Origin of the sequence: Serratia silvae, assembly GCF_023282985.1 — a bacterium.
GTDB classification, from domain to species: domain Bacteria; phylum Pseudomonadota; class Gammaproteobacteria; order Enterobacterales; family Enterobacteriaceae; genus Chania; species Chania silvae.
This window is the reverse complement of record NZ_JAGQDC010000003.1, coordinates 343,348-398,626: the sequence shown is the minus strand read 5'-3', so window position 1 is coordinate 398,626 and position 55,279 is coordinate 343,348. Positions and strand designations below refer to the sequence as shown.

Annotated in this window: 62 protein-coding genes, 8 tRNA genes and 1 riboswitch (2 of these 71 running past the window's edge); of the genes, 41 read left to right on the top strand and 29 right to left on the bottom strand. The window is 54.7% G+C overall.

The window, feature by feature from the left end; translation table 11 throughout:
* The 11 genes from nagC to KAJ71_RS06230 form a co-directional block, all read left to right on the top strand.
* Positions 1-573 carry the 3' portion of a DNA-binding transcriptional regulator NagC gene (nagC, locus tag KAJ71_RS06280; RefSeq protein WP_248944921.1) on the top strand. 648 nt of this gene lie to the left of the window's left edge, so only the last 573 of its 1,221 coding nucleotides appear in the window; the start codon falls outside the window, past its left edge; its stop codon occupies positions 571-573.
* A 67-nt stretch (positions 574-640) separates the two neighbouring features.
* Complete coding sequence (locus KAJ71_RS06275; protein WP_248944920.1) at positions 641-1,393, top strand: HAD-IIA family hydrolase; 753 nt, start codon at positions 641-643, stop codon at positions 1,391-1,393.
* A 350-nt stretch (positions 1,394-1,743) separates the two neighbouring features.
* Positions 1,744-3,408 (top strand): asparagine synthase B, encoded by a 1,665-nt coding sequence (gene asnB, locus KAJ71_RS06270; protein WP_021179986.1) that lies wholly within the window; start codon positions 1,744-1,746, stop codon positions 3,406-3,408.
* Positions 3,409-3,624: 216 nt separating this feature from the next.
* Positions 3,625-3,701 (top strand) — tRNA-Met (locus KAJ71_RS06265).
* A 9-nt stretch (positions 3,702-3,710) separates the two neighbouring features.
* Positions 3,711-3,795, top strand: a tRNA-Leu gene (locus KAJ71_RS06260).
* Between the two features lie 29 nt (positions 3,796-3,824).
* Positions 3,825-3,899 (top strand) — tRNA-Gln (locus tag KAJ71_RS06255).
* Between the two features lie 41 nt (positions 3,900-3,940).
* Positions 3,941-4,015, top strand: a tRNA-Gln gene (locus KAJ71_RS06250).
* A 41-nt stretch (positions 4,016-4,056) separates the two neighbouring features.
* A tRNA-Gln gene (locus KAJ71_RS06245) sits at positions 4,057-4,131 on the top strand.
* 42 nt (positions 4,132-4,173) lie between these two features.
* Positions 4,174-4,248: transfer RNA gene (locus KAJ71_RS06240), tRNA-Gln, on the top strand.
* Between the two features lie 29 nt (positions 4,249-4,277).
* Positions 4,278-4,354, top strand: a tRNA-Met gene (locus KAJ71_RS06235).
* Between the two features lie 18 nt (positions 4,355-4,372).
* A tRNA-Gln gene (locus KAJ71_RS06230) sits at positions 4,373-4,447 on the top strand.
* An 89-nt stretch (positions 4,448-4,536) separates the two neighbouring features.
* Here KAJ71_RS06230 and ubiF read toward each other — a convergent pair.
* On the bottom strand, positions 4,537-5,718 hold the full coding sequence (gene ubiF / locus KAJ71_RS06225; protein WP_248944919.1) for a 3-demethoxyubiquinol 3-hydroxylase: 1,182 nt from the start codon (positions 5,716-5,718) through the stop codon (positions 4,537-4,539).
* Positions 5,719-5,894: 176 nt separating this feature from the next.
* On the opposite strand from ubiF, the gene miaB reads away from it, so the two are divergent.
* The 12 genes from miaB (at position 5,895) to KAJ71_RS06165 (ending at position 17,649) form a co-directional block, all read left to right on the top strand.
* Positions 5,895-7,319 (top strand): tRNA (N6-isopentenyl adenosine(37)-C2)-methylthiotransferase MiaB, encoded by a 1,425-nt coding sequence (gene miaB / locus KAJ71_RS06220; RefSeq protein ID WP_024483191.1) that lies wholly within the window; start codon positions 5,895-5,897, stop codon positions 7,317-7,319.
* Between the two features lie 93 nt (positions 7,320-7,412).
* Positions 7,413-7,748 carry a zinc ribbon domain-containing protein YjdM gene (locus KAJ71_RS06215; RefSeq protein ID WP_248944918.1) on the top strand — a complete coding sequence of 112 codons (336 nt, stop codon included), beginning with the start codon at positions 7,413-7,415 and terminating at the stop codon, positions 7,746-7,748.
* Positions 7,749-7,971: 223 nt separating this feature from the next.
* Positions 7,972-9,027, top strand: a complete 1,056-nt coding sequence (locus tag KAJ71_RS06210) for a PhoH family protein (RefSeq protein ID WP_024483192.1) — start codon at positions 7,972-7,974, stop codon at positions 9,025-9,027.
* Positions 9,024-9,497 (top strand): rRNA maturation RNase YbeY, encoded by a 474-nt coding sequence (gene ybeY / locus KAJ71_RS06205; RefSeq protein WP_248944916.1) that lies wholly within the window; start codon positions 9,024-9,026, stop codon positions 9,495-9,497. Before KAJ71_RS06210 ends, ybeY begins: the two co-directional genes overlap by 4 nt.
* Positions 9,498-9,578: 81 nt before the next feature.
* On the top strand, positions 9,579-10,457 hold the full coding sequence (corC, locus tag KAJ71_RS06200) for a CNNM family magnesium/cobalt transport protein CorC (RefSeq protein WP_024483194.1): 879 nt from the start codon (positions 9,579-9,581) through the stop codon (positions 10,455-10,457).
* Between the two features lie 7 nt (positions 10,458-10,464).
* Complete coding sequence (lnt, locus tag KAJ71_RS06195) at positions 10,465-11,994, top strand: apolipoprotein N-acyltransferase (protein WP_248944915.1); 1,530 nt, start codon at positions 10,465-10,467, stop codon at positions 11,992-11,994.
* Between the two features lie 364 nt (positions 11,995-12,358).
* Positions 12,359-13,255, top strand: a complete 897-nt coding sequence (locus KAJ71_RS06190; RefSeq protein ID WP_248944914.1) for an amino acid ABC transporter substrate-binding protein — start codon at positions 12,359-12,361, stop codon at positions 13,253-13,255.
* Between the two features lie 207 nt (positions 13,256-13,462).
* Positions 13,463-14,203, top strand: coding sequence for an amino acid ABC transporter permease (locus KAJ71_RS06185; RefSeq protein WP_024483197.1), 741 nt, complete (start codon positions 13,463-13,465; stop codon positions 14,201-14,203).
* Entirely contained in the window at positions 14,203-14,877 is a 675-nt protein-coding gene (gltK, locus tag KAJ71_RS06180) for a glutamate/aspartate ABC transporter permease GltK (RefSeq protein WP_021805327.1), read from the top strand. Before KAJ71_RS06185 ends, gltK begins: the two co-directional genes overlap by 1 nt.
* A complete protein-coding gene (locus KAJ71_RS06175) occupies positions 14,877-15,602 on the top strand; it encodes an amino acid ABC transporter ATP-binding protein (RefSeq protein WP_248944913.1) in 726 nt (241 codons plus the stop codon). Before gltK ends, KAJ71_RS06175 begins: the two co-directional genes overlap by 1 nt.
* 143 nt (positions 15,603-15,745) lie before the next feature.
* Positions 15,746-16,678 carry a pyrimidine-specific ribonucleoside hydrolase RihA gene (gene rihA, locus KAJ71_RS06170; protein WP_248944911.1) on the top strand — a complete coding sequence of 311 codons (933 nt, stop codon included), beginning with the start codon at positions 15,746-15,748 and terminating at the stop codon, positions 16,676-16,678.
* Positions 16,679-17,253: 575 nt separating this feature from the next.
* Positions 17,254-17,649 (top strand): hypothetical protein, encoded by a 396-nt coding sequence (locus KAJ71_RS06165; protein ID WP_248944910.1) that lies wholly within the window; start codon positions 17,254-17,256, stop codon positions 17,647-17,649.
* A 53-nt stretch (positions 17,650-17,702) separates the two neighbouring features.
* On the opposite strand, the gene KAJ71_RS06160 is transcribed toward KAJ71_RS06165, so the two are convergent.
* Positions 17,703-18,185, bottom strand: a complete 483-nt coding sequence (locus KAJ71_RS06160; RefSeq protein WP_024531309.1) for a zinc ribbon-containing protein — start codon at positions 18,183-18,185, stop codon at positions 17,703-17,705.
* Positions 18,186-18,702: 517 nt separating this feature from the next.
* Between KAJ71_RS06160 and leuS the strand changes: the two genes are divergently transcribed.
* The 13 genes from leuS to lipA all read left to right on the top strand — a co-directional run bounded on the left by leuS (position 18,703) and on the right by lipA (position 32,178).
* Positions 18,703-21,285: a leucine--tRNA ligase gene (gene leuS / locus KAJ71_RS06155; RefSeq protein ID WP_248944909.1), complete on the top strand. Its 2,583-nt coding sequence runs from the start codon at positions 18,703-18,705 to the stop codon at positions 21,283-21,285.
* Positions 21,286-21,299: 14 nt separating this feature from the next.
* A complete protein-coding gene (lptE, locus tag KAJ71_RS06150) occupies positions 21,300-21,863 on the top strand; it encodes an LPS assembly lipoprotein LptE (protein ID WP_248944908.1) in 564 nt (187 codons plus the stop codon).
* Complete coding sequence (holA, locus tag KAJ71_RS06145) at positions 21,860-22,894, top strand: DNA polymerase III subunit delta (protein ID WP_248944907.1); 1,035 nt, start codon at positions 21,860-21,862, stop codon at positions 22,892-22,894. The genes lptE and holA overlap by 4 nt, the downstream gene beginning before the upstream one ends.
* On the top strand, positions 22,884-23,546 hold the full coding sequence (gene nadD / locus KAJ71_RS06140) for a nicotinate-nucleotide adenylyltransferase (RefSeq protein WP_248944905.1): 663 nt from the start codon (positions 22,884-22,886) through the stop codon (positions 23,544-23,546). Before holA ends, nadD begins: the two co-directional genes overlap by 11 nt.
* Before the next feature lie 183 nt (positions 23,547-23,729).
* The gene (gene rsfS, locus KAJ71_RS06135) at positions 23,730-24,047 is read left to right on the top strand and encodes a ribosome silencing factor (RefSeq protein ID WP_248944904.1); all 318 of its coding nucleotides are present in this window, start codon (positions 23,730-23,732) and stop codon (positions 24,045-24,047) included.
* Positions 24,048-24,050: 3 nt separating this feature from the next.
* Entirely contained in the window at positions 24,051-24,521 is a 471-nt protein-coding gene (rlmH, locus tag KAJ71_RS06130; RefSeq protein ID WP_004949595.1) for a 23S rRNA (pseudouridine(1915)-N(3))-methyltransferase RlmH, read from the top strand.
* A gap of 38 nt (positions 24,522-24,559) precedes the next feature.
* The gene (gene mrdA / locus KAJ71_RS06125; protein ID WP_248944903.1) at positions 24,560-26,455 is read left to right on the top strand and encodes a peptidoglycan DD-transpeptidase MrdA; all 1,896 of its coding nucleotides are present in this window, start codon (positions 24,560-24,562) and stop codon (positions 26,453-26,455) included.
* An 8-nt stretch (positions 26,456-26,463) separates the two neighbouring features.
* A complete protein-coding gene (mrdB, locus tag KAJ71_RS06120) occupies positions 26,464-27,576 on the top strand; it encodes a peptidoglycan glycosyltransferase MrdB (protein ID WP_248944901.1) in 1,113 nt (370 codons plus the stop codon).
* A 10-nt stretch (positions 27,577-27,586) separates the two neighbouring features.
* Entirely contained in the window at positions 27,587-28,651 is a 1,065-nt protein-coding gene (gene rlpA / locus KAJ71_RS06115) for an endolytic peptidoglycan transglycosylase RlpA (protein WP_248944900.1), read from the top strand.
* Positions 28,652-28,835: 184 nt separating this feature from the next.
* Complete coding sequence (gene dacA, locus KAJ71_RS06110) at positions 28,836-30,047, top strand: D-alanyl-D-alanine carboxypeptidase DacA (RefSeq protein ID WP_248944899.1); 1,212 nt, start codon at positions 28,836-28,838, stop codon at positions 30,045-30,047.
* 101 nt (positions 30,048-30,148) lie between these two features.
* Positions 30,149-30,415: a DUF493 family protein YbeD gene (gene ybeD / locus KAJ71_RS06105; RefSeq protein WP_021180010.1), complete on the top strand. Its 267-nt coding sequence runs from the start codon at positions 30,149-30,151 to the stop codon at positions 30,413-30,415.
* A 136-nt stretch (positions 30,416-30,551) separates the two neighbouring features.
* On the top strand, positions 30,552-31,220 hold the full coding sequence (lipB, locus tag KAJ71_RS06100; protein WP_024483206.1) for a lipoyl(octanoyl) transferase LipB: 669 nt from the start codon (positions 30,552-30,554) through the stop codon (positions 31,218-31,220).
* On the top strand, positions 31,213-32,178 hold the full coding sequence (gene lipA / locus KAJ71_RS06095) for a lipoyl synthase (protein ID WP_248944897.1): 966 nt from the start codon (positions 31,213-31,215) through the stop codon (positions 32,176-32,178). The genes lipB and lipA overlap by 8 nt, the downstream gene beginning before the upstream one ends.
* Before the next feature lie 94 nt (positions 32,179-32,272).
* Here lipA and tatA read toward each other — a convergent pair whose 3' ends face one another.
* Positions 32,273-32,479, bottom strand: a complete 207-nt coding sequence (gene tatA / locus KAJ71_RS06090; RefSeq protein WP_248944896.1) for a Sec-independent protein translocase subunit TatA — start codon at positions 32,477-32,479, stop codon at positions 32,273-32,275.
* Positions 32,480-32,698: 219 nt separating this feature from the next.
* Between tatA and adrA the strand changes: the two genes are divergently transcribed.
* Positions 32,699-33,763 (top strand): diguanylate cyclase AdrA, encoded by a 1,065-nt coding sequence (gene adrA, locus KAJ71_RS06085; protein WP_248944895.1) that lies wholly within the window; start codon positions 32,699-32,701, stop codon positions 33,761-33,763.
* 137 nt (positions 33,764-33,900) lie between these two features.
* A riboswitch (Fluoride riboswitch) is annotated at positions 33,901-33,963 on the top strand.
* A gap of 73 nt (positions 33,964-34,036) precedes the next feature.
* Complete coding sequence (crcB, locus tag KAJ71_RS06080) at positions 34,037-34,420, top strand: fluoride efflux transporter CrcB (RefSeq protein ID WP_248944893.1); 384 nt, start codon at positions 34,037-34,039, stop codon at positions 34,418-34,420.
* 249 nt (positions 34,421-34,669) lie between these two features.
* Here the strand turns inward: crcB and cspE are convergent, their stop codons facing one another.
* Positions 34,670-34,879: a transcription antiterminator/RNA stability regulator CspE gene (cspE, locus tag KAJ71_RS06075; RefSeq protein ID WP_002210315.1), complete on the bottom strand. Its 210-nt coding sequence runs from the start codon at positions 34,877-34,879 to the stop codon at positions 34,670-34,672.
* A gap of 282 nt (positions 34,880-35,161) precedes the next feature.
* Here cspE and KAJ71_RS06070 point away from each other — a divergent pair, with 282 nt between their 5' ends.
* A complete protein-coding gene (locus tag KAJ71_RS06070; RefSeq protein WP_248944892.1) occupies positions 35,162-35,632 on the top strand; it encodes a cold-shock protein in 471 nt (156 codons plus the stop codon).
* A 213-nt stretch (positions 35,633-35,845) separates the two neighbouring features.
* Here the strand turns inward: KAJ71_RS06070 and KAJ71_RS06065 are convergent, their stop codons facing one another.
* The 8 genes from KAJ71_RS06065 to KAJ71_RS06030 form a co-directional block, all read right to left on the bottom strand.
* Entirely contained in the window at positions 35,846-36,064 is a 219-nt protein-coding gene (locus KAJ71_RS06065; protein ID WP_071784412.1) for a DNA-binding transcriptional regulator, read from the bottom strand.
* Between the two features lie 90 nt (positions 36,065-36,154).
* Complete coding sequence (locus KAJ71_RS06060) at positions 36,155-37,309, bottom strand: phage late control D family tail protein (protein ID WP_248944891.1); 1,155 nt, start codon at positions 37,307-37,309, stop codon at positions 36,155-36,157.
* The gene (locus KAJ71_RS06055; protein ID WP_248944890.1) at positions 37,306-37,779 is read right to left on the bottom strand and encodes a phage tail protein; all 474 of its coding nucleotides are present in this window, start codon (positions 37,777-37,779) and stop codon (positions 37,306-37,308) included. Before KAJ71_RS06055 ends, KAJ71_RS06060 begins: the two co-directional genes overlap by 4 nt.
* 12 nt (positions 37,780-37,791) lie before the next feature.
* Positions 37,792-40,476 (bottom strand): phage tail tape measure protein, encoded by a 2,685-nt coding sequence (locus tag KAJ71_RS06050; RefSeq protein WP_248944889.1) that lies wholly within the window; start codon positions 40,474-40,476, stop codon positions 37,792-37,794.
* Positions 40,469-40,618 carry a GpE family phage tail protein gene (locus KAJ71_RS06045; protein WP_115159967.1) on the bottom strand — a complete coding sequence of 50 codons (150 nt, stop codon included), beginning with the start codon at positions 40,616-40,618 and terminating at the stop codon, positions 40,469-40,471. The genes KAJ71_RS06050 and KAJ71_RS06045 overlap by 8 nt, the downstream gene beginning before the upstream one ends.
* Before the next feature lie 2 nt (positions 40,619-40,620).
* Entirely contained in the window at positions 40,621-40,905 is a 285-nt protein-coding gene (locus tag KAJ71_RS06040) for a phage tail assembly protein (protein WP_248944887.1), read from the bottom strand.
* 54 nt (positions 40,906-40,959) lie between these two features.
* A complete protein-coding gene (locus tag KAJ71_RS06035) occupies positions 40,960-41,469 on the bottom strand; it encodes a phage major tail tube protein (protein ID WP_166733426.1) in 510 nt (169 codons plus the stop codon).
* Between the two features lie 14 nt (positions 41,470-41,483).
* The gene (locus KAJ71_RS06030; protein ID WP_248944886.1) at positions 41,484-42,653 is read right to left on the bottom strand and encodes a phage tail sheath protein; all 1,170 of its coding nucleotides are present in this window, start codon (positions 42,651-42,653) and stop codon (positions 41,484-41,486) included.
* A gap of 375 nt (positions 42,654-43,028) precedes the next feature.
* On the opposite strand from KAJ71_RS06030, the gene KAJ71_RS06025 reads away from it, so the two are divergent.
* Entirely contained in the window at positions 43,029-43,508 is a 480-nt protein-coding gene (locus KAJ71_RS06025) for an Hcp family type VI secretion system effector (protein ID WP_024485546.1), read from the top strand.
* A gap of 606 nt (positions 43,509-44,114) precedes the next feature.
* On the opposite strand, the gene KAJ71_RS06020 is transcribed toward KAJ71_RS06025, so the two are convergent.
* From KAJ71_RS06020 to KAJ71_RS05990, 7 genes are all read right to left on the bottom strand, one after another.
* On the bottom strand, positions 44,115-44,981 hold the full coding sequence (locus KAJ71_RS06020) for a DUF4225 domain-containing protein (RefSeq protein ID WP_248944885.1): 867 nt from the start codon (positions 44,979-44,981) through the stop codon (positions 44,115-44,117).
* 170 nt (positions 44,982-45,151) lie between these two features.
* Entirely contained in the window at positions 45,152-45,577 is a 426-nt protein-coding gene (locus tag KAJ71_RS06015) for a tail fiber assembly protein (RefSeq protein ID WP_248944883.1), read from the bottom strand.
* A gap of 1 nt (position 45,578) precedes the next feature.
* A complete protein-coding gene (locus KAJ71_RS06010; protein WP_248944882.1) occupies positions 45,579-48,308 on the bottom strand; it encodes a phage tail-collar fiber domain-containing protein in 2,730 nt (909 codons plus the stop codon).
* Between the two features lie 13 nt (positions 48,309-48,321).
* A complete protein-coding gene (locus KAJ71_RS06005; protein ID WP_202810129.1) occupies positions 48,322-48,849 on the bottom strand; it encodes a phage tail protein I in 528 nt (175 codons plus the stop codon).
* A complete protein-coding gene (locus tag KAJ71_RS06000; RefSeq protein ID WP_248944880.1) occupies positions 48,842-49,750 on the bottom strand; it encodes a baseplate assembly protein in 909 nt (302 codons plus the stop codon). Before KAJ71_RS06000 ends, KAJ71_RS06005 begins: the two co-directional genes overlap by 8 nt.
* A gap of 4 nt (positions 49,751-49,754) precedes the next feature.
* Positions 49,755-50,105 carry a GPW/gp25 family protein gene (locus KAJ71_RS05995; protein WP_248944879.1) on the bottom strand — a complete coding sequence of 117 codons (351 nt, stop codon included), beginning with the start codon at positions 50,103-50,105 and terminating at the stop codon, positions 49,755-49,757.
* Positions 50,102-50,734 (bottom strand): phage baseplate assembly protein V, encoded by a 633-nt coding sequence (locus KAJ71_RS05990; RefSeq protein WP_248944877.1) that lies wholly within the window; start codon positions 50,732-50,734, stop codon positions 50,102-50,104. The genes KAJ71_RS05995 and KAJ71_RS05990 overlap by 4 nt, the downstream gene beginning before the upstream one ends.
* A gap of 160 nt (positions 50,735-50,894) precedes the next feature.
* On the opposite strand from KAJ71_RS05990, the gene KAJ71_RS05985 reads away from it, so the two are divergent.
* Complete coding sequence (locus KAJ71_RS05985; RefSeq protein ID WP_248944875.1) at positions 50,895-51,266, top strand: DUF6232 family protein; 372 nt, start codon at positions 50,895-50,897, stop codon at positions 51,264-51,266.
* A gap of 31 nt (positions 51,267-51,297) precedes the next feature.
* On the opposite strand, the gene KAJ71_RS05980 is transcribed toward KAJ71_RS05985, so the two are convergent.
* The 10 genes from KAJ71_RS05980 to KAJ71_RS05935 all read right to left on the bottom strand — a co-directional run.
* Positions 51,298-51,750 (bottom strand): phage virion morphogenesis protein, encoded by a 453-nt coding sequence (locus KAJ71_RS05980; RefSeq protein ID WP_248944874.1) that lies wholly within the window; start codon positions 51,748-51,750, stop codon positions 51,298-51,300.
* Entirely contained in the window at positions 51,737-52,210 is a 474-nt protein-coding gene (locus KAJ71_RS05975; RefSeq protein ID WP_248944872.1) for a phage tail protein, read from the bottom strand. The genes KAJ71_RS05980 and KAJ71_RS05975 overlap by 14 nt, the downstream gene beginning before the upstream one ends.
* The gene (gene lysC / locus KAJ71_RS05970) at positions 52,173-52,418 is read right to left on the bottom strand and encodes an Rz1-like lysis system protein LysC (protein ID WP_248944974.1); all 246 of its coding nucleotides are present in this window, start codon (positions 52,416-52,418) and stop codon (positions 52,173-52,175) included. Before lysC ends, KAJ71_RS05975 begins: the two co-directional genes overlap by 38 nt.
* Positions 52,306-52,737, bottom strand: a complete 432-nt coding sequence (lysB, locus tag KAJ71_RS05965; protein ID WP_248944871.1) for an Rz-like lysis system protein LysB — start codon at positions 52,735-52,737, stop codon at positions 52,306-52,308. The genes lysC and lysB overlap by 113 nt, the downstream gene beginning before the upstream one ends.
* Positions 52,734-53,243 (bottom strand): lysozyme, encoded by a 510-nt coding sequence (locus KAJ71_RS05960; protein ID WP_248944869.1) that lies wholly within the window; start codon positions 53,241-53,243, stop codon positions 52,734-52,736. The genes lysB and KAJ71_RS05960 overlap by 4 nt, the downstream gene beginning before the upstream one ends.
* Positions 53,227-53,436: an HP1 family phage holin gene (locus KAJ71_RS05955; protein WP_024528243.1), complete on the bottom strand. Its 210-nt coding sequence runs from the start codon at positions 53,434-53,436 to the stop codon at positions 53,227-53,229. The genes KAJ71_RS05960 and KAJ71_RS05955 overlap by 17 nt, the downstream gene beginning before the upstream one ends.
* A gap of 4 nt (positions 53,437-53,440) precedes the next feature.
* Positions 53,441-53,644 carry a tail protein X gene (locus KAJ71_RS05950; RefSeq protein ID WP_248944866.1) on the bottom strand — a complete coding sequence of 68 codons (204 nt, stop codon included), beginning with the start codon at positions 53,642-53,644 and terminating at the stop codon, positions 53,441-53,443.
* A complete protein-coding gene (locus KAJ71_RS05945) occupies positions 53,644-54,138 on the bottom strand; it encodes a head completion/stabilization protein (protein WP_248944864.1) in 495 nt (164 codons plus the stop codon). The genes KAJ71_RS05950 and KAJ71_RS05945 overlap by 1 nt, the downstream gene beginning before the upstream one ends.
* Before the next feature lie 91 nt (positions 54,139-54,229).
* Positions 54,230-54,889, bottom strand: coding sequence for a phage terminase small subunit (locus KAJ71_RS05940; protein ID WP_248944863.1), 660 nt, complete (start codon positions 54,887-54,889; stop codon positions 54,230-54,232).
* A 2-nt stretch (positions 54,890-54,891) separates the two neighbouring features.
* On the bottom strand, positions 54,892-55,279 hold the end of the coding sequence (locus KAJ71_RS05935) for a phage major capsid protein, P2 family (protein ID WP_248944862.1). The gene runs 770 nt beyond the window's last position; 388 of the gene's 1,158 nt are visible here — the last part of the coding sequence; its start codon lies beyond the right edge, outside the window; it ends in the stop codon at positions 54,892-54,894.

Below are 55,279 nucleotides of genomic sequence, written 5' to 3'. Positions count from 1 at the left end.
CTGGTGCGCCTGCACCGGGGTACCGGCGCCGGGATCATCGTCAACGGCCAAATTTTCCTTGGCAATAACGGCAACGTGGGGGAGATTGGCCATATTCAAATCGATCCCCTCGGCGAGCGCTGCCACTGCGGTAACTTCGGTTGCCTGGAAACCGTGGCGGCCAACGCCGCTATCGAACAGCGCGTACGTCACCTGCTGACTCAGGGCTACCCAAGCAAAATGACGCTGGAGGACTGTAGCATTGCCGCCATCTGCAAAGCCGCCAATCGCGGAGATTTGCTGGCCAGCGAAGTGATCGAACACGTTGGCCGCTATCTGGGCAAAGCGGTAGCCATCGCCATCAACCTGTTCAACCCGCAAAAAGTGGTGATCGCCGGTGAAATCACCGAAGCGGATAAAGTGCTGTTACCCGCCATCCAAAGCTGCATCAACACCCAGGTGCTGACGGATTTTCGCAGAAACCTGCCGGTCGTTACTTCCGAACTCAACCATCGTTCAGCGATTGGTGCTTTTGCCTTGGCTAAACGGGCAATGCTCAACGGTGTACTTCTCCAACGGCTGCTAGAAAGTTAAACTGCCTGTTTGGCAGGGATGCACTTCTGGCTTTTTTGCCCTGCCGTTCATCATGAGACCAGCAACAATGACTATCAAAAACGTGATATGTGACATCGACGGCGTGCTGCTGCATGACAATACTCCGATCCCGGGTGCCGATCTGTTCCTGGCCCGTATTCAGGAACAAGGGATGCCGTTGGTGGTGCTAACCAACTACCCTTCGCAAACCGCCCAGGATCTGGCCAACCGCTTTGCCGCCGCAGGTCTGGACGTGCCAGAAAGCGCGTTTTATACCTCAGCCATGGCAACAGCCGATTTCCTGCGCCGTCAGGAAGGTAAAAAAGCCTATGTAGTAGGCGAAGGCGCACTGATCCACGAACTCTACAAAGCCGGCTTTACCATCACCGATATCAACCCGGATTTCGTGATCGTGGGTGAGACCCGTTCGTACAACTGGGACATGATGCATAAAGCGGCCTTCTTCGTGAACAACGGGGCTCGGTTTATCGCCACCAACCCGGATACCCACGGCCACGGCTTTACCCCGGCCTGTGGAGCACTGTGTGCACCAATCGAGAAGATCACCGGTCGTAAGCCGTTTTATGTTGGCAAGCCTAGCCCGTGGATCATCCGCGCGGCGCTGAACAAGATGCAGGCACATTCGGAAGAGACGGTCATTGTCGGGGATAACCTGCGCACCGATATCCTGGCTGGTTTCCAGGCCGGGCTTGAAACCGTGCTGGTGCTGTCTGGCGTCTCGACGCTGAACGATGTTGAAGCCATGCCGTTCCGCCCGAGCTATATCTTCCCTTCCGTGGCGGATATCACCATTTTTTAAGCCGTAAGCAATAGCCCCTCACCCTAACCCTCTCCCACAGGGCTGAGGGTCGGAGTGAGGGAAACACCGAACACCGAATCACCAAAGAACACCTTAAAATTTTGCCCACACCTTCCTTACTCGGCTATAAATTATATATTCGATAATTTTTACCGCATAAAAATGAATATCCATTAATTTTAACACCACACCTCAAGACTATTTTTCAGCGTAACGTTAAATCGCTTGCATACACCTCAGCTTTTGACGCATTTTCATTATCAGAAGGCAGCAAAGCCGCACCGTTGACTTTACATGCAGGCGCGCTGTACATCACATCACCGCCATAAAATGTCGTTAGGAGAGTTTGTATGTGTTCTATTTTCGGTGTGCTCGATCTGAAGTCCGATCCGGTTGAATTGCGTAAAAGAGCGTTGGAATTGTCGCGCCTGATGCGCCATCGCGGCCCTGACTGGTCCGGCGTCTACGCCAGCGATAAAGCCATTCTGGTTCACGAGCGCCTGTCGATTGTTGACGTAAATAACGGTGCCCAACCGCTGTACAACGCTGCGCATACCCACGTATTGGCGGTTAACGGTGAAATTTATAACCATCAGGCCCTGCGTCAGCAGTTGGGTGAGCACTATCAATTTCAGACCGGCTCCGACTGCGAAGTGATCCTGGCGCTGTATCAGGAAAAAGGCCCGAACTTCCTGGACGATCTGCAAGGCATGTTCGCCTTTGCCCTATACGACACTGAAAAAGACGCTTACCTGATTGGCCGCGACCACCTCGGCATCATCCCGCTGTATATGGGGCACGATGAGCACGGCAACCTGTATGTCGCTTCTGAGATGAAGGCGCTGGTGCCGGTCTGCCGTAGCATTAAGGAATTCCCGGCGGGCAGCTACCTGTGGAGCCAGGACGGTGAAATCCGCGAATACTACCAGCGTGACTGGTTCGACTATGACAACGTCAAAGACAACGTCACCGATGCCAACGCCCTGCGCAACGCGCTGGAAGAGTCGGTAAAAAGCCACCTGATGTCCGACGTGCCGTACGGCGTGTTGCTCTCCGGCGGGCTGGATTCCTCGGTGATCTCTGCCATCACCAAAAAATATGCTGCACGCCGGGTAGAAGATGATGAGCGCAGTGAAGCCTGGTGGCCGCAGCTGCACTCCTTCGCCGTCGGGCTGGAAGGTTCCCCGGATCTGCGTGCTGCTCAAGAGGTCGCTAACCACCTTGGCACCGTCCATCATGAAATCCACTTCACGGTGCAGGAAGGCCTGGATGCCATCCGCGATGTGATCTACCACATCGAAACTTACGACGTCACCACCATCCGCGCCTCCACGCCAATGTATCTGATGTCACGCAAGATTAAAGCGATGGGCATCAAGATGGTGCTGTCTGGCGAAGGGGCGGATGAGGTGTTCGGCGGCTACCTGTACTTCCATAAGGCGCCAAATGCCAAAGAATTCCACGAGGAAACCGTGCGTAAACTGCTGGCGCTGCATATGTACGACTGCGCTCGTGCCAACAAAGCGATGTCTGCCTGGGGGGTAGAAGCTCGCGTGCCGTTCCTGGATAAAAACTTCCTGGACGTGGCGATGCGCATCAACCCGCAGGATAAAATGTGTGGCAACGGCAAGATGGAGAAGCACATTATTCGCCAATGCTTCGAGTCTTATCTGCCAGCTAGCGTGGCCTGGCGCCAGAAAGAACAGTTCTCCGACGGTGTCGGCTACAGCTGGATCGATACGCTAAAAGAAGTCGCTGCCAAGCAGATTAGCGATCAACAGCTTGAAACCGCACGTTTCCGCTTCCCGTACAACACGCCAAACAGCAAAGAAGGCTACCTGTACCGCGAGATTTTCGAAGAGCTGTTCCCACTGCCGAGCGCGGCGGAATGTGTCCCTGGCGGCCCTTCCGTAGCCTGCTCATCGGCAAAAGCCATTGAATGGGACGAATCCTTCAAAAAGATGGACGACCCATCAGGCCGCGCCGTAGGCGTGCACCAGTCAGCCTATAAGTAAACCGTCACCACTTACCTTCGGCGGGCCTGATGGCCCGCTTTTTTGTGGATGTTTTCAACCGTTAACCCTCCGAACTGCCGCTTTTATCACCATACTGTTCACAACCCAGACAAACAAGCCGCCCAGTCGCTTTTTCGGGAAAAAACTAGTTGACGCAAATCGGCCATATACGCATAATGCGCCCCGCAACGCCGATGAAGGTTGAGCGAAAAAGATGGCTACGTAGCTCAGTTGGTTAGAGCACATCACTCATAATGATGGGGTCACAGGTTCGAATCCCGTCGTAGCCACCAATCTTTTTTGCGGGAGTGGCGAAATTGGTAGACGCACTAGATTTAGGTTCTAGCGCCGCAAGGTGTGCGAGTTCAAGTCTCGCCTCCCGCACCATTTTCTTTCATCGTCGCGCATACAGCAGGTGGGGTATCGCCAAGCGGTAAGGCACTGGTTTTTGATACCAGCATTCCCTGGTTCGAATCCAGGTACCCCAGCCATCTTCTCAGATGGAACGCTGTAAAAAAGTTGATTATGCTATTGGGGTATCGCCAAGCGGTAAGGCACTGGTTTTTGATACCAGCATTCCCTGGTTCGAATCCAGGTACCCCAGCCATCTTCTCAGATGGAACGCTGTAAAAAAGTTGATTATGCTATTGGGGTATCGCCAAGCGGTAAGGCACTGGTTTTTGATACCAGCATTCCCTGGTTCGAATCCAGGTACCCCAGCCATCTTTTCAGGATGGGGCGCAGTAAAAAAGTTAATTGTGTTATTGGGGTATCGCCAAGCGGTAAGGCACTGGTTTTTGATACCAGCATTCCCTGGTTCGAATCCAGGTACCCCAGCCATACAACACCGTTAACCAGCAACATAAAATGGCTACGTAGCTCAGCTGGTTAGAGCACATCACTCATAATGATGGGGTCACAGGTTCAAATCCCGTCGTAGCCACCATGCTTTCTGCTTTACAATTGGGGTGTCGCCAAGCGGTAAGGCTCTGGTTTCTGATACCAGCATACCCAGGTTCGAATCCTGGCACCCCAGCCAAATTTAGAAAAGCTCGCTTCGGCGGGCTTTTTGCTTTTCTGAGTTTCTGCGTTTGGATTAATGGGCGCAACATGCGGCGCCCCATGTCATCACAGACCTAAAGCATACTTCAGCGCCCGCTCTTTCAGCTTGCCCGCCCTTTCCGCCACCATCAGTGCCAGATTGCGCGCTACGCCCAGCGGAGCCAGGTTATTGCTGAAAGCGGTATAGAACAGATCCATGCCGCTTTGCATCAGCAGGTTATCGGTGCGACGACGGCGCTGATAGCGCATCAGCACCTCTTCACTCGCCCAATCCTCTCCCTGCTCACGGGCGTCGCCCACGATCTCCAGTAACGCATCCACATCGCGATAGCCAAGGTTCACGCCCTGCCCGGCCAGCGGGTTGATGGTATGCGCAGCATCGCCGAGCAGCACCAGCCCGGATTGCACATAGCGTTGCGCGTGGCGGCGCACCAGTGGGAAAGATCCGGCGGCATGAGCCTTCACCGTGCCCAAGCGGGATGGGAAAGCTGCCGCAATCTCTTGTTCGAGTTGCGCCATAGGTAACGCCTGCAACTGACGAATACGCTGCGGGCTGTCATACCACACCAGCGTTGCCCACTGGTCGTACAGCGGCAGGAACGCGCGTGGGCCAGACGGGAGGAATTGCTGCCAGGTCACATCCTGCTGCGGTTGGTCGGTTTCCACGGTGATCAACATACACGCCTGGCGGTATTGCCAACCGCTGGTGCCAATCGCCGCCAGTTTGCGTACCTGTGAGTGAGCACCATCGGCACCCACCACCAAACGCGCCTGTAGGGTCTCTGACGAGCTTAACGTCACCTGCCATTGGTCATCGACTCGATGCATCGCCTGCAGCCTGGCGGGGCAGTACAGCGTTAAATTTTCGCAATGCGCCAACTGCTGCCATAGGGCGAGCTGCAAAATACGGTTCTCGACCATGAAACCCAACTCTGGCAGCCCCAGCGTGGCCGCATCAAACGCCACCCGAGAGGACTCCCATTCCCAGGTTTCCAGCCTGCGATACGGTGCCGATCTCATCTGCAACACCGCAGGCCAGGCATCAAGCTGCTTCAACAAACCAACAGAGGTGCAGCCAATAGCGGAGATCCGCAGGTCAGGCGGGCTTTGGGGATCGAACGTATCGGGAGCCTCGTGCTCTAACAAAGCGACCGATAATCCGGCGCGAGCCAGCCCCAGCGCGGCGGCGGCTCCTACCATCCCACCGCCAACCACCACGGCATCAAAGCGTTTTTGAGAAGTGTTCATTTTGGCTATACTTTTGGTTAATTAGGCATCTTGGCTCAGTGTACCGGATTTTTAATCTGGCTTCAGGTCGCATGCTACTGCCACGTCGCTGGTCACCAGCGCGCCAAATGATTACAATGACCCTCCTGCATGGCGCGTAACGCAATTTTCTCTCCGCACTGAGTAATGGCAAGTCAATGACGAAAAAACTACATATCAAAACCTGGGGCTGCCAGATGAATGAGTACGACTCATCGAAAATGGCAGATTTACTGGGAAGCACACACGGCTTCGAGTGGACTGAAAACGCTGAAGAAGCGGATGTGTTGCTGCTCAATACCTGCTCGATCCGCGAGAAGGCGCAGGAAAAGGTTTTCGCGTTGCTGGGCCGTTGGAAGCAGCTGAAAAAAAACAACCCTGACCTGATTATTGGCGTCGGCGGCTGCGTTGCTTCACAGGAAGGAGAGCATCTGCGCCAGCGCGCGCCCTGCGTTGACATCGTTTTTGGCCCGCAGACATTGCACCGCCTGCCGGAGATGATCAACCATGTGCGCGGTTCGCATAGCCCAATCGTGGACATCAGCTTCCCGGAAATCGAAAAGTTCGACCGCCTGCCGGAACCTCGTGCCGATGGGCCAACCGCCTTTGTCTCGATTATGGAAGGCTGCAACAAATACTGTACTTTCTGCGTAGTACCTTACACCCGCGGTGAAGAAGTCAGCCGCCCAAGCGATGATGTCCTGTTTGAAGTCGCTCAGTTGGCCGCCCAAGGTGTACGTGAAGTGAACCTGCTTGGCCAGAACGTCAACGCCTATCGTGGCGCAACCTTTGACGGTGGCATCTGCTCATTTGCCGAACTGCTGCGCCTGGTGGCCTCTATCGACGGGATCGATCGTATCCGCTTCACCACCAGCCACCCGATTGAGTTCAGCGACGACATTATTGCGGTGTATGAAGATACGCCCGAGCTGGTCAGCTTCCTGCATCTGCCGGTACAAAGCGGTTCAGATCGCATTCTGACCATGATGAAACGTGCCCACACGGCGCTGGAATACAAAGCGATTATCCGTAAGCTGCGTCAGGCACGGCCCAATATCCAGTTCAGCTCCGATTTCATTATCGGTTTCCCAGGGGAAACCCAGGCCGACTTTGAACAGACCATGAACCTGATTGCCCAGGTGAATTTCGACACCAGCTTCAGCTTTATCTACTCTTCGCGCCCCGGCACTCCGGCGGCAGACATGGTTGACGACGTCAGCGAAGAAGAGAAAAAACAGCGTCTGTATCTGCTGCAAGAACGGATCAACCAGCAGGTGATGCAGTTCAGCCGCCGTATGCTGGGCACCGTGCAGCGTATTCTGGTCGAGGGCACCTCACGCAAGAGCTTGATGGAACTCTCTGGCCGCACCGAATGCAATCGGACGGTCAACTTTGAAGGCACACCAGATTTGATCGGCCAGTTCGTCGACGTCGAAATTACTGAAGTGTTAACCAATTCTCTGCGCGGTACCCTGATCCGCACCGAACAGCAGATGGAACTGCGCGTGCATCAATCCCCTCAAGCGGTGATTGCACGTACCCGTAAGGAAGATGAGCTGGGCGTCGGTAGCTACCAACCCTGATCGCCCCGCCACCTTGGCATTTTCCTTTTCTCTGCCGGGCAGTCTCTGTCCGGTAATTTTGTTTTTTTATTTTGATGATAAGGCGACACAATAATGCAACTCCCACACTGCCCGAAGTGCAATTCCGAATACACCTACCAGGATAACGCCCTGTTCATCTGCCCTGAGTGCGCCCATGAGTGGAGCGACAGCGTGGCCGTTGAAGATGCCGATACCCTGATTGTCAAAGATGCCAACGGTAACCTGCTGGCCGATGGCGATGCGGTGACCGTGGTCAAGGATCTGAAGGTCAAAGGCAGCTCTTCCATGTTGAAGATCGGCACCAAGGTGAAAAACATCCGCCTGGTGGAAGGCGATCACAACATCGATTGTAAGATCGACGGCTTTGGCCCGATGAAGCTGAAATCCGAATTTGTGAAGAAGAACTGATTTCCGCTGTTAACCTGCTGTTGGGCCAAACTATTTGGCCCAATTCTGCCCCTTTCCCCTTGAATTCCCGCCGCTGCGCACAGATAGATCAGAGGTAAACTTGCGCCAGTGCGGTACACCATGAATAATTCAGGATAGAGCAGTTCAGGGGTTGCCCTGAATGCCCGCGCTGAAATCGCGTTACGTGACATCAACCAGGCCCTGTTGAGCCTTGAGGAATCGTTTGAACGTCGCAACACAAGAAATCCTGTTGGAGCCCGCAGACAACCAACGCCTGTTGAGCCTGTGCGGCCCGTTTGATGACAACATCAAACAACTCGAACGTCGACTGGGGATTGAAATCAACCGCCGTGACAACCGTTTCAAGCTGGTCGGTAAAAACCTGTGCGTGGTTGCCGCCGCCGATATTCTGCGCCATCTGTATGTGGATACCGCGCCGATCCGTGGCGTGACCCCTGATATCGATCCGGAACAGATCCACCTGGCCATCAAAGAGAGCCGGGTGCTGGAGCAGGTGGCAGACAGCGTGCCGGATTACGGCAAATCGGTCACCATCAAGACCAAACGCGGCATGGTGAAGCCCCGCACGCCTAACCAGGCGCAATACATCGCCAATATTTTCGCCCATGACATCACCTTTGGTGTTGGCCCGGCGGGTACCGGTAAAACCTATCTGGCGGTTGCGGCTGCGGTAGATGCACTGGAGCGCCAGGAAATCCGGCGTATCCTGCTGACCCGCCCGGCGGTTGAAGCTGGCGAGAAGCTGGGCTTCCTGCCTGGAGATCTGAGCCAGAAAGTCGACCCGTATCTGCGCCCGCTGTATGACGCCCTGTTTGAAATGCTGGGCTTCGAGCGCGTGGAAAAGCTGATCGAGCGTAACGTGATCGAAGTAGCGCCGCTGGCCTACATGCGTGGCCGTACGCTGAATGACGCTTTTATCATTCTCGATGAAAGCCAGAACACCACCATCGAACAGATGAAGATGTTCCTGACGCGTATCGGTTTCAACTCGAAAGCGGTGATCACCGGCGACGTGACCCAGATCGACCTGCCACGTAATCAAAAATCCGGCCTGCGCCACGCGGTGGAAGTGCTGTCTGAGGTGGAAGAGATCAGCTTTAACTTCTTCCACAGCGAAGACGTGGTGCGTCACCCGGTTGTGGCCCGTGTGGTGGTCGCCTATGAAGCCTGGGAAGCCGCCGAACAAAAACGCAAAGATGCCATCGCCGAACAACGTAGACGTGAGGCACCGGTTGCCTCCGAACAGGAAACACCATGAGCCAGGTTATTCTGGATTTACAAATTGCCTGCGCCAGCAGTGAAGGATTACCGGATGAAACCACCTTCCAGCGCTGGCTGGAAGGGGTATTGCCACAGTTTCAGGAAGAGGCCGAAGTCACCATCCGCTTGGTGGATGAGGCGGAAAGCAATGAGCTGAATCTAACCTATCGTGGTAAAGACAAGCCCACCAACGTGTTATCATTCCCGTTCGAGGCGCCGCCGGGAATCGAACTGCCGCTGTTGGGTGATTTGATTATTTGCCGTCAAGTGGTTGAACAGGAAGCGGTTGAGCAACAGAAAGCGCTGGAAGCACACTGGGCGCATATGGTTGTTCACGGTAGCCTTCATCTGCTAGGGTATGACCACATCGAAGACGATGAAGCCGAAGAAATGGAATCTTTGGAAACCGAGATAATGCAGGAGATGGGTTACCCAGACCCTTACCTCGCGGAAAAAGATCCCACCTGATGTTAGCTGAGCACCCCGCAGCCCCGACTGGGGCTGTCGCTAATTTTGATAACTCAATAGAGTGATATTAACTAAAACGCCATGAGCGACGACCATTCACAAAGCAATGACAGCCCCAGTCCCAAAAAGGGGTTCTTTACTCTTATCCTTAACCAGCTGTTCCACGGTGAACCTAAAAATCGTGGCGATCTGGTAGAGCTGATCCGTGATTCCGAGCAAAACGACCTGATCGATCCCGATACCCGTGACATGCTGGAAGGCGTGATGGATATCGCCGAGCAGCGCGTGCGCGACATCATGATCCCGCGCTCCCAGATGGTGACGCTCAAGCGCAACCAAACGCTGGAAGAGTGCCTGGACGTGATTATCGAATCCGCCCACTCGCGCTTCCCGGTGATCAGCGAAGATAAAGATCACATCGAAGGCATTCTGATGGCCAAGGACCTGCTGCCGTTTATGCGCGCAGACTCCGAGCCGTTCAGCATCGACAAGGTGCTGCGTACCGCCGTGGTGGTACCGGAAAGCAAGCGGGTTGACCGGATGCTCAAGGAGTTCCGCTCCCAGCGCTATCACATGGCGATTGTCATTGATGAATTCGGCGGTGTCTCTGGCCTGGTGACCATTGAAGACATTCTGGAGCTGATTGTCGGGGAAATTGAAGACGAATATGACGATGAGGAAGATCGTGACGTTCGCCAACTGAGCCGCCACATGTTCACCGTGCGGGCGCTGGCGCCGATCGAAGACTTCAACGACATCTTCGGCACCCATTTCAGCGACGATGAGGTGGACACCATCGGCGGCCTGGTGATGCAAGCCTTCGGCCACCTGCCAGCGCGTGGGGAAACCATTGAAATCGAAGGTTACCTCTTTAAAGTTGCAATGGCCGACAGTCGACGTATCATCCAGGTTCATGTCAAAATTCCGGACGATGCCCCGCAACCGAAACTGGAAGAATAACTTACACATGGCTAAAGCCTCATTACTTGATCGCCAGTGGGTTCGCGCCCTACTGGCGCTTTTGACCGGTGCCTGTGGCACGCTGGCCTTCTCCCCTTACGATATCTGGCCTGCGGCCATTGCTTCGCTGTTCGGCCTGCTGGCCGTGACCCTCAACCGCACCACCAAACAATCCGCCCTGCTCGGTTTCTGCTGGGGTATGGGGCTGTTCGGTAGCGGCGTGAACTGGGTTTACGTCAGCATTGCCGATTTCGGCGGTATGCCGTTTGCCATCAATATCTTCCTGGTCGTGCTGCTGGCCGCCTATCTTTCGCTGTATACCGGGCTGTTCGCCGGTTTGCTGACGCGAGTCTGGCCACGTACCACCTGGTGGCGACTGGCCATTGCCGCTCCGGCTCTATGGCAACTGACCGAGTTCCTGCGCGGTTGGGTGCTGACCGGTTTCCCGTGGTTGCAATTCGGTTATACCCAGATCGACGGTCCGCTGAAAGGCATTGCGCCATTGCTGGGCGTGGATGCGATCACTCTGCTCCTGATGTCGCTCAGCGGCCTGCTGGTATTTGCCCTCAATCAGCGGCGCATCACTCCGGCGGTGATTGCTGTCGCCATGCTGTTGCTGCCGTGGCCACTGCGCCAGATCCACTGGTTTACGCCGCAGCCGGATAAAGCGGTGAATGTCGCCATGGTGCAGGGCAATATCGAACAGTCGATGAAGTGGGATCCGAAGGCGTTGCTCAGTACGCTGCAAACCTATCTGGATGAGAGCCGTCCGTTGATGGGCAAAGCGCCAATCATCATCTGGCCAGAGTCCGCTATTCCCGATGTGGAGAGCAATCAGAACGGTTTCCTGACCATGATGGACGATCTGATGCGCGCCAAGAACAGCAGCCTGATCACCGGCATTGTAGACGCTCGTGCTACGCAGCAAGGTACGCAGTTCTTCAACAGCGTGATCGTGCTTGGCGAGGAACAGCCTTACAGCTACCCGGCAGCCAATCGCTATGACAAACATCACCTGGTGCCATTTGGTGAGTTTGTGCCGTTGGAAGCGCTGCTGCGCCCATTGGCTCCGTTATTCGACCTGCCGATGTCCTCGTTCAGCCGTGGTAATTATGTGCAGCCACAGCTCAGCGTGCGCGGTTACAACCTGACGGCAGCCATCTGCTATGAAATCGTGCTGGGCCAGCAGGTGCGCGACAACTTCCGTCCGGATACCAACTTCCTGCTGACCGTGTCCAACGATGCCTGGTTCGGCCATTCCATCGGCCCATGGCAGCACTTCCAGATGGCGCGTATGCGTTCATTGGAGCTGGGCAGGCCGTTGCTGCGTAGCACCAATAACGGTATCACCGCCGTCGTTGGCCCAACCGGCGAAGTGTTGGCATCCATCCCACAGTTCACCCGCAAGGTGCTGGAAGTGAAGGTGACACCAACTACCGGCATCACGCCGTATGCCCGCCTTGGCTCTGCGCCAGTGTGGATCATCACCGTGCTGCTGGGTGGCATCGCGCTGCTCATTAGCTGGCGCCGCAGGTAAGTTCTCTTCGGGCACGGTACCTTATCGTGCCCTCTTCATTTCTTGTTGCCCCCTCCCCTTATGATGTTTCTGGCATGCTCCTTGCTTTAATTACCCTGTAGAACGTTGCTGATTTACTTTTACTGATATCTTGTCGCATCCGTGCACAACTCCAGCGCAAGGCTCGCACCTCAGTGGTGCATCAGGAGTTTATTGCATTCATTTGGTGCGCGTGATGTCGCAAAAAATGAAACAATTTGGTTTCATCTTGTTCACAATCGGTTATTTTCTATCGTAAATCGGCATTAGGACTATCTTTATAGCTCAGCCGTATTAACCCGCCCTCACTGAGAGCGGGCAATCACAACAGCATAGGAGTTGGACCATGCAAATGCGCAAATTGGCGTTATCGTTACTGCTGATCGGGATGGCGAGTAGCGTAGCCCATGCGGAAGAACTGACCGGTACGCTGAAGAAAATCAAAGATAACGGCGTGATTGTTGTTGGCCACCGTGAATCCTCAGTTCCGTTCTCCTACTACGATAATCAGCAGAAAGTTGTGGGTTACTCCCAGGACTATTCCAACCAAATCGTTGATGCCATCAAGACGAAATTGAACGAACCTAATCTGCAGGTGAAAATGCTGCCGATCACCTCGCAAAACCGCATTCCGCTGTTGCAAAACGGCACCTTCGATTTTGAGTGTGGCTCCACCACCAACAACCTCGAGCGCCAGAAACAGGCGGCATTCTCTGATACCATCTTCGTCGTCGGTACCCGTCTGCTGGTCAAGAAAGGCTCCGATATCAAAGACTTTAAAGATCTGGCCGGTAAAGCCGTGGTCGTCACTTCAGGCACCACTTCCGAAGTGTTGCTCAACAAGCTGAACGACAAAGATCAGATGAAAATGCGCATCATCAGTGCCAAAGACCACGGCGATTCCTTCCGCACCCTGGAAAGTGGCCGTGCAGTGGCGTTTATGATGGATGATGCCCTGCTGGCAGGCGAACGCGCCAAGGCCAAACAGCCGGATCAGTGGGAAATCATTGCCACTCCACAGTCCAAAGAAGCCTATGGCTGCATGATGCGTAAAGACGATCCCGAGTTCAAAAAACTGGTGGATGAAACCATCGCTCAGGCTCAAACCTCTGGCCAGGCTGCCAAATGGTTCGAGGTCTGGTTCAAACAGCCAATCCCACCGAAAAACCTCAACATGAACTTCGACCTGTCTGACGACATGAAGCAGTTGTTTAAAGAACCAAACGACAAAGCACTGAACTAATTAATATAAAAAGGTAAAACTCAAAAGCCTGACCAGTTTATACCCTATGGATTTCAAGTTACAGCTAGGCACCAAGCTCACTCATCCCCAGGAGCTTACTTTTGGGTAAGTGACTGGGGTGAGTGAGTGCAGGTAACAACGCTGTAGCTTGAAAGACGACGGGTATCTAGTTGTAAGGTGTTCTGCACCTGTATACCGGAGTTCGTTATGTCAATAGATTGGAACTGGGGTATCTTTCTGCAGCAGGCCCCGTTTGGGAATACCACCTACCTGGGCTGGATCTGGTCCGGCTTTCAGGTTACGGTCGCCCTCTCCGTCTGTGCATGGATTATTGCCTTCTTTGTCGGTTCACTGTTCGGTATCTTGCGTACCGTACCCAACCGTTTTCTCTCCTCACTAGGTACCTGTTACGTCGAACTGTTCCGTAACGTGCCGCTAATCGTGCAATTCTTTACCTGGTATCTGGTAATGCCGGAGCTGCTGCCAGCCGATCTCGGCATGTGGTTCAAGAGTGAGCTCGATCCCAACGTGCAATTCTTTGTTTCTTCCATGCTGTGCCTTGGGCTGTTTACCGCTGCGCGCGTTTGCGAACAGGTGCGTGCCGCAATCCAATCCCTGCCCCGCGGCCAGCAGGCGGCCGGGCTGGCAATGGGCCTGACGCTGCCACAAACCTATCGCTACGTGCTGCTGCCCAATGCCTATCGGGTGATCGTGCCGCCGATGACCTCGGAAATGCTCAACTTGGTAAAAAACTCCGCCATTGCCTCAACCATCGGGCTGGTGGATATGGCCGCTCAGGCCGGGAAGCTGCTGGATTACTCCGCACACGCCTATGAATCCTTTACTGCCATCACCCTCGCCTATGTCGCTATCAACGCCGTGATCATGCTGTTTATGCGTATTGTCGAGAAGAAAGTGCAGTTACCTGGCCATATGGGGAGTAAATAATGTACCAATTTGATTGGGGATCGATTGTCCCAAGCTTCCCGTATCTGCTGCAAGGGTTGGTCGTCACGCTGAAAATCACCGTGACGGCTATTGTGTTCGGTATTCTCTGGGGCACCGTTCTGGCGGTGATGCGCCTATCGCCGATCAAACCGATCAGCTGGTTTGCGGCGCTGTACGTCAACCTGTTCCGCTCCGTGCCGCTGGTGATGGTGCTGCTGTGGTTCTATCTGGTGGTTCCAAGCTTATTACAACAAGTTCTTGGGCTATCACCGAAAACCGATATTCGCCTTATCTCGGCTATGGTAGCCTTTTCGCTGTTTGAAGCCGCCTACTACTCGGAAATTATCCGGGCAGGCATTGAAAGCGTCTCGCGCGGTCAATCCTCTGCCTCGCTGGCGTTGGGCATGACCCAGTGGCAATCGATGCGGCTGGTGATACTGCCGCAGGCATTCCGTGCGATGGTGCCGCTGCTGCTGACCCAGGGGATCGTGTTGTTCCAGGATACCTCGCTGGTGTACGTACTAAGCCTGGCCGACTTCTTCCGCACCGCGTCAACCATTGGTGAGCGTGACGGTACGCAGGTGGAAATGATCCTGTTCGCCGGTTTGGTCTATTTTGTTATCAGTCTCGCCGCCTCGGCGCTGGTAAGCTATTTGAAGAAAAGGACTGTTTGATGATATCCCTGAAAAATGTTTCTAAGTGGTACGGTCACTTTCAGGTTCTGACCGACTGCTCCACCGAAGTCAAAAAAGGCGAAGTGGTGGTGGTCTGCGGTCCTTCCGGTTCAGGCAAATCGACCCTGATTAAAACCGTCAACGGGCTTGAGCCGATCCAGAAAGGCGATATCGAGGTTAACGGCATTCAGGTCAACAGTAAGAGCACCAACTTGGCGCAACTGCGCTCCAAAGTGGGGATGGTGTTCCAGCATTTCGAACTGTTCCCTCACCTGTCGATCATTGAAAACCTGACACTGGCGCAGGTTAAAGTGCTCAAGCGCGACAAGGCTGCCTCACGCGATAAAGCCCTAAAACTGTTAGAGCGCGTGGGCCTGTCGGCACATGCCGAAAAGTTCCCTGGGCAGCTCTCTGGTGGCCAGCAGCAGCGCGTGGCGATTGCCCGTGCGTTGTGTATGGATCCGATCGCCATGCTGTTTGATGAGCCCACCTCGGCGCTCGATCCGGAAATGATCAACGAAGTGCTGGACGTGATGGTCAAGCTGGCGCAGGAAGGGATGACCATGATGGTGGTGACCCACGAAATGGGCTTTGCCCGTAAAGTGGCCCACCGGGTGATCTTTATGGATGAGGGGAAAATTGTGGAAGACACCAATAAAGATGACTTCTTCAACAACCCGCAGTCCGAGCGTGCCAAAGACTTCCTGGCCAAAATTCTGCATTGATGATCCGATGCGCCCTGGCCACGGGGCGCATCAATAGTACTTGTTTCTTCCGTCATTTCCTCCGATCCTGAGAGTCCCGCGATGAACTGTAAGTTACGGCTTGCAAGACAGCGGGTAAAACAATAACACTGAAGGAGAAAGTGATGCCCCGCCCTATTATTTTCGATTGTGATCCAGGTCTTGATGACGCCATTGCTCTTGCCATGGCGCTCCGCGCGCCAACGTTGGATGTCAAAGCCGTCACCACTTCCGCTGGTAACCAAACACCGCAAAAGACCCTGCATAACGCACTCGGCCTGCTGACACTAATGCAACGGCAAGATGTCCTGGTCGCTGGCGGTGCCGCCAAACCTTTGATGCGCGATCTGGTGATTGCCGATTACGTGCACGGTGATACCGGTATGGGCAACACCCATCTGCCAGCACCGGATTTCCAACCAGTAAAACAAACTGCGGTCGAGTTGATAGCCGATCTGCTGCGTATCAGCCCAGAGCCGATGACGCTAGTGGTCACCGGCCCGATGACCAATATTGCTTTGCTGCTGTCACAGCACGCAGAGTTGAAAAGCAAGATTGAACGCATCGTGTTTATGGGCGGTGGGCTGAACGCGGGCAACACCACGCCGGTGGCCGAATTCAATATCTACGTCGATCCGGAAGCGGCCGAAATCGTGCTGCAATCCGGCGTGCCGCTGACCATGGCCGGGTTGAACGTCACCCATCAGGCATTGGTGTTACCGCAGGATATCGAACGCATCCGCAGCATTAATAACCCGGTGGCGGCAGCGGTAGCCAGCATGCTCGATTTCTACCTGCCGTTGTACCTCAGCCACCCGCGTGGCCTGCCGGGTGCCGCCATGCACGATCCTTGTACCATCGCCTGGCTGCTGGCCCCTGAGCTGTTTGAAAGCCGTGAGCTGTGGGTGGGTGTGGAGACCCAGGGACAATACACCGTGGGCATGACGGTAGTGGATGAGTTTGGCCAAAACGGTAAACCGGCCAACGTCGAGGTGTTGACCCATATCAACCGCCAGGGCTTTATCGATCTGATGGTCGAGTGCGTTTCACGTTATTAAATTACCCCTCACCCTAGCCCTCTCCCCCAGGAGAGGGAACCGATCGCGCGGGCCTGAAAATACGGTGACACACCTTGGATGAAAGGACTCGCTGATTATTCTGCGTAATACATTTACTCCCTACTTCCCGAAACAGCACGAACCAACCAAGCACTCCGGACAGCTCCCTCGCCCTTCGGGAGAGGGTTGGGGTGAGGACAGAACGTGCCACATCCTCAACGACGTTATCTACATCGCTCCTGTAACAAACTAACACCTGCAACGGAGCACAACTCCGAGCCCACTTTTTACCGCTACGCCGAAGCTTGTGGCAGGAGGGGATCATACCGTTGAGCGCAGGGATGCGCGATTGCGAGCCCCCATGGACGGGTTTACGGCGTGTCGGCGTTCTGCATAATCCCCAGCTGTAGTACCGTCACAATCAGCTACTCACCGCATGCATCACGCCGACGTCAAGGTGCTAGCCCATATCAACCGCCAAGGCTTTATCTCGACATAGAGCAATAACCCCGGACTGGTTTACTTTTGTCCGATAAAACAAGACAATGCCGCCACAATGATACAAGGAGAGACGAATGAAAGGATATTTTCGCAAGTTACTGATCGGCTTGCTAGCCGTCGTTATTGTGGCCGCTGCACTGTTTTTTTGGGTCCGGTATGAACTTAAGCAGGATGCCACACTAGCTTTTAACCAAAACAGTATTGTCAAAGAACATCTAGGCGAAGTAACCGTGGAAACACTCGGTCTGAGTCAGTTTTCGGCCCTGCCACAGTGTCAGGATGATTGCGAGCACTATCTGGTTACCTTAGAGGGTGAAAAAGCCAGCGCTACTGCCGTTATGGACTTTGCAAAAGGGGATACTGAACTCTCCAATGCGATACTGTGTCTGGCTGACGGCACCAATATCGCGCTGACAGAAGATGCGGTGGCTTTAGTACAAAACGACACCAAAGAAACGCACTGTCAGTGATGCTTTCTCAATAAGCTGTAAATTCCCCTCATGCAACATGAGGGGAAATCGCATTAAGGCTCAAATGGCCGGCGTTGGAACTGATCGTGGCCGCACTTCGGGCACAACGGCAGCACTTCTGGCGTATAGAAAGCCAAGTGGTGATGGCATTTCTCACACACCAAATTGCCCAGCCCGACCACCTCGCCGCTGTGGTAGACGCCGTGATGGCTGACATCTTTAAACACCTCACGCCACTCCAACTGGGTTTTATCGGTGATATCCGCCAGTTCCTGCCACAGGCTTTCCTTTATTACGCGCATAAACACGCTGTCGGTGAACTCCTCCCGGCTCTCTTCATAGCTGCGGGCAAACTCCTCCAGATCGCGGCGCACCGCCCGGGTCAACTGCTCCACTTCCGTACGGCTGAGCTCCTCCACTTCGTTCAAGCGTTTCTCGGCACTGGCGACCAACTGGTCAATGTCACGCTCACCGTTCTTTAAACGTTCCGTCAGCGATGTCACCAACTCGCGGTAATACTGAGCAACCTTGTTCATAGCGTCTCCTAGATGAACTACTGCGACAGGACTTCTCCCCTAAAATTAGGCTGTGTCCCTCAATTGTCCATGGGCCGCTGGCGGTCATTTGAGCACATGACATGAGGTTTGATGAGCTAAATATGAGTACCGTACCAGCATGCTCAAATGACCCCCAGCCCAAAGGGTCGCGCCCCAAAAACCCGTTCTCTGCGTTGTCGGGCTTGAACGTAGACCCACTATGCCCTTCCCCCTCCGCCTTGATAACGGGCTTTTGTGTCTGCGACGGCACCACGCCCAATTGAGAAACACAGCCTATCCGTTATTATTTTAGTCGTAAATCACTGATGTGGCTTGGCTAGGTGAGGTTTTGGCAGATTGTGAGTCACATCATGGCCTGGATATTTTTTTAATACGTCGAGTCGGGCCGCTTGGTGTTGTTGCTGGCAGGTCTTATCAGCTATGCTATGCAGATCTAAAGATACTCACAGAATGCTACGGATGTAGCTGTTACACACCTACAGGACCATCGGCCGCCATGCAAGAGCAATACCGCCCCGAAGAGATAGAATCGAACGTACAGCTTCACTGGCAAGAGAAGCAAACTTTCAAGGTTACCGAAGACGCCAGCAAGGAAAAGTATTACTGCCTATCCATGCTGCCATACCCTTCCGGTCGTCTGCACATGGGTCATGTTCGTAACTACACCATTGGCGACGTGATCTCCCGCTACCAGCGTATGCTGGGCAAAAACGTGCTACAGCCGATTGGCTGGGATGCGTTTGGCTTGCCGGCTGAAGGCGCGGCGGTAAAAAACAAAACCGCACCGGCCCCTTGGACCTACGACAACATCGAATATATGAAGAACCAGCTAAAACTGCTGGGCTTCGGCTATGACTGGGACCGCGAAATCGCCACCTGCGATCCTGACTACTACCGTTGGGAGCAGTGGTTCTTCACCAAGCTGTATGAAAAAGGCATGGTCTACAAGAAGACCTCTGCGGTGAACTGGTGCCCACACGATCTGACCGTGTTGGCCAACGAACAGGTGATCGACGGCTGCTGCTGGCGTTGTGATACCAAGGTTGAGCGTAAAGAGATCCCACAGTGGTTTATTAAAATCACCGATTACGCCGATCAACTGCTCAACGATCTGGACACGCTGGAAAGCTGGCCAGAGCAAGTGAAAACCATGCAGCGCAACTGGATTGGCCGTTCCGAAGGGGTAGAAATCACCTTCGACGTTGCCGACAGCGCTGAGAAAGTCACCGTCTATACCACCCGCCCAGACACCTTTATGGGGGCTACCTATGTGGCCGTTGCCGCAGGTCACCCACTGGCACAGCAGGGCGCGGTCAATAACCCGGCACTGACGGACTTCATCGACGAATGCCGCAACACCAAGGTTGCCGAAGCCGAAATGGCCACCATGGAGAAGAAAGGCATGGCCACCGGCCTGTTTGCCATTCATCCGTTGAGCGGCGAGAAGCTGCCGATCTGGGTAGCCAACTTTGTCCTGATGGAATACGGCACCGGCGCGGTAATGGCCGTCCCTGGCCACGATCAGCGTGACTGGGAATTCGCCACCAAATACGACCTGCAGATCAAACCGGTCATTTTGAGCCTGGACGGCAGCAAACCAGACGTCAGCGCTGAAGCGATGACCGAAAAAGGCACGCTGTTCAACTCCGGCGAATTCGACGGTCTGGATCACCTGGCGGGCTTTAACGCCATCGCCGACAAACTGGTGGCCAAAGGCGTCGGCCAGCGCAAAGTGAACTACCGTCTGCGCGACTGGGGCGTATCCCGTCAACGCTACTGGGGTGCTCCTATCCCAATGGTCACCCTGGAAGACGGCACCGTAATGCCAACGCCAGAAGACCAACTGCCGGTGATCTTACCGGAAGATGTCGTGATGGACGGCATCACCAGCCCGATCAAAGCCGATCCCGAGTGGGCAAAAACCACTGTTAACGGCCAGCCAGCGCTGCGTGAAACCGACACCTTCGACACCTTTATGGAATCTTCCTGGTACTACGCGCGTTACACCTGCCCGCAGTACGACAAAGGCATGCTGGATCCGGCTGCGGCCAACTACTGGCTGCCGGTCGATCAATATGTCGGCGGTATCGAACACGCCATCATGCACCTGATGTATTTCCGTTTCTTCCACAAGCTGATGCGCGACGCTGGCTTGGTCGATTCAGACGAGCCTGCCAAACGCCTGCTGTGCCAAGGCATGGTGTTGGCCGATGCCTTCTACTACACCGGTACCAGCGGCGAACGCGTCTGGGTATCCCCGGTTGATGCCAACGTCGAACGCGACGAGAAGGGCCGCATTGTCAAAGCGACCGATCCAGAAGGCCGCGAACTGGTCTATGCTGGCATGAGCAAAATGTCGAAGTCGAAGAACAACGGCATCGACCCGCAGGTGATGGTAGAGAAATACGGCGCGGATACCGTGCGTCTGTTTATGATGTTTGCTTCCCCGGCAGAAATGACGCTGGAATGGCAAGAATCTGGCGTTGAAGGGGCAAACCGTTTCCTGAAGCGCGTGTGGAAGCTGGCTTACGACCACGTTGAGAAAGGTGCCGTTCAGCCACTGAACATCAGCACGCTCAATGAAGATCAAAAAGCCCTGCGCCGCGACGTGCACAAAACCATCGCCAAAGTAACCGACGATATCGGCCGCCGCCAGACCTTCAACACCGCCATCGCCGCCGTGATGGAGCTGATGAACAAGCTGGGCCGTGCATCGCAGGAAAGTGAACAGGATCGCGCTCTGCTGCAAGAGGCCTTGCTGGCCGTGGTGCGTATGCTGTATCCGTTCACGCCACACGTCTGTTTCACTCTGTGGCAGGCGTTGAACGCCGAAGGCGACGTAGACACTGCGCCATGGCCGGTAGCTGACGAAGCCGCAATGGTGGAAGACTCCAAACTGGTGGTGGTACAGGTTAACGGCAAGGTTCGGGCAAAAGTCACCGTGCCAGCCGATGCTAGCGAAGAACAAGTGCGTGAACGCGCCGCCCAGGACCATCTGGTGGCTAAATATCTGGAAGGGGTCACGGTCCGTAAAGTGATCTATGTTCCAGGCAAATTGCTTAACCTGGTTGTGGGTTAACACAAGGAGGCTTTGTGCGACATCGTATTCTGACGTTGTTGCTGGGGTTGGCGGTGCTTGTCACCGCCGGCTGCGGTTTTCATCTGCGTGGCAACGCGCAGGTGCCCACAGAATTGCATACGCTGATCCTGGATAGCTATGATCCCTTTGGCCCACTGACCCGTGCCGTGCGCGAGCAATTGCGTCTAAGCGGGGCTACCGTGGTCAAATACGATCCGGCCCACAAGGAAGTCCCGTCACTGCGCATCGTCAATTCGACGCAAAACCAGGATACGGTTTCTATCTTCCAGGATGGTAAAACCGCGGAGTATCAATTGGTGATGACGGTGCAGGCTCAAGTATTGATCCCAGGCCATGACATTTACCCGATTAACGTCAAAGTTTTCCGTTCTTTCTTTGACAACCCGTTGACGGCATTGGCCAAAGACTCCGAGCAAGACATCATCATGCAGGAAATGCGTGAGCAAGCTGCCCAGCAGATTCTGCGTAAGATGCTAGCGGTGCACGCTGCGGTGCAAGAAACGCAAGAAAAAGCCGCTATCGCCGGTGAAAAAGCAGCCAGTACCGCAGCACAATGATCCGTCTTTATCCTGAACAACTTGCCGCGCAGCTCCGAGAGGGGCTGCGCGCTTGTTATTTATTAAGCGGTAATGAACCCTTGTTGCTGCAGGAAAGCCAGGATCTGATCCGCCAGGCCGCCCAACAACAAGAGTTCACCGAGCATTACAGCATTTCCCTGGATGTCCATACCGACTGGGATGCCATCTTCAGCATCTGCCAGGCCATGAGCCTGTTTGCCAGCCGACAAACCCTGCTGCTGATTTTCCCCGAGAACGGCCCAACGGCCCCGATCGGCGAACAACTGGTGAAACTGGCCGCTTTGCTGCATGACGACATCCTGTTAGTACTGCGTGGCCCGCGCCTGACCAAAGCTCAGGAGAACAGCGCCTGGTTCAAGGCGCTCAGCGCCAATGGTGCCATGGTCAGTTGCCAAACGCCGGAACAGGCACAACTGCCACGCTGGGTCGCCCAACGCGCCAAATCCATGCGGTTGGATCTCGATGACGCGGCCAATCAACTGCTGTGTTACTGCTATGAAGGCAACCTGCTGGCACTTTCACAGGCGTTGGAACGGCTATCGCTACTGCATCCCGATGGCAAACTGACGCTGCCCCGCGTAGAGCAGGCGGTAAACGATGCCGCCCACTTCAGCCCGTTCCACTGGCTGGATGCCCTGCTGGCAGGCAAGAGCAAACGTGCCTGGCATATCTTGCGGCAACTCCAGCAAGAGGATGTCGAGCCGGTGATCTTGCTGCGTACCCTGCAACGGGAACTGCTGATGCTGCTGAACCTGCAACGCCGCATGGCGCATACCCCGCTACGTACGCTATTCGATCAGCTAAAGGTCTGGCAAAACCGCCGCAGCCTGATCACTCAGGCTTTGCAACGCCTGTCAGGTCAGCAATTGCGGCAGGCGGTACACCTGTTGGCACAAATTGAGCTTACCCTCAAGAAAGACTACGGCCAGTCGGTTTGGCCGGAGCTGGAAACTCTGTCGATGCTGCTTTGCGGCAAACCTCTGGCCACGAGTGTCACCGATGCCTACTAGCCCGCAACATCCGCATACCCTGCACGCCTTTTTCGGTGGCACCTTTGACCCAATCCACTATGGCCATCTGCGCCCGGTGGTGGCCTTGGCTGAAGAAGTCGGCCTTGATAAGGTCACGTTATTACCCAACCATGTGCCTCCCCATCGGCCACAGCCGGAGGCCAACGCGCAGCAGCGGCTAACCATGGTCGAGCTGGCCATCGCCGGTAACCCGTTGTTTACCGTGGATGATCGTGAATTGCACCGCGCCACCGAGTCTTACACCGTCGAGACTTTCGAAACGATTCGTAAAGAACGTGGCGCCACGGCACCTCTGGCGTTTATTATTGGCCAGGATTCGCTACTAAGCCTGCACAAATGGCACCGCTGGCAAGACCTGTTACACTTCTGCCACCTATTGGTGCTGGCACGCCCGGGTTATAACCAGCAGATGGATACGCCAGAGCTGCAACGCTGGCTGGATCAGCACCGGATCGCCGATGCCACCCTGCTCAGTCGCCAGCCTCACGGGTTTATCTACCTGGCAGATACCCCTTTACTGGAGATATCCGCCACCGAGATACGCCAGCGTCGTCACCAAGGCATCAGCTGTGATGATTTGCTGCCACGCCCGGTGCAGCGTTATATCGAGTTACAGGGTTTATATCGATAGGCCGCATGCTATACTGCGCCGCTATTTTTCAGGTATCCGCTGAAAACCCCAAGGATCTTGGCTAGCTGGCAAAACCAGCAGGCTTTCAGCGGCATCCTGCCGAAACCATCACGATTCAGGCCAGTGACTTTGGGCAGTTGTCCATAGCGTCCTGATGAACAGAACACACCCGAGGGGGAACCTTTGCAAGGTAAAGCGCTCCAAGATTTTGTCATCGATAAAATTGATGACCTGAAAGGCCAGGATATTATCGCTCTGAATGTTCAGGGTAAATCCAGCATCACCGACTGCATGATCATCTGTACCGGCACCTCAAGCCGTCATGTGATGTCGATTGCCGAACACGTCGTGCAAGAAGCCCGCGCCGCCGGTATGGAACTGTATGGCATGAAAGGCCAGGCCGTTTCCGACTGGATAGTGGTCGATCTGGGCGAAGTGATTGTGCACGTGATGCAGGAAGAAAGTCGCCAATTGTACGAACTGGAAAAGCTCTGGGGTTAAGCGGTGAAACTGCAATTGGTTGCAGTCGGCACCAAAATGCCCGACTGGGTGCAGACCGGCTTTATGGATTACCTGCATCGCTTTCCGAAAGATATGCCGTTTGAACTGACCGAGATCCCGGCGGGCAAACGCGGCAAGAATGCAGATATCAAACGCATTCTGGAAAAGGAAGGCGAGCAGATGCTGGCAGCGGTGGGCAAAGGTAACCGCATCGTTACGTTGGATATCCCGGGCACCCCGTGGGAAACGCCCCAGTTGGCACAACAGCTCGAACGCTGGAAACAGGATGGCCGCAACGTCAGCCTGTTGATTGGCGGCCCTGAGGGGCTGGCTCCGGCCTGTAAAGCCGCCGCCGAGCAAAGCTGGTCGCTTTCCCCATTAACGTTACCGCATCCTTTAGTGCGTGTTTTGGTGGCAGAGAGCCTCTACCGCGCCTGGAGTATTACTACAAATCATCCTTACCACCGGGAGTAACCGGTGGTGACAGTAACAGAGTGAAAAAAAGCAGCGGGATGAAAATAGAACGTAACCCTTTTCGCGACTATACGGCCGAGTCTGCCCTGTTTGTACGCCGCGCCGTGGTGGCGTTTTTTATCATTCTGGTGCTGACAGGCATCCTGATTGCCAATCTGTATAATCTGCAAATCGTGCGTTTTGAAGATTACCGCACCCGTTCCAATGAAAACCGCATCAAGCTGCTGCCTATCGCCCCCAGCCGCGGCATCATTTATGATCGCAACGGCACGCCGCTGGCGCTTAACCGCACTATTTACCAGTTGGAGCTGATGCCAGAGAAAGTGGACGATCTGAAAGCCACGCTGGATGCCCTGCGCCCAATAGTCGATCTTACCGACGACGATATCGCCAACTTTGAGAAAGAGCGCAAGCGCTCGCGCCGTTTCGTCTCGATCCCGGTGAAAACCCCACTCACCGAAGTGCAGGTGGCCCGTTTTGCCGTCAATCAATTCCGCTTCCCCGGCGCGGAAGTCAAAGGCTACCAGCGTCGCTATTATCCTTATGGGTCGGCTCTCACCCACGTGATCGGTTACGTGTCGAAAATTAATGACCGCGACCTCGAGCGCCTGGACAAAGACGGCCAGCTGCGCAACTATGCCGCCACCCATGATATCGGCAAGTTGGGTATCGAACGTTACTATGAAGACGTCCTGCATGGTAAAACCGGCTATGAAGAAGTTGAAGTCAACAACCGTGGCCGGGTGATCCGCCAGTTGCATGAGCAACCACCTTCCGCCGGAAAAGACGTTTATCTGACGCTGGATCTCAACCTGCAACGCTATATCGAGCAGTTACTGGTAGGCAGCCGCGCCGCCGTGGTGGTCAGCGATCCGCGCACTGGCGGGATTTTGGCGATGGTTTCCAACCCCAGCTACGACCCCAATCTGTTTGTTGATGGCATCTCCAACAAGGATTATCAGGGGCTGCTCAGCGATCCGAACCGCCCGCTGATCAACCGTGCCACCCAAGGGGTGTACCCACCGGCTTCTACGGTCAAACCCTATATTGCCGTTTCCGCTCTCAGTGCCGGGGTGATCACCAAAAATACCGTCGTGTTCGATCCGGGCTGGTGGCAATTGCCAGGATCAGAGAAACGCTTCCGCGACTGGAAAAAATGGGGGCATGGCCGCCTCAACGTCACCAAAGCGCTGGAGGAGTCTGCGGATACCTACTTCTATCAGGTGGCTTACGATATGGGGATCGATCGCCTGTCCACCTGGCTGACCAAATTCGGCTACGGCGAATATACCGGTATCGATCTTTCCGAAGAGCGCTCCGGCCTGATGCCAACACGCGACTGGAAATTCAAACGTTACAAGAAACCGTGGTATCAGGGCGACACCATTCCGGTGGGCATCGGCCAGGGCTACTGGACCGCTACGCCAATCCAGATGGCCAAGGCGCTGAACACCCTGATTAACGACGGCAACGTCAAAGATCCGCATCTGCTGCAAAGTACCAAGATCAACGGCGTATTGGTGCCGTTCAAGCAAAAAGAGAGCAAGCAGATCGGCGATATCCATTCAGGCTTCTGGGAAATAGCCAAAGACGGCATGTACGGCGTTGCCAACCGGCCTAACGGCACGGCGCGCAAGTTCTTTGACAAGACACCGTATAAAGCCGCGGCAAAATCGGGTACCGCGCAGGTCTTCGGCTATGAAACCTACAACGCCCACAAACTCGCTGAACACCTGCGGGACCATAAATTGATGACGGCCTTTGCACCCTACGATAACCCAACGGTTTCGGTGGCCATCATTCTGGAAAACGGCGGTTCAGGCCCGGCGGTAGGTACCATTACCCGTCAGATCCTCGACCACATCCTGTTGGGCGACAACAATACGCAATTACCGGATGCAGTACCGCTGCCGCCAGGTATAGAAGGTGATTAAGGTAGAACATGACTGAAAGCCAACAAAAGGGTTCTATTTGGACCAAAATCCATATCGATCCCACATTCCTGTTGTTTATTCTGGCCTTGCTGGTCTACAGCGCCTTCGTGATGTGGAGCGCCAGTGGCCAGGATATAGGCATGATGGAACGCAAGATTGGCCAGATCCTGATGGGGCTGATCGTGATGGGAGTGATGGCGCAAATCCCGCCACGAGTTTATGAAAGCTGGGCTCCCTACCTGTATATTTTCTGCGTGATATTGCTGATCCTGGTGGACGCTTTTGGCCAAATCAGTAAAGGGGCACAGCGCTGGCTGGATCTGGGCTTTGTGCGCTTCCAGCCTTCGGAAATCGCCAAGATCGCCGTGCCGCTGATGGTCGCGCGCTTTATGAACCGTGACGTGTGTCCACCTTCGCTGAAGAATACCGGCATCGCGCTGGTGCTGATCTTCATGCCCACCTTGCTGGTTGCCGCACAGCCCGATCTGGGCACCTCGATCCTGATCGCCGCCTCTGGGTTGTTTGTGCTGTTCCTGTCGGGAATGAGCTGGAAGCTGATCGCCGTGGCTGCCGTAGCGTTGGCCGCCTTTATCCCGGTGTTGTGGTTCTTCCTGATGCATGGCTATCAGCGTGACCGCGTGATGATGCTGCTCGATCCGGAAAGCGATCCGTTAGGGGCTGGCTACCATATTATTCAGTCGAAAATCGCCATCGGCTCTGGCGGTCTGTCGGGCAAGGGCTGGCTGCATGGCACCCAGTCCCAGCTGGAATTCCTGCCGGAACGCCACACCGACTTTATCTTCGCGGTGTTGGCGGAGGAACTTGGCCTGATCGGCGTACTGGTACTGCTGGTGCTGTATCTGCTGGTGATTATCCGCGGGCTGATGATCGCCGCACGGGCACAGACCACCTTTGGCCGCGTGATGGTCGGTGGGCTGATGCTGATCCTGTTCGTCTATGTGTTTGTTAACATTGGTATGGTCAGTGGTATTTTACCGGTAGTTGGCGTACCTTTGCCTTTGGTCAGCTACGGGGGTTCGGCGCTGATCGTACTCATGGCTGGGTTCGGCATCGTGATGTCGATCCACACGCATCGGAAAATGTTGTCTAAAAATCTATAAGAGGTGTGCAATGCGTAAGGAATGGCTTTGGGTCGGCGCGGTTGCTGCTGCGGTATTACTTTCCGCCTGTACTACCACGACGGAAGAAACACAGGCTCCGGTGCAACCAGCCTATAACGGGCCGGTGACCGAAATCGGCGGCGTGGAGCCTCACTATGAACCCTATAACCCTGGCACTCTGCAGGATTATAAGGTTAATGGCGACACTTATCGTATCGTGCAAGATCCTCAGAACTTCTCGCAAACCGGCCTGGCGGCTTGGTACGGCGAAGAGGCCAACGGCAACACTACCGCTATTGGTGAGCAGTTCGATCCCAATGCGCTGACCGCTGCACATCCAACCTTGCCTATCCCAAGCTATGTACGCGTCACCAACCTGGCCAATGGCCGTCAACTGGTGGTACGCGTCAACGATCGCGGCCCTTATACCTCCGGCCGGATTATCGACCTGTCCAAAGCAGCAGCCGATCGCCTCAACCTGTCTAACAACACCAAGGTGAAGGTCGACTTTATCAAGGTAGCCCCGGATGGAACGTTGAGCGGCCCAGGCACCGTGGGTACCGTCGTCGCCAAGCAAAGTTACGCCCTGCCTCCACGCCCGGATCTCACCTCTGGCGGCGGTATGGACACGCCGATGCAACAATCGACACCGGTTGCCGCCCCTATCGCTCAAGCGATCGACAACGGCAGCATGAACAACAACGACACCAGCACCTCCAACGGCCGCAGCGGTAGTTTCCTTGGCGCGCCGCAGCCGTTAGCCCCTGGCGTATTGGAAGGTTCAGAATCCCAATCGGTCATCAGTGCAGCAACTGCCGCCCCGGTTGTGGCCACCGCAGGCGCAGCCAGCGGCAGCTATGTCGTACAGGTGGGCGCCCTGAGTAATGCCGAGCGTGCGCAAAGCTGGCAACAACAGCTGAGCCAGCAGTTTGGCGTTCCCGGTAAGGTCGCCGCCAATGGCGCCGTCTACCGCGTGCAGCTAGGTCCATTCAGCAATCGTCAACAGGCCGCACAGTTGCAACAGCGCCTGGCCAGTGAGGCGCAACAACAGTCCTTTATCACTGCCGCACCCTAGTCGTGAAACTCGGCAGGCCGATACCGCCGACAGCAGCTTGTTGACTTATCTGAAACATTTTCTTTCAGGTAAATCTGTGTAAACCCCCTACTGTCGGCCGAATGGCTAATGCCTGCCGGGGTCCCGTCTGCTATAGTGTGACTCGTTTTTTAACTTAACTTTTACGGATGTTGTAGTCCCGATCATGAAACAGGTAACCTCTTTTCGCTTAATCAAAAGCCTCACGCTTGGCACTGCCATCGCGCTCAGCGCAGCGTCAGTAGCCCACGCAGACGACGTTAATATTAAAACCATGATCCCAGGTGTGCCGCAGATTGATGCAGAGGCCTACATCCTGATTGATTACAACTCCGGTAAAGTGTTGGCGGAATCGAATGCCGACGCACGCCGCAACCCTGCCAGCCTGACCAAAATGATGACCAGTTACGTCATCGGCCAGGCGCTGAAATCCGGCAAAATTGGCCAGGAAGACATGGTCACCGTAGGTCAGGACGCCTGGGCTACCGGTAACCCGGTGTTCAAAGGTTCCTCACTGATGTTCCTCAAGCCGGGCGACCGCGTGCCGGTTTCGAAGCTGACTCGTGGTATCAACCTGCAATCCGGTAATGATGCCTGTGTTGCCATGGCGGACTACGTTGCTGGCAGCCAAGATGCGTTTGTTAACCTGATGAACACCTACGTCAAACAGCTCGGCCTGCAAAACACCCACTTCCAAACCGTACACGGCCTGGATGCGGATGGTCAGTTCAGCTCGGCGCGTGATATGGCGTTGATCGGCCAGGCGCTGATCCGCGATGTGCCGGACGAATACGCTATCTATAAAGAGAAAGAGTTCACCTTTAACAATATCCGTCAGCTGAACCGTAACGGTCTGCTGTGGGATACCAGCCTGAACGTCGATGGGATTAAAACCGGCCACACCAATTCGGCGGGTTATAACCTGGTGGCTTCAGCTACGGAAGGCCAGATGCGTCTGATCTCCGCCGTGCTGGGTGGCCGTACCTACAAAGGCCGCGAAACCGAGAGCAAAAAACTGCTGACCTGGGGCTTCCGCTTCTTTGAAACCGTCGCGCCGCTGAAAGCAGGCAAAGAGTTCGCCTCTGAACCCGTTTGGTTCGGTGATGCCGATCGCGTCGAGCTGGGCGTAGACAAAGATGCCTTTCTGACCATCCCACGCGGCCGGATGAAAGATCTGAAAGCCAGCTATGTGCTTAATACCCCAGAGATTCATGCCCCGCTGGCCAAAAACCAGGTGGTTGGCACCATTAACTTCCAGCTGGATGGCAAAACCATCGATCAGCGTCCTCTGGTGGTGCTGAACGAAGTGAAAGAAGGTGGCTTCTTCGGTCGCATCGTGGATTATATCCGCCTGATGTTCCATCACTGGTTCGGCTAACCTTGAATCGGCTGAGTTCGGCCCCATATAACAATTAACACTAACTCCCGCCTCGGCGGGAGTTATAATTTAGAGATACGCCACAGCTGGAGCGCCACAACATGCAAAAGACTAAACTGAACGAACTGCTCGAATTCCCTTGTACCTTTACCTACAAGGTAATGGGCCTGGCACACCCAGAGCTGGTAGACCAGGTGGTTGAAGTGGTGCAACGCCATGCTCCAGGGGATTACAACCCACAGGTCAAACCGAGCAGCAAAGGCAACTACCACTCCGTTTCCATCACCATCACCGCCACCCATATCGATCAGGTGGAAACGTTGTATGAAGAGTTGGGCAATATTGAAATTGTCCGTATGGTGCTGTAATTACAGCATAACTCCCTGCCAGCCAACCTGGTTCAGCGCCACCACGATCCGGGTTGCCCTGGTTCACCAGGGATAAATGCTGGTCGCGGGCCAGAGCGCCCGGTATAATGTTTTTTACCACTTCTGTAACCTGACGATGCCCCGCTTGCAACACAATAAGATCATTCTCCGTCAGCTAGGGTTGCAGCCCTATGAGCCTGTATCCCAAGCCATGCACAGCTTCACCAATCATCGTGACGAGTCCACGCTCGATGAATTGTGGCTGGTGCAGCATCAAGCCGTGTTCACTCAAGGCCAAGCCGGTAAAGCAGAGCATCTGCTGATGCCAGGTGATATCCCGGTGATCCAGAGCGATCGCGGTGGCCAGGTCACCTATCATGGCCCCGGCCAGCAGGTGCTGTACGTGATGGTGGATCTGAAACGCAATAAAGTGGGTGTTCGCCAACTCGTCACGGCCTTGGAAGAGACCGTAATTAATACCCTCGCCCATTTCAAGATCGAATCACGCGCCCGCCCGGATGCGCCCGGCGTGTACGTGGGCGAACAAAAGATTTGTTCATTAGGTTTGCGGATCCGCAAAGGTAGCTCATTTCATGGCTTGGCCCTGAATGTCGCCATGGATCTCACCCCTTTCCAACGCATCAATCCCTGCGGTTATGCAGGAATGCAGATGACACAAGTCAGCGCGCTGGCACCAGGTGTCGGGATAGCCGATGTGCATCCCATTCTGGTACAGGAATTTGTTCATTTACTCGGCTACCAGACGGTCGAGCTTCGTAACTGGAACCTGCACGATTATGAGTAAACCGATTCAGATGGAACGCGGCGTTAAATACCGCGATGCAGACAAAATGGCGTTGATCCCGGTAAAAACGGTAGTCACCGAACGCCAAGAACTGTTACGCAAGCCCGAGTGGATGAAGATCAAACTTCCTGCCGACTCCACGCGTATTCAAGGCATCAAGGCCGCGATGCGCAAGAACGGTCTGCATTCGGTCTGCGAAGAGGCTTCATGCCCGAACCTGTCTGAGTGCTTTAACCACGGTACCGCCACCTTCATGATCCTGGGGGCCATCTGTACCCGCCGTTGCCCATTCTGCGACGTGGCCCATGGCCGCCCGGTGGCTCCCGATACCAACGAGCCGGAAAAGCTGGGGCAGACCATTGCCGACATGGCCCTACGCTATGTGGTGATCACTTCGGTTGACCGTGACGATTTACGTGACGGTGGCGCACAACACTTTGCCGACTGTATTACCGCTATCCGTGCCAAGAGCCCGACCATCAAGATTGAAACCCTGGTGCCAGACTTCCGCGGTCGTATGGATCGTGCGCTGGAAATCCTTACTGCCACGCCACCAGACGTGTTTAACCACAACCTGGAAAACGTACCACGTATTTACCGCCAGGTACGACCTGGGGCTAATTACGAGTGGTCGTTGAAGTTGCTGGAACGCTTTAAGGAAGCTCACCCCTCTATCCCGACCAAATCGGGCCTGATGGTGGGTCTGGGTGAAACCAACGCGGAAATCGTGGAAGTGATGCGCGATCTGCGTCGTCATGGCGTCACCATGCTGACGCTGGGGCAATATCTGCAACCAAGCCGTCACCATCTGCCAGTACAGCGTTATGTCAGCCCGGCGGAGTTTGACGAAATGAAAGAAGAAGCCATGGCGATGGGCTTTACCCATGCTGCCTGCGGCCCGTTTGTACGCTCGTCCTATCATGCAGACTTGCAGGCCAAAGGGCTGGAAGTGAAGTAAACGCGGTAACCTTTTGTTACGCTTAGGCGGCAATTAATACCAAAAACGGATGTCCTTGCGGCATCCGTTTTTTATGGTTCAACGGCAGAGGCGGTTAAATATCTTTCTTTTCGACGCTCTGCTGCACCGTAGGCGTTTCAGTCGTACTCTGTGCAGGAGGGGTGTCGTCGCCCACCGCTTTTTTGAAGCCTTTCAACGCCGCGCCCAGATCCGCGCCCAGAGTACGCAGTTTGCTGGTACCGAACAGCAACACGATCAACACCGCAATTACCAGTAGCTTGGTAATACTGATACCTTCCATATGCACCTTCTTTATTCATTTATGGCTGCAGGACACAGCACGGGGACAAACTTAGTCTGTAGGTATTTAGCTACTTTCTCTTGGCTATAACAACAACAAGATGTAACAGGGTGAGATCTACCCGAGATGTTCTATGCTTAGATTATAGGGCATATTTTTTCCACTTTGCTTTTTTCCGGCGCTAGCTCGGCTGCTCAGTTCATCACAGGGAAACATTGGATGCCTACAGCCCCATCGGCTATTAACACCCGGCGTGCAGGTCTCAACTTCGCCAGGCGCCTCTACCTGCCACGTATTGTCGGCCTAGGGATTGGTTTCTTTTGCGTACTTACGGCGCTCTATCCAGAGCACCAACCGGTTGGCGTGTGGATCCTGCTGGTAGTTAACGGCTTTCTCTGGCCACACGTCGCTTATCAGTGGTCTATCCGCAGCGAAACCCCCTACGCTACAGAGATCCGCAACCTACTCATCGATGCGCTACTTGGCGGGATGTGGGTGGCAATCATGGGGTTCAATGCACTACCAGCCATTGTGATCCTGTCAATGATGGGGATGAACAATATCGCTTCCGGCGGGCCGTCTCTATATTTCAAAGGGCTGATGGCGCAAATTATCGGGGCACTGGTTACCAGTGCGATACTGGGCTTCCCCTTCGCGCCACAATCCACACCGCAGCAGGTTTATCTATGCCTGCCGATGATCTTCATCTACCCGGTTTTCCTTGGCTACGTGACCTATCAAACCGCCAAGCGGCTGGCAGAAAAGCAGCATGAATTATTGCGTATCAGCATTCGCGATGGCTTGACCGGCGTGTATAACCGCCGCCATTGGGAACACCTGCTGCACAATGAGTTTGATAGCTGCCGGCGATATAACCATGCGGCTACGCTGATCCTGATGGATATTGACCATTTCAAAGCCATCAACGACACCTTTGGCCATGGCCTGGGGGATGAGGCGCTGATCGTTCTGACGGAAGAGTTGGTGCTGGGGCTGAGGGCGGTGGATATCGTTGGCCGCTACGGCGGTGATGAATTCGGCGCGGTGTTGCCTAATACCAGCGCCGAACAGGCCAGCCTGGCACTCCATCGTATTCAAGAGCGCCTGAACGAGGTCGTCTTCCGTGAGGCCCCCGGGTTAAAACTGAATATCAGCGCCGGGGTCGCCGATTACCAGCCCGAAATGACCGGCTACCAGGAGTGGCTGAAGGCTGCCGATATTGCGCTGTATCGGGCTAAAAATAATGGCCGCAACCGCCAGGAGCGCGCCGTATATCAATGTTAGCCCACTAATTTATTAAGCTAATAAATTAATAACTTGAGCGTAATTATTCAGGTGAGGCGGGCAATTTCCGTCTGGCACCTGCCACTACAAAACCACAGCGACAAGGTGTAAAATATTTCCCACACGAGCGCATCGTGCCAACAAACGGAGATGACATTCCTCCATAACCGCCTTTGCAGGCTGATGATGTCTACGTAACCTCTTAGAGAGGCACGTAGGCGTTTGCCTGAGCCTTTCTGAGCATCTTCCATCTTTATGACAGGATTTATCACCATGTGGGGTTCTTTACTGGCTGTGTTTATTGGCGGTGGTTTGGGTAGCGTATTGCGCTGGGCAGTGAGCCTTAAGCTCAACCCTCTACATCCGCATATTCCATTGGGCACCTTGACTGTGAACCTGGTGGGGGGCTTTATCATCGGGTTGGCCCTGGCGCTATTTATCCGCATGACACACATTGATCCGGTTTGGAAGTTGCTGATCACCACCGGCTTTTGCGGCGGACTGACCACCTTCTCTACCTTCTCACTCGAAATGGTTTATCTGTTGCAGGACGGGCGCGTTGTCTGGGCCATCGCCAATATGCTACTCAACCTGGCGGGTTCGCTGGCGATGACGCTGTTGGCCTTTATGCTGGTTAGAACATTCTACGGCCAATAAAATCGCTGGGCTTAATGTTTTCTTAATCTGCCATCGGGATAATCCTCGCTCAGTATCTTGGGCTGAGTGAGGAATTAAATGTTTACCCTGCCAAAAACCGCTACTGAATGGATTGTCACCCTGGCGTGCATGCTGATCGTCCTGACCTTCATCAAGGTTTACCTGTTCCCTTAACAGCTCCTCGGCCTGAAAAAACAGCATAAAAAACCCGCTCATGGAGCGGGTTTTAACAATTTTGGCTACTGTAGCTTAGATAGCGATAACGTTAGCAGCAGATGGCCCTTTGGCACCGTTCGTGATTTCAAATTCTACACGCTGGCCTTCAGCAAGAGTTTTGAAACCATTGCTAGCGATGGCAGAGAAGTGAACGAAAACGTCCTTGCTACCATCTTCTGGAGTAATGAAACCGAAACCTTTAGATTCATTAAACCACTTAACGCTACCTTTAATCTTAGACATCAAACTTACCTTTAACGTGAATGTAAGACACAAAATGTGTGTCCCATACAGTACAGCAACTAGACGGGATTTTGTCCACAACACAGATCACATAAAATCGATAAAAAGTGAAAAAGTTGGTTATTTGCCATGTAAATTGAAATCCTTGGTTACCAGATATTGCCAAGGCAGCCCTATCCGCCAAAAAACCGTTGAGTGGCCGATGAAACACCGCTCCCCTGTCACTACGCAGCATTACGCGCTATCATTAGCGCTGTTACGAACGACCTGATGAGAATGACCATGAACGGCAAGATAACGACTTTTTTTGAGGACAAAGGCTTCGGTTTTATCACCGACGAGAACGGGGAAAATCGTTATTTTCACGTGATTAAAGTGCAAAACCCAGAGCTGATTAAGAAAAACGCGCTGGTGACCTTTGAGCCGACCAACAATACCAAAGGACCATCGGCCTATGCGGTGAAGGTTCAGGCAGCAAGCAAGTACATCACCATCGCCAACGAGAGAATTAAAATCTCCAGCATCAAGTCCTTCAATACCTTTACCAAAGAAGTCCCGGTCAAGGCGGAGGTCGATAAAGAGAACACCGTGTTGTCCGTCGGGTTGTTGATGAACCGTATCCGTCCGCAACCGCAGACCGCCACGGAAACGCTGCGTATGCTGTCAATCACTACCTTCCAGAACGCGACTCACGTCTTCTCTGAGCATGAAATCGATATCGATGAAACCGTGCAGGCGTTGAAGACCCTATAGATCTGAAAAACATTCAAAGCTATTTAATAGCACTTGAGCGTCATTTCATTGCTAGCATGAAATTATAAATTTAATCATTAAAAACATATAATTAAGTCACCTTTCAGGGTGGCTTTTTTGTTATCTAAGATGTAAGTGGCGATAAAATGGCGATGAGTTTTTTTGCTGCAGAAATCTCCAGGCCAAAAAAAACCTGCTTTCGCAGGCTTCTTGTCAGATCCAAAGTGCTCCCTGATTTCCCCTGGTTGGGTGCGGCGGCACGATATCAATCTTCCCCGGTGTCACGATTTGGCGTTGTATAGACTCCAGGGTCACAAACGTACAACTACAGTTTATGTTTTGGCACTGGTGATAACGCTCTTTGGTGTTCTCACTCAGATAGCGGCTTGTACGGGCATGTGCTGCTGTTCGGCATAGCGGGCAATGCATCATCTACTGTCCCCTCCTCCTTAGCTCATTTCCCGCGATAATACGCCGCACGATCAGAAACAAAACTTACTTTAAGTGAATTTACAATTCTGATTATTCACTTTTTGAAACTTCATGATTCACATCAGACAACAAAACCTCTAACTCTACCGCCGTCGTAAAACCGCTGTTACTCAGGTTATGCACCACCTTACTCACTATCCAGGGCTGCGCGTCGATCACCTGTTTAAACCCGCTCACCTGCACCGGCGTTTCCGGCACCAGATCCGCACGCCCCATGGCAAGGGATAACGAGAACTCGGCCACACCACGCTGTAACTTCTCCCATTTGGCCTGCGCGGCACGCATGGCAGCCGTCTGGGTGGCGTACACCGTCGGGAGGGTGAACACGTTATCTTCCGCACCGACCAGGTATTCCCCTTGCTGCGCTTCAGCCGGTTTATCCGCCTTCTGTGTGGTCGGTTTGGCCTTCGGGTGTTGCAGGGCACGCAGGTGCTGTGTTTTGGGTTTACGCTGCAGTTTCACCTTCTGCGGTTTGGGCTGTCGGGTATTAAGCCAGCTTGCGGTCACGCCCGTGTAAGCATCCCGATCAGCCAGGCTGAAGTTGTGCCAATCGCCATCACGACGGGTGATGGTCATCACCGGCAGCGGTTTGCCGTTCACCGTGGTGCCGTTCCCTGGGCGGATTAACAGCAGGCACCCATTTTTAACGGCAGCCACCGCGCCATTGAGTGACGCCAGCCGGGTAGCAAACGCCGCGTCCGTTTCCTGAGTCTGGTCGATATGGCTGATTTTTATCGCGTCCAGCCCGGCAGCCAGCTTGGCAGTAAGCTGGTTGCGGGCGGCAATCTGCTGCACAATGTCACCCAGGGTGGTGTCATGGTAAGAGGCTTCCCGGCGGGTATTGAGCGAGCCCCTAAAATCGGCACTACGTGCGCGGATCGTCAGCGTATCCGGTGCGCCCCGGTGTTCCACCTCATCCACCGTAAACCGCCCTTTGTGAATCAGTTGTGAGCCCTGCCAACCGAGCGCCAGTGACAGCACCGCATTACGCTGCGGCATCACCATCAGGCCGTCGCTGTCGTCCAGTTCGATATCGAGCTGGTCAGCCTCAAAGCCCCGGTTATCCGTCAGCGTTAACGACAGCAGCCGGGCGCGGATGTTCTGGGTGATGTTGTTCCCCTGTAGGGTCAGGGAGAAGTCCGGCGCAATTCGCGCCCCGGCGGGTAATGACACATTGGTTATCATGACAAGAAGTCTCCCACCTTTCCGGCCAGTTCACCACCTTGCCCGTACAGCTCACCCGCCTGTTGTCGCAGGTCGCCAAACATCGCTGCCAGGGACTCATCAACCCGTTTTAACGTCAGGGTAAACTCGGTGCGGCGCGGGCTGCCGTCAGCAAAGAACTGGCTGTGTGTCTCGCTCACCGACTCGATCACGAACATGCCGTAAATGGTGCCGGTGCCTTCAATCAGAGGCCAGGCACGGCCCTGCTCTGCCATCAGTTGCACGGTCAGCAGTGACCAGCGTCCGCCGGTGATTTCCGGCAGCAACACCCCGGATAAGGTGATTTTCTCCTCATCCAGCCCCAGGAACTGCGCGGCAGGCCGCTGCCCCACCCGGCCATTGGTCGGCCAGCGGTAATCCGCCGTGCGCTGCATCGACTGGTAAGGCAGCGTTTGCAGCATGAAAACAAAGAACCCTAATGTCAGCATCATGATGATTTTCCTCTAGCTGGTCATGGCACTGCGCGCACGGGCACGGCGTTCGCGCTCTTGCCGAGCCTGCGCCTCATTCAACAACCGGATGATCTCTTCTTGGCTCATCCCCGGGGGAACGACAACATCAAACTGGTTGTGCGTCACGCTGTTGTCGGTGTAGGCACTGGACGCCCCCGGCACCACCGGCGCGTAATGCTGCGGTGCTAACGGCTTGGCGGCCTGGACATTCACCGACGGCGCGGGCTGTTCCGGGGCCATGACGGATGTCGTGGGCTGGTCGGGTGCCTCAACCTCCGGTGACAAAGCAATGGCTGCCGGAGAAACCTGCACCACGGGCGGCGGTAAAGCGGTGTTGGAAGCCACATTGACCACCGGGGCCGGTAGCACGCCAGGCGCGCCCACTGGCGGAGCCGTTTTCACTAGCGGTGCAGGATTGGTCGACAACAAGCCACCGCTGGGCGAATAACCCAACCCGTCGGTACCGGTAGCATGCGGGGTATTGATCACCGTCTGTTTATCCAGTTCGGCGGTTTCGTCCTTCATCAAGCCGAGCTTTTTCGCCAGCCAACCGACCTTGCTGCCGAGCTTCTCCAGTACCTGCATGGGCAGGTTCAATGCGCCCGCAATGGCGGATCCAAACTTACGCCCCATCTCGGCGGCGCTTTGCAGTTCGGCCTGGGTAGACTTCACCGGGGCCAGCAGCGCCATAAACCAGTCATAGACGGCTTTAATCTTCTCGCCAAACCAGTCGAAAATCGGCTTGAGCGGTGAGAAAGCCGCAGCTACCGGGGCCATGGCGGCCTTGAAGCCCTCAGCCACACCACCGATAAAGGCGCTGATCGGCTCCCAGTATTTGCGGATAAGCAACGCACCGGCGGCCACGGCGGCAATCAATGCCAGAACCGGCCAGGTAATGGCGGTAAACGCTGCCGCAACCGCACCACCCACCACAGTAAACACGGTGCTCAACAACCCGGCACCGGCCACCAACATATTGACCCCGGCCATCACCGGCCAGGCAATCAGACCGAGTGCGGCCAGCCCGCCAATAAGCGCGGTGACCCCGGCGGTCACTTTCACCAGGGTGCCGACCAGTTCAGGATTGGCTCTCACCCAGGTGCCAGCGGTTGCCAGCCAATTCGTTGCCGTGGTGGTCAGTTGACGCAGCGCACTGTTCTGCCCGTCGAACACCTCAATACGTACGTCTTCCCAGGCGGAGAACAGGTTTTTCAGGTCGCCGTCCAGGTTGTCTACCTTGACCTTGGCAATCTGCGCGGTCGCCCCTTTGGAACGGCTCACCGTGTCATGTTTGGTCGCCAACTTGCCGTTACCGGCGGCACCGATCAGCTTGATCGCGCCTTTCATCGCCTCTTCGCCAAAAATCACCTTCAGGTATTCCGCCTGCTGCGCGGTACCCAGTTTGTGTTTTTTAAACGACGTATCGATTTTCTGCAAAATACCGGCAATCGGCAGCATGTTGCCTTTGTCGTCTTGGGTTTTTACCCCCAGCTCTGACAACGCATCCCCCGCTTGCCCGACCGGGGACTGGAGGCGGGTAAACATCGCGCTGGTCGCCGTCCCGGCCATGCTGCCCTTGATGCCGTTATCGGCCAGCACGCCGAGCATTGCAGTGGTGTCTTCAATGCTGGCCCCGGCGGCTTCGGCAATCGGCGCGACATACTTCATCGCCTCGCCAAAATCCATCAGGTTGCTGTTGGAGCTGGTGAACCCCTTGGTCATCACATCGGCAACGCGCTGCACCTCATCGATCGGCAGGTTAAACGCCGATTGCATGTTGGTGATGATGTCTGCCGCGTCGGCAATGTCCAAATCAGACGCCAACGCCAGATTGACGGTGGACTCGGTCGATTTAAGAATGGCGTTACCGTCAAAGCCGGACTTTGCCAACACCGATTGGGTACGGGCGACATCGGTCGGGGAAAACGCCGTGGTTGCGCCAATGTCCCGCGCCTGTTGACGGATGGCCGCCAGTTGCTGGTCATTCTTGGCCAGTCCCAGGGTGGCCTGGGTATCTGACATCTGCCGGTCAAACTCGACGCCTGGTGCAATAAACCGGCTTTCGGCGTACAGCCCGGCAGTGGCAACCCCCACCCCGGCGGCACTGGCATTGCGTACCGACCCGGCCAGCGCTTTGCCACTCTGGTAACGTGCATTGACGCGGTTCACTGCACTTTGTTTTTGGCTCAGGCGTTCCAGTTCTTGCCGCTGACGAGCCAGGCTGGCGCTGGCCTCGGTCACGCTGGCTTTTAACCGGCGCTGTTCGGCGCTCAGGTTACGGGTAGCGATGCCGTCGGCGTTGAGTGCCTCCCGCTGGCGCTGTACCGACTGGCGCAGGCCGTTGTATTTGGTTTGCAGCTCATTAGCGGCCCGTTTGGACGCGGCCAGTAACCGCGCCTGTTGCGCCGTCGGGTTTGCCGTGGCCCTGAACTGCACGGCCAGGGCGGCCGCTTCGGCCTTGGCCTTTTTGAGTGCCTCGCCGGTGACCGCCAATTGCCCGTTGGTTTTACGAAAGCCCTCAATCCGGCGCGCCTGTGCGTCCAGGGATTTGAGGGTGCCCTGAGTCACGTTGATATCCGCCGCCAGTTTTTTGCTGGCCTGCTGGATACTCTTTAACGGGCGGGTAGCCTGGTCGACGGCCTTCAGCAACACCTGAAGCTGTAGCCGATTACTCATGGTTCACTCCACTGCGTTGCACCGCTTTATCCCGCCAGTTCAGCAGCTCGGTGAGCGACATCCCGGCCATTTCCGACGGCGGCCAGTGGAATATCACCGCAATATCCGCCATCAGATCATCCACGCCCAAACGGGCGTCCATTGCTACGCTGCCGAGTTCGGCGACAAAAAACCGACGACCTTACCGGCCAGCGCCACCAGGTCTGGCAACTCCAGGCGGTGGCATTCGTCTTTGGTCAGGTTCGGGTAGGTCATGCGCGGCAGGACAATCAGCAGTGCGTCAACGTCGGCATTGGCAACAGCCGCCAGCCCGACACCACGCAGAGTGCCTGCATTGGGTTTGGTGATACGGACTTCTGTAATGGTGGTGTCACCGCGTTGGATCGGGTTTTCCAGCATTACCAGGTTGTCGTCTTTTTCGTCTTTCATGATGTTCTCTCAATAAACAGGGATGGCAGCCAGCCGGGTAGACTGGTGCAGGAATTACATGCCGATGGCTTTGCGGTGCTCGGCCAGGCGATCAACGCCGTTGACCTTCTCCACCATATGCACGGTGTCGATTTCAATCAGCTCTTTACCGTCAATGGTCAGCTTGAAGTAGGTGCATTCGGTCGCGACCTTGGTTTCAGTGTCTTCCCCTTGCTTGTACTCGCCAAAGTCGATTTCCTTATGGCGGCCACGCAACACCACCTCCACGGCGGAGACCTCACCGGTATCGTCACGCTGGAACGAACCGGCAAAGCGCAGCGGCACCGCATCGACGCTGCCCCACTGTTGCAACACCAATTCATCCAGGCCACCCATAGACCACTCCAGGGCCAGCGCATCATCATCCAGCCCCATATCGGTAGACGCGGCACCGTTCATACCGCCGCCGCGATACTTCTCCAGCTTGCGGGTGAGCTTGGGCAACGTCAGCGAGGACACCACGCCCATATAGCTGTAACCGTCGTTGAACAGGTTCAGGTACTTCAGTTTTTTCGGCAGTGCCATAACGTAACGGCTCCTTAGCGGTTCACGGACGCGGCGAACGTCACCAGATACTTGTCGGTGATACGCTGGCGCAGGGTTAAATCTTCCAGCGGTGGCACTGGGGTGTAGTCGTAATCGATAAACAGTTTGCCGGCCTTGAGGGTTTCTTTGTCGTTGGCGCTGTCGTCATACCAACAATCCCCGTCGATAATCAGCCCGGCGGATTTCAGTTCACGGAATTTGGCCTTGATGCCATCAATCATGTCGCGGATCAGCGTGGGCGTAACCGGGCGGTCAACGGCCCACAGGTGCGCCTCGGCCATAGTGTCGGCAATCACCTGCGCGGTGCGGGTGTAGTTCTCAAACAGGAACAGCGGATCATCCGAACAGGTGCGGGAGCCCCAGAACTTGAAACCGTCTTTGCGGATCAGCGTGGTGACACAGGCTTCATTGAGCAGGTCAGCATCGGTGCCCGGTGACTGCAAATCCCAGAACACTGAGGCGCTGATACCGGTCACGCCATTGACGCCGACGTTGGACAGGGTTTTATGCCAGCCGGTTTCCGTGTCGATTTTGGCGCGCAGACCGAGCGCACGGGCAGTGGCCGTGGCAATGTCGCTGCTGTTGGCGGTGGTGTTCCAGGTGATGAACTCCGGCCAGATCAGCATCAGCTCACGCTGGTTGAAGTTGTCGCGGTACTTGATGGCCTCTGACACGGTTTTACAACCGAAGGCGCTGATATAGCCAAAGGCACGCAACTGCTGGCAGACGCTGGCGAGAGCCGTCGCCACCGCTTGGTTATCTAATCCAGGTACACCGAGGATACGCGGTTTAACCCCGCATTCTGCTTGCGCGGCCAATAGCGCTTTCATGCCGGTGTAGCGGCCATTCTCATCCGCACCGCCGATGATGTTGGACGTAGTTTCAGCTTCGTCTTTGCCTTCGGCCACACGCACCACCACCGTAACCGGTTTGGCCTGTTCGGCAATGGCGCGCAGTGACGCGGCCAGGGTGCCTTTTTTACCGGCCTTGCCACTGGCAGCCAGCACATCGGTGATCAATACCGGGGTATTAAGGGGAAACAGTGTGGCATCGGCATCTTCCCCGGTGCAGACCATGCCGACGATGGCGGTCGAAACGGTAGATATTACGCGGGTGCCATCGTTGATTTCGATGACACGCACGCCGTGATGATAGTCAGCCATAAGCGGCTTGCTCCGTTGTGAGTTGGTGCAAACAGCATGCCGCCAGGCGGATAAGGCTGCACGTGGTGACGGATGGAAGGCCGACCAGACAACAGGCTGTAGCGGGGAAGCAAGGCAATGCATGGGCTATGATCGTTTTCACCGATCAATATCGTGTTATTGATCTAGCGAATCGATTGGACGAGTTTTAGCCATTCCTCTAGGGTTAATGGACTTCTTGTGGCAACACCAGGGAAACGCCACAACCCCAAGAGCCCGCATTTTATGCGGGCTTTATTATGGGCGCTTATGTTACATTCAGCAGGTTCACTTAATGATATAAACCTCTACGCTTCGTGGCACCAAGTCACATTGTTAATATAAGGATATTGAATAATGGCTAACGTAATCTATGCGACATTGAAAGGTAAACAGCAGGGACTTATTTCTGCCGGATGTTCCTCTATGGATTCCATCGGTAATAAAGGGCAAACCGGTCATTTAGACCAAATCCTGATTAATAGTCTGAACTATGCGATGAGCAGGGAACAGCATGTCAGCCATCACCCTGTCGTGTTTACCAAACCTATCGATAAATCCTCACCTTTGCTAGGCGTGGCTATTTCCAGTAATGAATCGCTTGAAGTCCTGTTTGAGTTCTACAGAACCAATGCGTCCGGTGCACAAGAGCTTTACTTCACCATCTTACTCACTGATGCCACCATTTCCGATATCTCAGGTTCACACCCTCACTCAATCACCCACAGCGGCGCACAACCGCAAGAAACCATCTCGTTGAAATACAAGAGCATTACCTGGAGCCATATCATTGCGGGCACCAGTGGTTACAGCATTTGGGATGACAGAGTCTATTGATATTAAGGGGGGATGGTTAATGCCATCCCTCACAAGTTCACTTACCCTTACTATTAAAGGCGGCCATACTAACGAACGTCACCAATAAACCAAAGAAATAAGGGGCATAAGACATAAACTCATTATCTTCAGGAACAGAGATCCCTAGTATAGGGATGGTTTTCATATGAAATATATGCAAATGAAAAACCATAAAGGCCCCTACTACAGCAATCGCACCAAACCGAGTGTAAGGGTAGTGTGATGATGATAACTTTCTGACCCAGATAAAAAACGGGTAAAGCGTTAAGATGGAGAATAGTGAATATATATAACTCACTTTCTATCTTTACCATGGGCTACCATGCTAACTATAACACATAAGAGGGCATAGAACAGTGGACCATAGTACATAAAGTCATCGTCTTCTGAGACTGGAATACCCAAAATAGGGATTACATGCAAATTTAGAACTATCATATGGAAAAGTACAAATAAGGCGGATATCATTATCCCATAAAAAACATGAAGAGGATAATAAGATGATGTGAGTTTTTTATTTGCAAAATACAGAACAACAAGAGTTAAAATAGAAAAAATGGAATATGCATAACTCATAACAAGCTCCTAATAATCTCTATACTGAGCAGTGACGCTATTCATATCACCAATAAACTCCAAGTACAATTCATTTTTTGACATCATTTTATAACCCATTTCCTTCAAACCCCAAAGCAGATCAGTATCAATATATCGATATAACCTGATCGCATCCTCCTCTAACCGCAGACCAAGCAAGCCATTTATCGACACGCTAAAATCAACGAAAGTATAGATAGCGTCAGCATCTTTAGCACTTATACCAAGTAAACCACCAACCTCTTCATAAATAAACTTAAGCGGGCCAGTATAACTTTCCCTGTAAAGGAGGAAGTATCCATTTTCAACGATATTATTTATACCATGAGCAATTAACAGTCCGCCAAAAGGTGCACTGGCACCACTACTGGCAACACCTACTCCCGTTACAAACTGTAACCCGCCACTGACAAACCCAACGCCTGCAATAATTAAGTTGACATCAATAATATCTCGGCCACTTTTGCCTTTAGAGACTTTTTGCACTACCGGTTTTACTATCACCGCTTGCCGGTATTGTTTTCTTGTTAAGACTTCATCCTGCTTTCTTAGATTTGCGATTTCTTGATCTAACGATCTCATCGCCTGATCTTGTGTTATTTCACCCGTATTGACTTTGGATGTAATATCATTGGAGTAGGTAACAACCTCACTAATAAACTTATCCTTTGCCAAGCTCCACTTCATATACTTACTGGCAACGCTGTTCATTACCTGCATAAGTTCATTCTGCTTATAACTGATAATAACGCCGTTGACTCTTTGCTCTCCTCGCTCCCTGTCCTCTCGATTTATATACGGATCGCGTTTAATGTCGTCCAATTCGTCATACATTTCCTGCATCAATCGATTCATGAAAAAATCGCTCCTTAATCTATCATTAATCGCAAAACCGCTTGGTTTATATAATTGATAAGCATATCTTACGCAAGGTATTTCTATTGTCGGACAGATCACGGGACGAGTATTAGGTCAGCTAATCAGATGCATACAGGGGAACGCCCGCTTATCAGCGGGCCATGTTTTTACGCCTCCGGCACCGGCGGCCACTCAATATCCGGCGCGGCTTCAGCATCTACCCGGTTAATCAGCACCCGGTAACGCTTCCAGGCCAGTAACTGCGCCTGCTCATCAGTTGACGCTATTCCCAGCTCTTGCGCATCCTGCAACGGGGCGATCTTTTTTGTCGCCAGTGCCAGCCGTTGCGATTTATCTATCTTGGCTGCCTGCACCGCTTGCGCTTTTGACGGCGGCGGGATATCGACCCAGCAAGGTAAACCGTAACTATCAGCCCCGCGCATTTTCCCTTCTGGCCCTTGTGCGCAATACGTCGTCCACTCTGCATCAGTAATGGGCTTGACATCCTCCGGCCAATTACCGTTGGCGTCATAGGCTGGTTTATCATCCAACACATAGAGAATGTTGGTGGCTGCACTGTATCCGTAACTCATTTTATACCCCCACTGCCCACCAGAAAACGACACGCTCATTATCCGCCATCGCCGCATTAAACCCGCCTACCGACAGACTTTGCGCCTCAATATTTGTACTGGAATCCTTCCAATGCCCCGCTAGCGTGAGCTGTACGCCAAAGCAGTCTTGTGTATAGCCACGCGGAAAACCAACCCAGGTCAGATAGCCTTCGCCCCGGTTAACCACGCCACCCTGGAAAATAAAGCCTGTCAGTTCATCTTTGTACCACCATGCCTGACGCGTGCCCGCGACGTGCGAACGGTTGTTAAACGCATTCCAGTCAACCCGACCATTGGCGGCGTTGTTAATGTAATCACGTAAATAGCCTCCCCAAAGCTCACCTGAAATATTACCATCCGGGTGATGAATGGTTTCGCCCAGATGCAAGGTGGGCCACGTACCATTGACCTTTAGCTCCCCATTGCCACGCAACTCATACCAACCGTGCTCATTACCATTACCGACATGAATACCCAAGTTATGGTATTTGCCAACCAGTTCATGGTGATAGAGCTCGGCCACCAGATTGCCCTCGCCTTTTAATCGCAGGGCATTTACCTGGCGATGACTCCCCTCCGCATTGGAATAGGTGTTAATACCGGATTTGTTGATGTAGTCGAGCCCCTGGAATGTCCCGGCCCCCTTCACCGTCAGCCAATTGATGTTGTCACCGCTCTGCTTAACGTAACGGCCATCCGCCTCTGTTTTGGTGTAGGCGTTGATATCTCCGGCCACCAGGTTCACATCACCAGAAAGCGGCTTGCCGTTCACCTTGATAGAGCGCAACGCATATTTCTGCATTGCTTGTGTATCGGTCAACGCCCCTACATCCGCCGCCGTCGGTTTGTTGTTGGGGGAATACACCCGCTTACCAGCTTCAATGACCTGGGTATCGGCCATCACCCGGCCTTTCATCTGCAGATCACCGCTGCGGGTGTTGATATAGCCTGTCACGCCTTTCAAACCCGATGTGGTGCAGGTATTGAAGAAGCCAATGCCGTACCAGCTTTTCAGCATCAGGTTATTGGAGGTGTATCCAGCCGCATCGCTACCGCCCTCAACCGAGGTGTTTTCATTACCAAAGTTAACCCCGGCAGCAAATCGGGTTTTCCCCGTGACGATCCCGCCGGTCTTCAACAGGTAACGGTTATCCGCTTCGGTCTTGTTCCAGGCGTTCACATCCCCGGCTTGCAGGTTAACATCGGCTGAAATGGGTTTGCCGTTCACCTTGATAGAACGCAATGCATACTTCTGCACCGCTTGTGCGTCCGTCAGCGCGCCTACATCCGCCGCCGTGGGTTTATTTTTGGTGTGATAAATCGTGGCATTACTGGCCTGGTTGGCATCTGTGCCCCAGGACAGATTATTTTTGTCATTAATACCGAGCCGGTACAGCGGCGCACTACCGCCGAGCTGAAAACCGATCGACAGATTGGCGGTGGCGCTGCTGCGCTTTAACACCAGGGGCGTATGTTCAACGCCATCAATCAGCAGAGCCGTATTCTCCGCGCCGGTAGAGCCGGTTTTGACCGTTCCGCCTGACAGCATCAGGTAACGGGCATCTGCTTCGGTCTTGTTCCAGGCGTTCACGTCCCCTGCCTGCAGGTTAACATCGGCGGAAATCGGTTTGCCGTTCACCTTGATGGAGCGCAGCGCGTACTTCTGCACCGCTTGCGCATCTGTCAGCGCGCCAACCTCTGCCGCCGTGGGTTTGTTCTCGGTGCTGTAATAAGACTGGAACGGCCCCCAGACGCCACCGGGTGAGTTGCGATAGCGAATATGAGTTTTAGTTGTGGACGCCCCCGCTTGCATGAAAATCTGCTTGCGGCTGCCGCCGTCATAGCAAATCGACAGCACTTCCCAGGAAGCATTGAGGTTAGGGCTGTTCTTGTGTTTCCCGGTGGTCAGTCCGAAAAAACCACTGCGGCCAATCTCATTAGCATCGGACACCACCGCACAGGTGGCCCCTAAGCCGAAAGCACCGACCTCCATCAGTTGGCCATTTGAACCTCCCACCTCTCGTAATGCCGCCGCCTTCAGTCCCAGGCTCACGCGGGCCTTGGCTTTATCCGGTAGGTCAGCCAGGTTCTGCGCCAACTTCACCGCTGCATCATTCACCGCCTTAACCGCTTTGGGTGTGGCCGCCAGGGCTTCACTGGTGCTGTTGGTAACGCTGCTCAGTTGCACAAACCCCTTGGCCGCCGTGGTGGCATCCGGGTGGTTACGAGATTTGGCATGATCATTAATGGCCGCGGCCACAAAATCACGTGTCGCCATCACCATGTCACCACTGACAATCAGCGTGATAGCCTCGGTATGACTGACAATCACCACCATGCGCAGGGTTTGCGTGCGCCCGCTGCCCTCTTCCAGCTTCGGCTTGTAGGACTCAGCCATGTTGCTGACCGCAATCAGCGTGCCGTCTGCGTCATACAGGCCCATTTCGCGCAGCCAGAAACCGCCAACATTGGCAGGAATGACTAACTCGGCAATCAGCCGATCAGGTGCAGCCTTATCAACCGTCAGTGAATTGAGCGCCGCCCGGTGACGCTCGTTAATCAGTTTGGTCTGGGCGGGGTTGGGCGTGGGTAATTTGCCGTTACCGTCTCCGACGGCCATCTGGTCAATCTTCAACGGTTTGCCGCCCGCACTGGCGGCCGCAATTTTTGCCGCCCCGGCGGTGGTCAGAATGGCTTTATATTTGCTCATGGTGTCTCGCTTGTTATCCGGGGTAAACAGTAAGTGTGTCGCCGTCGAACGTGCCGACGCCGGTGTGGATCTGGCCCTGAACGTCCTGCACGATATTGAGGCCGATAAGATGGCGGCTGACCGGTTTGGCATCGGCGATCATCCGCTCCATCTCCTGGTACATGGCTTCGGTGATACCGGTTTCCAGCACGCCGATATCCAGCCGAAAGGTGCCGGGCGGATCATTGTTTTGCCACCACTCCAGCACTTTGATGAGGTAGCCTAGCGGCTCGACCACCCGGCGAACGGCCCCCAGGGTGCCCTTGTGACGGTGCAGGTAAAACGCCGAGGTCACGACGTTGCGCTTGACGGTGTCCGGCCAGCGTTCATCCCAGTGATCAACCGAGAACGCCCAGGCCAGGTATGGCAACAAGGTGATCGGGCAGGTGTCCGGGTTCCACAGGTCACGCACGGGCACCGGGATGCGTGCCAGTTCGGCGCAGGCACGGGCGGCGGCCACCTCCAGCGCAGAAGAACCGACCGGCAATAGACGGTTATTCATCGGATCCCCCAACGGTGATGCGGTACTGTTCGCAGTAGGACGCCTGGGTATTGTTCAGCACGATATCGGCCAGCGGCTTTTTCAGCTCTACGCGCTGCACACCTTCGGCATGGAGTGCGGCATAAAGGGCTGACAGGCGGATATCACGCCCTAACCGATGTTGTGCGGTGATGTAATGCTTAAGCTTGGCCTCAGCGGCGGCCTGAATGGGAGCCGACTCCGGCCCCGGATAGAGATAGAGCACCGCCTCAACGGTGTATTTGACGATAGCGGCAGATTGCACCGTCACGCGATCCCCCACCGGGCGCACATCCTCATGATTCAGCGCACGAGTAACGACAGCCAACAGGTCGGCACTGGCAGTGCCGTTGCCTTCCCGTGACAGCACCGAAATGGTCACACAGGCCGGGCTGGGGCTGGTTGCCTTCACGTCGGCCACCCGACCATCGGCAGAACGGCCATGATATTCATAGGCACCGGACGGCCCGGCCACGCTCATCCCTTCAAACGCCTGCGGGATACGCACCCTATAATCACTGTCGGACTCCATCGCCGCCGGTGTTGGCGGCAAGGTGGTGTTATCAGCAGGCGTGATGGTCAGCCGTGGGGTATTGACGTTTGCCCCCAGTTGGTCGAGGTCACTGCCCGTGGCAAAAGCCACCATCACAGCACGGGCCGCATCGTTAACACGCTGGCGCAAAATCACTTCCCGATAGGCATTCTCCTGTAGGAGCTTCACCAGTGGTTCGGACTCCAGCGACAAGGTGCGGGCAATCGCTTCGCGCTGTTCCTCCGGGTAGAGCGAAATCAGCGTAGCTTTGCGTTCGGCCAGCAGGCTTTCATAGTCGAGCACCTCAACAAGGGCGGGCGCAGGGAGTTGGCTCAGGTCAATGGTTGGCATGGGTTTAGCTCACAGGAATGGACAGCGACAGCGCGCCAGGGATATCGGTACGGGTGCCGGTGAGGTCGATCATCATCTTGCCGTCATAGCCGGTGTTGAAGGTGATACCGGTCAGTTTTACACGCGGCTCCCAGGCCAGGATCGCGCTGTAGCAGGCCGCCATGATATGCAGGCGCAATGCGTCATTCTGTGGCTGGTCGAGCAGCTCAGACAGTAACGAACCATACGCCCTGCGCATCGGGCGAGAGCCCACTGGCGTGATGAGAATGTCTGCCACTGACTGGCGGATATGGTCGATATCGGTTAGCCCGCGTCCGGTGGCGCGATCCATCCCTACGTATTTTGCATTGTTCATGCTGGCTTATCCGTGTTGCCACCGCCGCGCTGAATGCCGCCGTGGGTGTGGGTATGCATCACCACGCCGTTAGACGTGATACTGCCGCCGGTGTGGGTGAGATTGCCGGTCATACTGCCGCCCTGTTTAATCTGGATAGTGCCAGTCACAAGCTGGTTGGTGCATTCCACCACAGGGGCATCGAGCGTGACTTTTTGGCTGGCATTGACCATCACCACCTTGGTGTTGGCGGTGATGGACTCGGACGCCTCCACCGTGGCGGTCTTGATGCCGGTCACGGTCAGCGCGCCGGTGGCGGGCTCGTACTCCAGCACCGCCCCATCCGGGAAGCTGATATGCAGCGCATCAGCCGAGGCCGACGGAGCCGGGAAGTCATCAGAGAAAATGCCCGGCAGCACAAAAGCGGTATCCAGTTCACCACCGAGCGCCAGGATCAACACCTGTTCACCCTCGGACGGTGCCCACCAGGAACGGGAACGGCCCGCCCGGCAGGTGAGCCAATGCAGCCAGTCGGTGAGGTTGCCGCCGGTTTCCACGCGGCATAGGCCGTGCTCCAGATCAACGGCGTTGATAGTGCCAATGCGGATCAGATTGCGCAGCAGGCGCAGGATGTCGGTTTGATTGTTCATGTAGGGAAGGATGCAACGCTAAGAAGACAGCAGCAATGTAGGACGGTTGGTCGATCTGAGAAACAACAAAATCAAATTAGCGAGTTCAATAAATAACTAGTTTGTTTTTTAAACATACAGCAGTATTATTTAGGCTTTACTACACCCTCTGGAGCTAAAAATGGAAGAAACGGAGTTTTTTAAACAAGGACACGTATTAATCACCAATGCGCGGTTTATTGTCGGAAACAGCACTTATGCGATGACCGGGGTCACTTCCGTTAAAAAACATAGTGTTACACCCTCACGCATTGGAGCAATAGTTCTCATCATTGTTGGAATGGTTTTGCTAATAAATATGCAGGGTGTCTCAAAACTATGGGGGGTTGGTGTTATTGGCCTTGGGGTATTAGCCATAAAAGGGGCTAAAACGAAGCACAGTGTTTATCTGAACAGTTCTTCAGGTGAAAGCCAAGCCTTGCAAAGTGAAGATGAAAATTATATTGATACTGTCATTAATGCGTTGAATCAGGCCATTATTCATCGCGGTTAATGATTGATGAGGGTGATACATTACCCTCATTTTAGAGTTCTGATGATAAATACTGGATCATTGTCTTTTCAACAATAGTGAATGCATCCGCTCCTAATCCCAACAACGGCCTTTCCTCATACCTCACCTCAGGACTGCGCACCGAAGGTCGATCCCGTAACCCATAATGATGCACCTCTGCCATACGTTTAACCCGCCCAACAAACTCAACCACGGCGGTATTATTGTTGCCATTGGATTTCAGATAACGTGTTGTACGCAGCTTGGTAAACATCGCCCGCTTAATTCTCCCTTGCTTACTCCGCAGTTGGGTTTTACGTGGCGCATAGGGTGTGCCATCGGGCGCCTGTTGCCGCTTGATATTCTGCTGCTGGCTGGCGCGCAAGCGCTTGGCAATGGTCACAGCCAACGCCTTGCGCGACTGCGGCGACAAGTTGCCAATCAGCCCGGCTAGTTTGGTCTCAAAGGGTTCAAGTTCGTTCATGCCATTCACTCGCTAATTCACCGTGAATATACAACTGCACCGGACGGCTCACGTTTTCGGGCAACGGCGGTTCCGGCAAGTGCTCCACATGCAACGCACCGCCCTGCTCTTTCACAATTACCCGTTCGGTCAGTTGTAGGTTGATACTGATATCAAACGAACCATCATTATTGATATCCGCCTCAAAGGTATAACCGGTGCGCCGCTTCTCTTCAGTCGCCATGATGTCCGGCTGGTTCTCGCGTAGCCACGCCAGGATCGGCACGATGATAAGATCCATATCCCCACTGTAGTCGGTGATCAGCAGGTTTAACCTAAATTGGTATTCAAACGACAACGAACTGGCGAGAGTAGAAGCAATGCGCCCGCTGTCGGTAAACAGGCGCAGATTCTCCGGGTTGCGTTGCAGCCAGGGCAACGAGTCAGTCAGCGCGGCGCGCAGTTGTTGGGGCTTTATCATGGTGGCGTTCCTGACACTGTTTAATCATATCGACCTGGATTGCGCAGGCCGCCAAGGCACTTTCAAGCTGGCGAATATCGGCGCTCAGATCCCCGTTAGTGGTCGGCTGGCTGGCCGGGATCTGGCAGGAGCTGACCATCGGACAGCCAACGTAAATAATCGCCGGTGCCGGTGAAGGCGGGCCGCTGGTGCAGCCGGATAACGTCAGCAGGCAAAGCCCGGCTAAACCACTCGCGTAGAGCCTGGTTTTCATTGAGTACCTTCTGTAACTGTTGTTCACGCCGTAGGGCCAGACGCTGCGCCCCGGCTAATGTGTCTCTCAATTGCTGTTCGGCCTCGGTCTGTTGACCGGCTTCACGCTGCAACGCGGTGATCACCGTGTCGCGGCTGTTGACGGCAGCAGTTAAGGTGCTGTTTTGCTGTTGCGCGTCCGCCAGGGATTTACCCAGGGAAACCGCCTGCCATTTCAGCCAGCCGATGATGGCCAACAGCGTTAACGCCGATAACAACGCTGTGCGTTTGCTCATCGCGCCCCCTGTAAGCACAACGCCTGCTCCGCTGCCCGGCGGCGCTCCAGCCCTTTCGACTTCACCCCGTTGACGTATACCCAACGCGGCAACTGCTGGCAGGCATTGCGCCACTCCTGCCGACGGATAAACCCGGCCAAGGTCGAGCCACAGGCCGCCGTGGTACCCACGTTAAAGGCAAAGGCCACCACCGCGTCATACACCGGCGGCGGCATAGTCACTGGCATACAGCGCCCGATGGCCCGTTCGGTGCGGGAAACATCCGCCACCAGGTTCACCGCGGCTTGCCGTTCGCTGATAACCTTGCCCGGTACCACGCCTGCGGTGTGGCCGATGCCGGATGTCCACACCCCGGCGCTGCACTGGTAGGGGGAAAGCTGACAACCTTCAAAATCGGCAATCAGACGCAGCCCGGCGGATGAGGTTTGCAGGCTACTGAATTGCGGTAACAGCATCGCCAGGGCCAGCACGGCAGCGGCGGTGCAACGTTTAACGATTGAGCTCATCCGCTACCCTCCGAGAAAGTCCGAGCCGGTTGAGCAACCGATAGGTTTTGCGGCGGTAGTACCAGTTGACCAGGAAGGTGCCGACACCCACCGCCGCCCCGACCATAAAGGCAATGTCCTGCGGGGAATACTTACCCACCCAGGCGAGAAACACTGCCATGGCGTAAGCGAAAAACGAGGTAATACGCTCCATAGGATCAGTCCCATAAATTAACGGTTTCACGCTGCGGCGAGACAGTCACATCCGGCAGCGTCACCGGTTGGCCGTGGGGCAGAATGGCCCCGGCATCGGCCAATCCGGCATTGAGTGAATACACCTGCTCGACCACGCCCTGGGTACGGCCAAAGTAACGCCAACACAGGGCATCGACCGTGTCACCTTGCTGCGCGAACACCTGCATCACAGCAACCCGATAATGCAGTGGCTGCGCTCGGCCACGTTGCTGATGGCGTTGCGGGCGGTGCGCCACAGTTCATCAATGGAGGACTCGATCACCTCCGCTTTACGGCTGCCAGTGGCGGTGGTATCCAGGCTGCGGTATTGCTCCGACAGCAACGCGGTGGTCATCGCGCTGACCGCGTTCTGGTACTCACTCACCCGCACACTTTCGCCGTCGAGCAATTCGGCAGGTACATCAGCCAGCCGGTGATACCCGTCCGCCATCTGATCACGGCGGAAAATAAACAGCTCGGCATTCACTTCAGCGATGGCGGATTTAATCGCCCGGCGCAGGCGTGGGGCGGTAATGGTGCCTTCAATGCGCATCACATCACGCACCTCCAACGGGTTGACGTCCGGCCAGAAAAAGCTGTTTTTCACGATCGGTTCATCCTCCGCCGGGGGACGCAGTGCGGGCGCATCCGGGCGGGGTTTTTGAATAACGACGGTACTCATATGACCTCGAAAATAGGGGGCGGTGGACGAGGGCTTTGATACGGATAACCCTATCGCCGCTCTCGTGCCGCCCGGCGCGGGGCGCGTTCTGTCAGCGGCTGGCGGCGTTGCGAATGGCACGCTCCAACCGTTCAATGTCCTTTTTGACGCCGCAGCCGTTATGCAACTGCAACGCCCGTTTCAGGTGGTTTAACGCCAGTTCAACCCTGCCCGCTTCGCGCAGCACATAGCCGGTGATTTTGTGCAGCTTGGCGCGTACCTGGTCGGGCATGTCTTCGGCGTCGGTGAGTTCCATGGTTTGCATCAGGTGATCGATGTTGACCACCTGCCCGGCCTCATGGGCGCGGGTGGCTGACTCGGCGACGTCTTCGGCAATCAGGTACGGCGTGGAGCGGTTGAAGCCATTGGGTGGCACCAGTTTGTAGCGCAGCGCATAGCGAGCAATCGCCAGCGCGTCGGGAATATCCCCCGCATCCAAACGCCAGATCATCACCGTCATCAAGATGACGTCCTGCGCACCACGCCCTTCCGCCAGGACACCGGCCACCCACGGGGCATACTCCGGCAGCAACTGGCGCTTAAGGTCGGCTTTACGCTCCTGGGAGCGCACCTGCTTAAGCCTGCGCTTGTCCTCATAGAGCTTGAGCAACATCAGCTCATAGCCGTTGGCGTGGGCCGTGGGGCCCGTCTCCTGACGGGCGGCCTCAATGGCGGATTGACGCAAGAAGTGGCGGCGGGCCGGGCTGGTCATGGTTACTTACCGCCTGCAGTAGGTTTAACGTCAGTCTCCGGGGCTGAGTCAGCAGGCTCTGCCATGTTCCCTTTCACCATCTTTTCGAGGACATTCGTCAGTTTCTCGATATCAGACTCTTTTTGTGGTGCAGCCAACATTTCGACGTTTTCCACTACCGCCCCGCAGGCGTAATCCTCAATCACATAATCTTCATTGATCGACTCATAGTTTTCGACGCGGTCACGCTTGGGATTTTCTTCCAGGTGGCGGCGATGTGTGCCTTCCTGCCAGTAGATAGACAGGTTATCCAGACGGGTGACCATCAGGGCATTGGGTGGGAAGAACGGCACCCGCACCGCAGGCAGGTTACCGATGCGCTTCTGGCTGATAATCAGGTCAGCGGCCAGG

Excerpts from the sequence above, each read along its gene's own strand:
- KAJ71_RS06275 (WP_248944920.1), top strand. The coding sequence starts at position 641 with ATGACTATCAAAAACGTGATATGTGACATCGACGGCGTGCTGCTGCAT.
- asnB (WP_021179986.1), top strand. The coding sequence starts at position 1,744 with ATGTGTTCTATTTTCGGTGTGCTCGATCTGAAGTCCGATCCGGTTGAA.
- ubiF (WP_248944919.1), bottom strand. The coding sequence starts at position 5,718 with ATGAACACTTCTCAAAAACGCTTTGATGCCGTGGTGGTTGGCGGTGGG.
- miaB (WP_024483191.1), top strand. The coding sequence starts at position 5,895 with ATGACGAAAAAACTACATATCAAAACCTGGGGCTGCCAGATGAATGAG.
- KAJ71_RS06215 (WP_248944918.1), top strand. The coding sequence starts at position 7,413 with ATGCAACTCCCACACTGCCCGAAGTGCAATTCCGAATACACCTACCAG.
- ybeY (WP_248944916.1), top strand. The coding sequence starts at position 9,024 with ATGAGCCAGGTTATTCTGGATTTACAAATTGCCTGCGCCAGCAGTGAA.
- corC (WP_024483194.1), top strand. The coding sequence starts at position 9,579 with ATGAGCGACGACCATTCACAAAGCAATGACAGCCCCAGTCCCAAAAAG.
- lnt (WP_248944915.1), top strand. The coding sequence starts at position 10,465 with ATGGCTAAAGCCTCATTACTTGATCGCCAGTGGGTTCGCGCCCTACTG.
- KAJ71_RS06190 (WP_248944914.1), top strand. The coding sequence starts at position 12,359 with ATGCAAATGCGCAAATTGGCGTTATCGTTACTGCTGATCGGGATGGCG.
- KAJ71_RS06185 (WP_024483197.1), top strand. The coding sequence starts at position 13,463 with ATGTCAATAGATTGGAACTGGGGTATCTTTCTGCAGCAGGCCCCGTTT.
- gltK (WP_021805327.1), top strand. The coding sequence starts at position 14,203 with ATGTACCAATTTGATTGGGGATCGATTGTCCCAAGCTTCCCGTATCTG.
- KAJ71_RS06175 (WP_248944913.1), top strand. The coding sequence starts at position 14,877 with ATGATATCCCTGAAAAATGTTTCTAAGTGGTACGGTCACTTTCAGGTT.
- rihA (WP_248944911.1), top strand. The coding sequence starts at position 15,746 with ATGCCCCGCCCTATTATTTTCGATTGTGATCCAGGTCTTGATGACGCC.
- KAJ71_RS06165 (WP_248944910.1), top strand. The coding sequence starts at position 17,254 with ATGAAAGGATATTTTCGCAAGTTACTGATCGGCTTGCTAGCCGTCGTT.
- KAJ71_RS06160 (WP_024531309.1), bottom strand. The coding sequence starts at position 18,185 with ATGAACAAGGTTGCTCAGTATTACCGCGAGTTGGTGACATCGCTGACG.
- leuS (WP_248944909.1), top strand. The coding sequence starts at position 18,703 with ATGCAAGAGCAATACCGCCCCGAAGAGATAGAATCGAACGTACAGCTT.
- holA (WP_248944907.1), top strand. The coding sequence starts at position 21,860 with ATGATCCGTCTTTATCCTGAACAACTTGCCGCGCAGCTCCGAGAGGGG.
- nadD (WP_248944905.1), top strand. The coding sequence starts at position 22,884 with ATGCCTACTAGCCCGCAACATCCGCATACCCTGCACGCCTTTTTCGGT.
- mrdA (WP_248944903.1), top strand. The coding sequence starts at position 24,560 with ATGAAAATAGAACGTAACCCTTTTCGCGACTATACGGCCGAGTCTGCC.
- mrdB (WP_248944901.1), top strand. The coding sequence starts at position 26,464 with ATGACTGAAAGCCAACAAAAGGGTTCTATTTGGACCAAAATCCATATC.
- rlpA (WP_248944900.1), top strand. The coding sequence starts at position 27,587 with ATGCGTAAGGAATGGCTTTGGGTCGGCGCGGTTGCTGCTGCGGTATTA.
- dacA (WP_248944899.1), top strand. The coding sequence starts at position 28,836 with ATGAAACAGGTAACCTCTTTTCGCTTAATCAAAAGCCTCACGCTTGGC.
- ybeD (WP_021180010.1), top strand. The coding sequence starts at position 30,149 with ATGCAAAAGACTAAACTGAACGAACTGCTCGAATTCCCTTGTACCTTT.
- lipB (WP_024483206.1), top strand. The coding sequence starts at position 30,552 with ATGCCCCGCTTGCAACACAATAAGATCATTCTCCGTCAGCTAGGGTTG.
- lipA (WP_248944897.1), top strand. The coding sequence starts at position 31,213 with ATGAGTAAACCGATTCAGATGGAACGCGGCGTTAAATACCGCGATGCA.
- tatA (WP_248944896.1), bottom strand. The coding sequence starts at position 32,479 with ATGGAAGGTATCAGTATTACCAAGCTACTGGTAATTGCGGTGTTGATC.
- adrA (WP_248944895.1), top strand. The coding sequence starts at position 32,699 with ATGCCTACAGCCCCATCGGCTATTAACACCCGGCGTGCAGGTCTCAAC.
- crcB (WP_248944893.1), top strand. The coding sequence starts at position 34,037 with ATGTGGGGTTCTTTACTGGCTGTGTTTATTGGCGGTGGTTTGGGTAGC.
- cspE (WP_002210315.1), bottom strand. The coding sequence starts at position 34,879 with ATGTCTAAGATTAAAGGTAGCGTTAAGTGGTTTAATGAATCTAAAGGT.
- KAJ71_RS06070 (WP_248944892.1), top strand. The coding sequence starts at position 35,162 with ATGAACGGCAAGATAACGACTTTTTTTGAGGACAAAGGCTTCGGTTTT.
- KAJ71_RS06065 (WP_071784412.1), bottom strand. The coding sequence starts at position 36,064 with ATGATGCATTGCCCGCTATGCCGAACAGCAGCACATGCCCGTACAAGC.
- KAJ71_RS06060 (WP_248944891.1), bottom strand. The coding sequence starts at position 37,309 with ATGATAACCAATGTGTCATTACCCGCCGGGGCGCGAATTGCGCCGGAC.
- KAJ71_RS06055 (WP_248944890.1), bottom strand. The coding sequence starts at position 37,779 with ATGATGCTGACATTAGGGTTCTTTGTTTTCATGCTGCAAACGCTGCCT.
- KAJ71_RS06050 (WP_248944889.1), bottom strand. The coding sequence starts at position 40,476 with ATGAGTAATCGGCTACAGCTTCAGGTGTTGCTGAAGGCCGTCGACCAG.
- KAJ71_RS06045 (WP_115159967.1), bottom strand. The coding sequence starts at position 40,618 with ATGGACGCCCGTTTGGGCGTGGATGATCTGATGGCGGATATTGCGGTG.
- KAJ71_RS06040 (WP_248944887.1), bottom strand. The coding sequence starts at position 40,905 with ATGAAAGACGAAAAAGACGACAACCTGGTAATGCTGGAAAACCCGATC.
- KAJ71_RS06035 (WP_166733426.1), bottom strand. The coding sequence starts at position 41,469 with ATGGCACTGCCGAAAAAACTGAAGTACCTGAACCTGTTCAACGACGGT.
- KAJ71_RS06030 (WP_248944886.1), bottom strand. The coding sequence starts at position 42,653 with ATGGCTGACTATCATCACGGCGTGCGTGTCATCGAAATCAACGATGGC.
- KAJ71_RS06025 (WP_024485546.1), top strand. The coding sequence starts at position 43,029 with ATGGCTAACGTAATCTATGCGACATTGAAAGGTAAACAGCAGGGACTT.
- KAJ71_RS06020 (WP_248944885.1), bottom strand. The coding sequence starts at position 44,981 with ATGAATCGATTGATGCAGGAAATGTATGACGAATTGGACGACATTAAA.
- KAJ71_RS06015 (WP_248944883.1), bottom strand. The coding sequence starts at position 45,577 with ATGAGTTACGGATACAGTGCAGCCACCAACATTCTCTATGTGTTGGAT.
- KAJ71_RS06010 (WP_248944882.1), bottom strand. The coding sequence starts at position 48,308 with ATGAGCAAATATAAAGCCATTCTGACCACCGCCGGGGCGGCAAAAATT.
- KAJ71_RS06005 (WP_202810129.1), bottom strand. The coding sequence starts at position 48,849 with ATGAATAACCGTCTATTGCCGGTCGGTTCTTCTGCGCTGGAGGTGGCC.
- KAJ71_RS06000 (WP_248944880.1), bottom strand. The coding sequence starts at position 49,750 with ATGCCAACCATTGACCTGAGCCAACTCCCTGCGCCCGCCCTTGTTGAG.
- KAJ71_RS05995 (WP_248944879.1), bottom strand. The coding sequence starts at position 50,105 with ATGAACAATGCAAAATACGTAGGGATGGATCGCGCCACCGGACGCGGG.
- KAJ71_RS05990 (WP_248944877.1), bottom strand. The coding sequence starts at position 50,734 with ATGAACAATCAAACCGACATCCTGCGCCTGCTGCGCAATCTGATCCGC.
- KAJ71_RS05985 (WP_248944875.1), top strand. The coding sequence starts at position 50,895 with ATGGAAGAAACGGAGTTTTTTAAACAAGGACACGTATTAATCACCAAT.
- KAJ71_RS05980 (WP_248944874.1), bottom strand. The coding sequence starts at position 51,750 with ATGAACGAACTTGAACCCTTTGAGACCAAACTAGCCGGGCTGATTGGC.
- KAJ71_RS05975 (WP_248944872.1), bottom strand. The coding sequence starts at position 52,210 with ATGATAAAGCCCCAACAACTGCGCGCCGCGCTGACTGACTCGTTGCCC.
- lysB (WP_248944871.1), bottom strand. The coding sequence starts at position 52,737 with ATGAGCAAACGCACAGCGTTGTTATCGGCGTTAACGCTGTTGGCCATC.
- KAJ71_RS05960 (WP_248944869.1), bottom strand. The coding sequence starts at position 53,243 with ATGAGCTCAATCGTTAAACGTTGCACCGCCGCTGCCGTGCTGGCCCTG.
- KAJ71_RS05955 (WP_024528243.1), bottom strand. The coding sequence starts at position 53,436 with ATGGAGCGTATTACCTCGTTTTTCGCTTACGCCATGGCAGTGTTTCTC.
- KAJ71_RS05950 (WP_248944866.1), bottom strand. The coding sequence starts at position 53,644 with ATGCAGGTGTTCGCGCAGCAAGGTGACACGGTCGATGCCCTGTGTTGG.
- KAJ71_RS05945 (WP_248944864.1), bottom strand. The coding sequence starts at position 54,138 with ATGAGTACCGTCGTTATTCAAAAACCCCGCCCGGATGCGCCCGCACTG.
- KAJ71_RS05940 (WP_248944863.1), bottom strand. The coding sequence starts at position 54,889 with ATGACCAGCCCGGCCCGCCGCCACTTCTTGCGTCAATCCGCCATTGAG.